Genomic DNA, 50,957 nt, shown 5'->3' with positions numbered 1-50,957 from the left:
GAACAAACGGATTCTGAAGTACAAGGCAAAGTTTGCTGCATAAAAAGAGCTACCACCATTTGGCAGTAGCTATTCAATAACCATGTTTTAATTATTTCCCTGGTCTACATTGACAGGGGCGGATCAGTTTGGGCTTGGGGCTGTTTTTGAACATATTAATATCTACACTGAAAATTGCAAGGTTCTGCCTGATTTTACTTCACTAACTTATTTATAGTTTCAGCGTTTTGCAAAATAGCGTACAAAAAAACCTCGTGAATTTTAGATTCGCGGGGTCTTTTTCTGGTGAGCCATCGGGGATTCGAACCCCGGACACCTAGATTAAAAGTCTAGTGCTCTGCCACCTGAGCTAATGGCTCTTATTTTGTTTTTCGTTAAGCGCGCTTTTCTATTATATCAGGCAAAAACGCTTATGTCAAGGAAATTATTACTAAGCTCTGAACCCAAAATATCGCTACTTAACTTTTGGAACAAAAGCTGATTCAGGAAATTGGTGAGCCATCGGGGATTCGAACCCCGGACACCTAGATTAAAAGTCTAGTGCTCTGCCACCTGAGCTAATGGCTCTCATTCAAGCTTTTCGTTCAAAGCGCTTTCATATTATATCAGCCAAAACTGCTTATGTCAAGGAAAAATAATTAATTTTACGCAATTTTCTTTATATTAACTTATAAAAGCCTTTCTTATAACTATAATACCATATTGACGTCTCATTTTAAATATGATAGAATCAGTAAAACGAAACCATGAAGGTTTCAATGTTTGATTGCATTATAATTGAGAATAATCGGCCCATGAAGGGAACTGCCCTCCATGGGCTTTATTATGTATGGTATGAGGTGTTAATTCATGCATATTCCTGACGGTTATATCAGCCCCGCCGTTTCTGTACCTGCACTTGCGGCTATGGTTCCTGTTTGGGGCGCTGCATTAAATAAAACAAAAAAATTGGTTGGAAGGCGGCAGATACCGCTGCTGGCTTTATACGCTGCTTTCTCTTTTGTAATTATGATGTTCAATATTCCGGTCGTTGGCGGCTCTTCCGCTCACGCAGTGGGCGCTGTCTTTGCTGCCATTGCTTTAGGGCCTTGGCCTGCCTGCGTGTCAATTTCAATTGCGCTTCTTATCCAAGCTCTGGTCTTTGGTGACGGCGGCATTTTATCATACGGCTTAAACTGCATTAATATTGCGGTAATCATGCCGTTCACGGGATACGCGGTATATCGCCTGATTGCGGGCAAAAATACCTCCTTTTCAAAGCGGTCGGCGGCAGGGGCTTTCATCGGAAGCTATATCGGGATTAACGCGGCGGCTTTTGCTGCAGCCGTTGAGTTCGGTATACAGCCCCTTATCTTTAAGACTGCGAGCGGCGCTCCCCTTTACTGCCCCTACCCACTGTCTGTTTCTATCCCTGCCATGATGTTTACACATACGCTATTTGCCGGCCCGCTCGAGGCGGTAATTACGGCGACTGCCCTCGCTCTGGTTTCGAAGTATGCTCCCGACATGCTCTGCAAAAATATAAGTGCCGGCATTGAACATAATATAAATGAGAATAAATCTTCTCGGAGGAAAATAATCGCTGCCTTCGCTGTTTTAGTATTACTAACCCCGCTTGGGCTTTTTGCGTCAGGCACAGCGTGGGGCGAATGGGGTCTGGACGAGCTGAAGGCGGATTTAGGTTTTATTCCGCAAGGCATGGCGAAATTATCAGACCTCTGGCATGGACTTCTGCCCGATTATTCTTTTGAAGGTGCGCCTGAAAAACTGGTTTATTCTATTTCCGCTCTCATCGGCACTGCGCTTATATTCACAGTCATACTCGTCACATCAAAAATCATTATGCACATAAAAAAGGCGGATAAAAGTTGAATAGAGTCAATAAAAACTTGCCGATATGGCTTGCTCAATCGGAAAATTACAGTGATTACATTGAATGCCGCCCTCATTTTTTGAGGCGTGCGCTGTCTGAGATAACTAAGGTGTTTCAGAACGAATTTTTAGCTGAAAAATACGAGAAATATGACGGATTGCTCCAAATTATCGATCCACGGGTGAAAATCCTGGTATTGCTATTTTATATCGTATTTGCTTCCGCAGTTTTTAGCATATTCGTCAAAATCCTAATAGCAGCAATTGGGCTACTTTTTGCTGTAATGTCTAAGCTCAAACTTAGCGATTTTCTGCGGAGGGTATGGTGCTATCTTCCTCCTGTACTTTTTATTCTTTCCCTGCCTGCGGCTATAAACCTCTTCTCATCCGGAACCCCTCTCATATATCTTAGCAAAACCTTCTACTTCACCTTGTCCGGAATTAAAACTGCGCTGAGAGTTTCCCTCACCTGTGGCATTTCGCTCAGCTTTGTGTATCTCATTTTTGCTACTACGCGGGCGGTCCAGATTGAAAAAGCTCTGCGGGCGTTAAAGCTCCCCGATGTATTTGTATCTATACTGTCTATGGCCTACCGGTACATTTTCGTACTTGCTTCTGAAGCGATTAAGGTTATTGAAGCTCGGTTTTTAAGAACGGTCGGAAAAGTAAAATCGAAAGATGAAAGAAGGTTTGTTTCACATAGTATTGCCTCGGTTTTTTTGAAATCTAAAAAGCTGAGCGGCGATGTCTATGACGCTATGTGCTGCAGAGGTTTTACCGGCAAGGCTGTAAGCCTTAATGAACTCAAATTTGGCATTCAGGACTTTATTTTTACTTGCTGCAATGTTATAATTGTTCTGATATTGCTGCTGGGAGTTTATGCGTTTGGATGGTAAACGTGAAATATTCAATCTCGACAATGTAAGTTTTTCCTATCAAGATAAAAAAGCACTCGATAAAATTAGTTTCAAAATCCAAAGCGGAGAAAAAGTTTGTATTTTAGGGGCCAACGGCTGCGGAAAAACCACCTTGCTCCGCATCTTGGCTGGTATCGCAGTTCCTGAAAGCGGTACGTTTACCGCTTTTGGTTCTAAGATTACGAAAGAATATTTTGAAAATGACCGTTTGTCTTGTGAGTATCACAGGCGGATAGGTTTTATTTTTCAGGACTCAGATGCACAGCTTTTCTGTTCAACTGTCAAAGATGAGATTGCATTCGGGCCGCTTCAGTATGGATTATCTATTGATGAAGTGAACCGCCGAGTATATGATGCAGCGTCTCTGCTTGAAATAGAAAATCTTCTTGACAGAGCGCCTTTTTTTCTGAGCGGAGGAGAAAAGAAAAAAACTGCTGTAGCGGCTGTTCTCGCTATAAACCCTGAAGTGCTCATTTTAGATGAACCAACTGACGGGTTGGACCCAAAGTCCCAGCGTTTTTTAGTCGACCTGCTTATCAAATTGAACAAAGCCGGCAAAACGCTGATAACATCTACACACAATCTTGATTTGGTAGGTGAACTTTCTGACCGCTGTATTCTTTTTGACGAGGAGCATAGAATTGCAGCGGATGAACCGACAGAAAAGCTTCTTAAAAACACCGACCTGCTCCGTAGGGTCAATTTTATTTAATTCACACTATTAAAAGCGGAGGACATTATGCTCATTGCGGTTATTGACGGACAAGGCGGAGGCATAGGCAAAAGCCTCGTTGAACTCCTTAAAGAGTCCTTAGGCGATAAACATACTATTATAGCGCTTGGAACAAACCCTCTTGCGACCTCATTAATGTTAAAAGCGGGCGCTGATATGGGCGCATCTGGTGAAAATGCCATTGTTGTAAACGCCCCAAAGGCCGATATAATTGTCGGCAGCATAGGTATAATCGCGGCGGACGCCATGCTCGGTGAAGTAACCCCTGCTATGGCAAGAGCAGTGGCTGCCAGCAGCGCTGAAAAAGTGCTTATACCTATTAACCGCTGCGGTATAACGGTGGCCGGTGTTGTTGACGAACCCCTTCCCTATTATATTAATAATGCAGTTGAAACAATTAAACGCATAGTCGAGCAGGATGGATTGTAGCGGGAGCTTTACAGCTTCATAAGAATTTTATATAATTAAAGTTACGGCTTTAATCCTCAATTAAAGCCCTTAAACATTTCTTGCTTATTAATCACTACTATGAACTTCGCTTTATCTATGCGAAGACTAAAAAGGATGGTATGTTTTGCTTCTCTATGAAGAATTAAGATTAAAGCTGGAGGGCATGAGGCCCGAACTAAATGAACTTTCTGAAGCCCTCGGACTTGACGTTGCACGAAAAGAAGTTGCTGAACTCGAAGAAAAAGCCGCACAGCCTGAATTCTGGAATGACATTAAAAATTCACAGAAGGTTTTGCAGAGAACACGGCAGCTTAAAGATAAAATTGAGTCATATGACAAGCTCAAAAAGGATTTTGAAGATACTTTGACGCTTATTGAAATAGCTGACGAAGACGGTGAAGAGTCTATGTCAGAAGAGATAAGCGCGGCGGTAACAGATATAGAAGAAAGACTTAACGCTATGAAGCTCACTACGCTTCTAACAGGCGAATATGATTCAAAGAACGCTATTATGACATTCCATGCAGGCGCAGGCGGCACAGAGGCACAGGACTGGGTGTCCATGCTTTTCCGCATGTATAATAGATGGGCCGAAAGGCATGGATTTAAAGTTAAAGTGCTTGATTTCCTCGACGGTGAAGAAGCCGGACTGAAAAGCGCTTCGGTTCTCGTTGAAGGGTTGAACGCATACGGATATTTAAAATCTGAGGCAGGAGTTCACAGGCTTGTCCGCATTTCGCCCTTTGACGCTTCCGGTCGCAGGCATACTTCTTTCGCTTCCCTTGAAGTCATTCCTGAAATCGACGATACGATTGAAGTTGAAATAAGGCCGGAAGATATAAAAATGGATGTTTACCATTCCAGCGGCGCGGGCGGCCAGAATGTTAACAAAACTTCATCGGCAGTCCGTCTTACACATATTCCAACTGGCATTGTCGTTGCCTGCCAAACTGAACGCAGCCAGCTACAAAACAGAGAAACCGCTCTCCGCATGTTAAAGTCAAAGCTCATCGAAATTAAAGAGCGCGAACACTATGACAAAATCGAAGATATAAAAGGCGAGCAGAAGGAAATCGCCTGGGGCTCTCAGATTCGCTCATATGTATTCATGCCCTACACACTTGTCAAAGACCACCGCACTGGCTATGAAAACGGCAACATAAATGCCGTAATGGACGGAGATATTGACGGATTTATTAACGCTTATTTAAAAGCAGCAAGCCTCGGCCAGATTCAAACCAAATAACATATGTGCAAAATTAACCCCCACTGCTCTTTTTTTGCAGTGGGGGTTTTTAGTTGGCAACCTATGAAACAGGGCTGGGATTGCCATATGGCGGTTTGACCGCTGCCCGCCTTATAATTTAATATTTGAAAAGAATTGTTATATTTTGAGAGCCAGCTCCTACTGTCCAGAACAATATATAGTCCCCTCTCTTCACCATACCTTTATTTATGGCTTCATAAAGGGCAATAAATGGACTTGTTGTTCCAGTGTATCCATATTTGTTTCCAATATAGATACTCTTGTCAGCAGTAATGCCTAAAACCTCTCTAAAATATTTGATTGTCTTATAAACATACTGTGAGAGACAGAACATTGATATATCATCAATGGTTAGACCCGCTTTTTCTATAACTTCTTTCATGTTTTCTGCATAGATATGCTCCCATCTAACCACAAATGGTTTCCAGTCAAGCATCAATTCTGTCTTATCTTTAACATCAAAGAGTTTAGAAAAACCACAACCAGGAAATCTGATATACGGATGATCTTCCGTATGAACATCATATTTCGAACCGACTAATCCGCAGTCTTCGTTTGTCTGTTCGAGTATGATTGCACAAGCCGCATCTCCATAGTGCCCATAGCATAATTCGTTTTCAGGATTAACAATCAAATTAACGTAATCACACCCAACAATTAAAGCCCGTTTGACATTTGGACTTACAGACATATATTTTATCACTTGTTCAAATGCAATTGTCATGCCAGCACAATTGGCATTCATGTCATAGCATATACAATCATTTTTTCCTCCGATTTCTGCATGAACAAGATAAGAACTTGGTGGGACTACGAATTCAGGTAACTGTGATGAAAATACAATCATATCAATATCTGTGCCCTTTAATTTGGCTTTTTTGAGAACTTCTTTGGAAGCTTCTAAAGCCATTGTCAAACTATTTTCTTTATCTTTATCTATGAGGTAACGTTTATCCCTCCCTACTACGTCCTTTAGAAAATGTTCAACATCTTTACCTCTTTCTTTGAAATGTTTTAAATAAATATCATTAGATACAACATTTTTCCCATGGTAAACAGCAATTTCTTTTAGTTTTACTTTCAGCATTTTAATCCCCATCTGCATATTTTTTTAATAACTTGAATTATAGACAAAAGTATATAAAATATTTCATGATAAGACAAAAAATGACTATTTTTAGATAAATAAGCAGGAATTTTCATTCCTGCTTATCAACCCAAGTTATATTCTTTTGTGTTAATAATAAAACTCATAGTTGTCCAAACCAGCCATTTTAGCCACTCTGTCAATCTGCATTTTTAGAATCGGATTTGATTGGTTTAGCTTAATTCTGATTTTCTTGAAGTGGAGTTTTTGATACATTTCAAAGCAACCCTGTATACCAGGAATCATGTCTTGGCTAATTACACTGAAATTGCTTGTATCAAAGTTAAGGATATAGTCAGCTGGAGTAATTGTTGAAACTGCTTTGTTGAAGGAATCAACAAAGTCCTTTACATCATTTCCTCCAACTATTCCTGTACATACAATATCGAGTCTTTTTTCTGGTCTGTTTACGGAAATGTTATAATTCGCCATATTAAAACACCCGTCCTTTATGTATTAGAATTTTGTGGTTACATTATACAACCATATTACTAATTATATCAATAATAAATTACAAAAAAATTGAAATTCTATAAAACAATTATAATTGAAGAAGAAAATGGTTCTCTTGTAAATAAATTTTAAGACACATTCTATCGCCTTTAAATAGAAGGCATAAAACTAATCTATGACGCGAAAAAGAGTGTGAATATAATATTCACACTCTTTAAAATATTATTTTACTATTTAGCCGCGACAGCACCTGCAGTTATGGCGCCTGTTACGGTGCCTGCCATCGTGTCTGTCTGGGTCAGAGAAATCTTTGCCTAACGGTACAAGCGGCTTGCATCCATAAAGGATACGGCACCTGAGCCATCTCGGATGTGTGAAATCGGGCCAAAAGCAGTCTCTTGAATCCTCGGGAAAGTGTGCGCAGACACGCCCGTCAAAGTCACAGCAAATCCTCTCTCTTTTGCCAAGAGGATTTACTGGATGACAGCAATCCAGTCCCAGTAATCTGCCGGGAATAACACACCTCATATTATCAACTCCGTTATAACTATATACATACTCATTTCACTGTTTATCGGACTGAATAGTACAAGTCCCTAATCCATTCTATTCTTTTCAAGTTGCTTTTGACAAACAAGCAGTTTTATTATACATTTGCATAATTCAACTTTTATATAGCAGAATAAAGTATAACAACTCATTCAGGAGGGTTTTAATTTTATGTCAGAAAAAAGATGTAACAAAGGCCAAAATAGCAAACCGAAAGGGCAACAGCCGAGAATGTCTAACGATCAGCTCGGTGAAAATGCCGGAGAAGGCCGAATGATAAAGGAACAATCAAAAAAAGAGAAAAGGTCTTAACTAAAAAAAGCTGGCACCTAAATTATTAGATGTCAGCTTGAATTTATCTGCATATTTTATTTTACTAATAATATTAGCCGCTTTATTTTAACTGGAGCAACAGCTATTAAGCTTTTGCAGCAAATAATATATATATATATATAACAAATCGTACAGTACACCGGCCCTTTTCCTTAATTGACACAATATGAAAGCACCTGTATAATAATTATACAACTGTTAAAATTTTATCGGAGGTACCACAATGGAATATGGTGAACCCACCGTATTCGATAATAACATCAAAAAACCTCTTAAAAAATTATCGAATACCTTTTCATTTTCATTGCTGATAGAACAGGTTATCGCCGCGGTCGGTACCTTTTTAGGCATTGTCATCCTTTATATATATAGCTGTCCCTTTTCTAAAAAAAGCAATTTGCTTTCACTGCTCATTTCGAATAGATCTGATTTTCTCTATTACGTTTTGAATACTTTAGTTTATTTTACATATATGTTTATTACTTTTGTCATTATCGCAGCGGTACTCCGGCAACACCCATTTAAAGCTATACCGTTTAAAATTACACATCCTAAACTTGTACCGTATGCCATCATATTTGGAATATTCCTTTCAATAATCGGGGAACTTTATTCATCCTATTTTGACTATCTGCTGAGTTTTTTTAATCTGCAAGTAGATCTTGACTATTTCGATATTCCGACCAATACCCCTTCAATGATTTTATTTGTCATTAACATATCTGTGCTCGCGCCGATCCTCGAAGAACTTATTTTTAGAGGGCTTATTCTTCAGAATTTACGCAAATTCGGCAATTTCTTTGCAGTTGTCGTTTCAGCTCTGCTATTCGGTATCCTGCACGGCAATTTTTCGCAAACACCACTTGCTTTTGTCGTCGGGATAGCGCTTGGGTTTGCCGTAATAGAGACAGGTTCAATTGTAACCAGTATGATAATGCACTGCATAATAAATTCGTTTTCTGTTATAATCAATGGAATTCAGATGTACTTTGGAGAAAACATAGCTAATGCAGTGTATTTGATTTATCTCGGCGCTGCAATAATACTTTCAATCATAGCGTTCATTTTACTAATACGCAAGCAATTTTTCAAGGATTTAAAATCCCGGTATTTCAATAAGGATGTTTCTTGCCCAATAGCATTCAGTGTTTTTTGCAAAACTCCCGGGTTTATAATATTTCTTTCATTTTATTTAATCAATATGTTCGCTTCTTTGAAGTTCAGGTGATAAAATGACATCAACGCTTCAATCCCATTATGAATCTATGATGAGGCTCGCACTCTCTCAGGCCCGTATTGCCTTTCGTGAACGGGAAGTCCCAATTGGAGCTGTTATCTGCAAGGGCAACGATATCATTTCGTTCGGACACAACAGGCGAGAAACAGGACGCAACGCCCTTTATCATGCAGAAATTGAGGCAATCAATAACGCCTGCCGAGTGCTTGGCGGATGGCGGCTCGACGGCTGCGAACTATACGTGACGCTTGAACCATGCCCTATGTGCGCCGGCGCAATAATAAATTCGCGTATAAAGACCGTTATATTCGGCGCAAAAGACCCAAAAGCCGGAGTTTGTGGCTCAATTATCAACCTTTTCGATTTCAAATTTAACCACAGGCCAAATATAATTGGCGGTATTCTCGAAGATGAATGTTCTTTACTTTTGAAATCTTTTTTTGCGGACCTTAGAAAAGAAAAAAATCAAAATAATAATCTTGAGAGCAATTAGCGATAATCCTTATAAAATCAAAAGCGAAAGCGCTCCCGTAAAAAGCACGGGAACGCTTTCGCTTTCACATTCACTGACTAATAAATATGTATGTCTTATTTGCCTGCAAGTTCTTTAATGCAAGCCGGGCAAATATTTCTGCCTTTGAAATTCACAACGTCTTTTGCGTTGCCGCAAAATACGCAAGACGGTTCATATTTCTTAAGAACTACTGAATCACCGTCAACATAGATTTCAAGAGCATCTTTTTCGGAAATTTCCAATGTTCTACGAAGCTCGATTGGTAATACAATACGACCCAGTTCGTCTACTCTACGTACGATGCCGGTAGATTTCATTCCAATTTACCCCCTAAAAACTATAATTTGTCGCATTGTGCGACTCTATGTTTAAATATAAAGCATTTTGTATTATTTGTCAACCGTATTTTTAAAAATTGTTTCACTTTTTATTATATTTCTTAAATTTAATCATATTTTTATATTAATTGGATAACCTGTCTTATCATTTCAATCATTTTTATACATAATTTGTTTTTTTTAGTTATATTAATTTATAAACTATATTTTCTGCTATTATCTTTCAAATACCATATATTGTCACGCCATACACATTTAAACTGGTTCTTTATGGGATTTCTATTCATTACCAGCCAAAATCGATAATTTTCGATTTGTTAAATATATTTTTTAATTTGTAATTTATTGTTTTTTTGTTTCCAGATAAACTTACTGTAAAACATATCGGGGATGTGGTATTTATGATGAATTGGATATGGTTCATACTTATCGCTGTCTCAGTAGTATTCGGGATTGCAACCGGCCGAATAAACGAAGTTTCTCAAGCAACTTTAAACGGAGCGGTAAACGCTGTGACACTTTTTCTTACGCTGCTCGGCAGTATATGCCTCTGGAACGGGCTTATGAAAATAGCGGATGCCTGCGGTATTACAAAGGCATTGGCAAAAATTCTTGCACCAATCACCAAGCACCTCTTCCCCGACCTCTCGCCGTCCGGGCCGGGCATGAAGGCGATATGTATGAATATGGCCGCAAATTTTCTCGGGCTCGGCAATGCCGCCACTCCGTTCGGGCTCAGCGCCATGAAATACATGTCCAAGCAAGCGATTGACAAAAATACCGCAACAAATTCAATGGCTATGTTTATTGTGATTAACACTGCTTGCCTTCAACTGATTCCAACAACAATAGCAGTTATACGAATTAAATATGGTTCTTCTTCTCCTTTTGAGATACTGCCGTGTGTATGGATGTCCTCGATTGTAACGCTGATATGCGGAATTATATTGGCACGTCTTTTTGAAAACACATCCCTGCATACTACCAGGATAAAAGCAAAACGGCCAACCTAAACGGGCCGGAACAAGGCAATACATCAGGAGGCAAAGCTATGCCGCAATTCGGTGTTTACGCGGTTCCTATTGCCATACTTGGAATAGTGCTCTGCGGTATTATCAAAAAGCAAAATATATTCGATTTGTTTTTAAACGGTGCCAAAGAAGGTATTACAGTCGCGTTCAACATACTTCCCGCGCTTGTCGGGCTGATGATGGCTGTTGAAATGTTCAAGGCGTCCGGCGCTATGGATTTTATTGTATCAACCTTTGCACCGATTGGAAAAGCGCTTAATTTCCCGAGTGAAGTCATCCCGCTTGCGATTATGAGACCCATTTCAGGCAGCGGTTCCCTCACTGTTTTTGAAAGCCTGCTCAAAACCTACGGGCCAGACTCATTCATCGGGCGGGTGGCTTCCGTTATGCAGGGTTCGACCGAAACTACCTTTTATACTGTTGCAGTGTATTACGGTTCTGTTGGCGTCACAAAGACCCGTCATACACTGCCTGCAGCATTGAGTGCCGATTTTATCGGCTTTATTATGAGCATAATCTCCGTAAAACTGATTTTGGGCGGATAAATACCGGGCAGTTAGTACTGCCCGGCATTTTATAGTGGCTACATTATTTCTTTATTAATGACTCACCGGTCATTTCTGACGGTATATCAATTCCCATTATTTCAAGCATTGTAGGTGCGATATCAGCAAGCCTTCCGCCATCGCGAAGTTCGCAATCCTTGCCAACAACAGCAAACGGCACAAGATTGGTCGTATGAGCAGTAAACGCCGAACCATCTTCGTCAATCATCTTATCGGCGTTACCGTGGTCAGCCGTAATAAGGGTCACTCCGCCCTTATCTGCGATAGCTTTTGTAACACGGCCAACGCACTCGTCGACTGCTTCCACCGCTTTAACCGCAGCGTCAAATACACCTGTATGGCCAACCATATCGCAGTTTGCAAAATTCAATATGATTACATCATATTTATCGCTGTTGATCCTTGCTACCACTTCATCGGTAACTTTATAGGCGCTCATTTCAGGCTGAAGGTCATAAGTAGCTACTTTCGGTGAAGGTATCAGCACGCGATCCTCTCCCGGGAACGTCTTTTCAACGCCACCGTTAAAGAAGAATGTAACATGCGCGTATTTCTCTGTTTCTGCAATTCGAAGCTGGGTTAAGCCAAGGTTGCTGATATATTCGCCAAAAGTATTTGTGAGTTTTTCCGGCTTAAAGGCGACATCTACATTCGGCATTGCCGCGTCATACTGAGTCATGCAGACATATTTCAGCGGGAAAAATCCTTTTTTGCGCTCGAAACCATTAAAATCAGGATCAACAAGAGTCCTTGTTAACTCTCTTGCTCTGTCGGGTCTGAAGTTGAAGAATATTACTGAGTCATCTTTTGAAACTTCGGCGTTTTCGGCGCAAACAACAGGAACGATAAACTCATCCGTTACGTCGTTCTTATATGACTCCTCCACCGCGGCAACAGGGTCAGGATTCTTTACACCCTCGCCGTTGACTATCGCGTCATACGCCTTGGCGACACGTTCCCAGCGGTTGTCCCTGTCCATTGCATAATAGCGTCCCATTACGGTCGCGATTTTGCCGACGCCAATTTCATTTAACTTTTTCTGAAGCTCTTTTACATACTCTTTACCAGATGTCGGCGGAACATCGCGCCCGTCCATAAAGCAGTGGACATATACCTTATCTATGCCGTTGCGCTTTGCAAGCTCAAGCAAGGCATAAAGGTGCGTATTGTGGCTGTGAACGCCGCCGTCTGACAAAAGGCCCATCAGATGCAAAGCCGTGCCTTTTGCTTTGACGTTTTCGACTGCGGCTTTTAAAACCTCATTTTCGAAAAAGTCACCGTCTTGGATTGATTTTGTTATGCGGGTAAGCTCCTGATAAACAATGCGTCCCGCACCGATATTTGTATGTCCAACCTCACTGTTTCCCATCTGGCCGTCAGGCAAACCAACATTTAACCCTGACGCGCCAATCTTGGTCGTGGGACATGTACTGAAAATTCTATCTAAATTCGGCGTATTCGCCGCTTTAATGGCATTTCCGTATTCTGACGGATTAATGCCAAATCCATCCATTATTATTAATGCAATAGGTCTCTTCATAACAATCTCCAGATTCTAAAATATTTTAAATTGCTTATTTTGAAGCTGCTTCGACGATTTTCGCAAAATCAGCAGGTTTAAGTGAAGCACCGCCGATAAGCCCGCCGTCAACATCAGGCTGTGCAAGAAGTTCTTCCGCATTGCCAGCATTCATTGAGCCGCCATACTGAATTGTAAGGGCGTCTGCGACAGCTTTGCCATAAACTTGCGCTATTGTTTCACGGATAGCGTGGTTGACCTCGTTGGCCTGTTCTGCTGTGGCAGTCTTTCCGGTGCCAATTGCCCAAATCGGCTCGTAAGCTATGATAACATTTTTCATATCATCGGCTGAAACGCCGTTGAGGGCAATCTTTGTCTGCATCGCGACAAGCTCGCATGTAACGCCCTGCTCACGCTGCTCGAGGCTTTCACCAACGCAGATGATAACCTTAAGCCCATTCGCAAGAGCGGCCTTTACGCGCTTGTTTACAGTTATATCAGTTTCTCCAAAATACTGTCTGCGCTCGCTGTGTCCGATGATTACATACTCGACGTTCATTGATTTGAGCATCGGAGCCGAGATTTCACCTGTGAATGCGCCCTTCTCTTCCCAATGGCAGTTCTGAGCACCGACCTTTATATTCGAGCCTTTTGTTGCTTCAAGAACTGTTGTGAGATCAACAAAAGGAACGCATGTAACAACTTCACATTTTGCGTCTTTTACGAGCGGCTTGATTTCTTCGATAAGCTTCTTCGCTTCCTCAGGGGTTTTGTTCATTTTCCAGTTACCAGCGATAACTACTTTTCTAAGATCTTTATTCATAATAGCCTCCATTATCAAAATGATGTTCGCAGTATATTATAACATACATAGCGGCGCGGTTAAAGCCGCGCCGCAGGTTTGAATTCCAATTATTTATCGTTGAGGCATGCAATACCTGGCAGTGTCTTGCCCTCGAGGAATTCGAGCGAAGCGCCGCCGCCTGTTGAAATATGAGTCATCTTATCGGCAAAGCCAAGGTGCTCAATAGCTGCAGCGGAATCTCCACCGCCGATGATTGAGATAGCGCCGGACTCAGCAACAGCAGTTGCAATTGCTCTTGTACCTGAAGCAAATTTCTCCCATTCGGAAACACCCATAGGACCATTCCAAACAACTGTGCCAGCGCCCTTTATTGCATCAGCAAACATCTTCTCGGTTGCAGGACCGATATCAAGTCCCATCCAGCCGTCAGGAATTTCATCTGAATCAACAACTTTGCTTTCGCAGTTCGGATCGTATTTATCGCCGATGCGATTGTCCACCGGAATAAGGAATTTAACGCCTTTGCTCTTTGCTTTTTCCATGAGTTCAGTAGCAAGGCCTATTTTATCTTCTTCGCAGATTGAGCTGCCGATGTGATGGCCAAGTGATTTCATAAATGTATAAGCCATACCGCCGCCGACAATCAGTGTGTCAACCTTATCAATCAGGTTATTAATAACACCGATCTTGTCGGAAACCTTTGCGCCGCCGAGAATAGCAACAAACGGGCGTTTCGGATCGCTCAAAGCCTTGCCCATGATGCTGATCTCTTTCTGAATGAGGTAACCGCAAACAGATACGGGAACGAAATGTGAAACGCCTTCAGTTGAAGCGTGCGCACGATGAGCTGTTCCAAAAGCATCGTTTACAAATATATCAGCATATGAAGCGAGCGCTTTTGCAAAGCTCTCGTCGTTCTTTTCTTCTTCCTTGTGGAAACGGACGTTCTCAAGGAGCATTGCCTGACCGTCTTTAAGAGCGGCTGCCTTTGCCTTTGCATCCTCTCCAATGACGTCCTTAGCCATTATTACTTCTTTACCGAGAAGCTCGGAAAGTCTCTTTGCGACCGGAGCGAGTGAATACTTCATATTGAATTCACCCTTCGGTCTTCCGAGGTGAGAAGAAAGAACTACCTTTGCATTATGGTCCAGAAGATATTTTATAGTTTTTATTGATTCACGAATGCGCTTGTCATCTGTGATATTACCATTCTCATCAAGAGGAACATTAAAATCACAGCGGACAAATACGCGCTTGCCGTTTACGTCGATATCCTCAATAGTTTTTTTGTTGTAAGTCATACAAACACTCCTCGGTTTATTATTCTATGCTTACGGGCAATTACTGAAAGATTGTTAATTATAAAACAATTACCCGATAACATTTTAGTATAGAAAGAAAATATTTGCAAGAGTATTTATAATCATTTTTATAAAAAATACATTGTAGGGTTTTGGCAAGAATTACATCATCATTACTCGTCCCAACGGTATTCCCTAAGCTGGCCATGTTCCTTGAGATTGGGGAAATTCCATTGTCTGAGCACTTCATAGGCACCGATGGCAACAGAATTTGCGAGGTTCAGGCTTCTCGCCTCTGCGCGCATAGGCAGCCTCACTGTAGTATCTGGGTTTTCATATAACAGCTTTTCTGGAAGCCCTGCAGTCTCTTTTCCAAAAACCAAATAACAGCCGTCTGGATATTTAATCTCAGTATAGACATGCTTTGCTTTAGTTGAAAAATAGTAAAACGGCCCTGAATTTTTAGAAAAGAAATCCTCAAGCCCGTCATAATACTTAATTGGCGTCATGAGCCACCAGTAGTCAAGTCCGGCGCGCTTTAGCTTCTTGTCGTCAACTGTAAATCCCATCGGTTTTACAATGTGGAGGGTCGCACCGGTTGCAGCACAGGTTCTTGCAATATTTCCGGTATTTTGCGGTATTTCCGGCTCAACCAAAACTATATTTAATGAAGGCAAGTGTCTTACTCCTTAATCATTAATATGGCTATATTATACTTTAAATAAACAATCCATTTTATATTACTATGTATTGGCCATGAAAACAAGAGTCAAAACCCATAAAAAATAGATATTGTACCTGCGGCACAATATCTATTTTCCCAATATTCAACAAAATTTATATTAATTAAAAAGATTATGTTTTCTTTATAAATTCGTGACCGCAGACTGTGCATGTAACGGCAAGCTTCCCTTTATGACGAGGCAAACTAAGAATCTTTCTGCATTTAGGACATTTAAAATATACTGTAGTTTTTCTGTTCTTCCATTTTAGTGAGATATACTTGAAGAAATTCCGCATTCCAGCCGTATTGCGGGCGAAAAACTGTGCGAATCGCATAAGGCCGTTCTGGAATTTCCAAACTTCCTGACGTCTTTTATATATATTCTTGGAGAAACATCTGAAAAGCGCATATCCTATCAAAGCTACTGCAAGGAGCCATGTCCATTTATAAGGCATGAACAGTAAAGCCAGCATCAAAGCACAAAGCGAGATTATATCAATACCGTTGCGCCCATTAAATATTCTCTCAATCAAAAATTATCATTCCTCTGTTTTTAGATTAGCACTCCTTGCGTTTAAGTGCTAATCTAATATTAGCCATTAGATCAGCTTTTGTCAACATACATGCTTAATTATTTACACTTTCTTAAATAATTGCGTCATGGTATAATTTAAGCAGTATGGAATTTATTAAACTGTCTATATTATATGGAATTTTAAAACCATAATACGACAAAATAAAAAGGTGATAATATGAGCACATTACATGCAAGAAGTCCACAGGAATCTATTACTATATTGACTGAACTTGTACTGCCCGCTCAGGCAAACCTTCTCGGCAACCTCCTCGGCGGACAGCTTATGCATTTCATGGATATTGCCGGGGCACTGACCTGCCGGCGTCATTCTGGATATGAAGTTGCTACCGTCGCTGTAGACAAGCTTGAATTCAAGCACCCGATCAAAGTCGGAGAAGTCATCACTATTACTTCAAAGCTCATCTGGGTTGGAAATACATCAATGAAGGTTAAAATTGATGTTTCAGCGGAAGATACTAAGGTACACGTTTGCAAGCTCACGAATACTGCATATATGACATTCGTGGCGCTGGACTCAAATTGCAGGCCGGTAAAAGTGCCTCCGCTTGCGCCGCAAACTGACGAAGAAAAAGCTTTGTTTGAAAGAGAACAAAAGCGGTACCTTGAATTTAAGAAGTCGCGCAAATGAATTTATTGAAGAGTAAATCGTACTTTTGTAGGCAGCGACAGCCTTTATAATATTATTTTTAAAGGGGGTCTTATATTTATGAGCGATGTCATTATCGGCGGATATCTTCTTCCCCACCCGCCTGTTATTGTCCCGGAAGTTGGAAAAGGCCGCGAAAACGACGCCGCACTGACCCTTAAAGCATATCAGCAGGTGTCACTTGAGGCAAAACAGCTCGCACCAGACACCGTTATAATCATTTCTCCGCATGCCCCGCTTTTCAGTGATTATGTATTTATGTATGACTCGCCGCAGCTCAGCGGCAGTTTTGCTAACTTTGATGCCCCAAATGCGAAACTCAGTTTTGAGCAGGACAGCGACCTGCGGCAAGAGATTGAACGCGCAATGCACAAAGCCGGCATACCGGGAGGAACGCTGTCCGCGTCTGAAAAAGCCCGGTTTGATATTAAAGACGAGCTTGACCACGGCGTTCTTGTTCCGCTCTATTATTTCTCAAAACTTTATAAGGATTTTAAAATTGTTGCAATGTCATGCTCAGGGCTTGATATGCAGCAGCTCTACAATCTGGGAAAATTGCTCCGGGCATGTGCCGAAAAACTGTCCCGCAAAACGGTTATCCTTGCAAGCGGCGATACGTCCCATAAGGTAAACCGAGAAAGCCCCTACGGCATGAGGCCTGAGGGCGCGGAGTTTGACCGTCAGGTCAGTGAATTTATTTCAGCAAGTGACATTCCTTCCATACTCTCCATCGACTCTGGGCTTAGGGAAAAAGCGGCAGAATGCGGATACCGTTCGCTTGTCATCCTATGCGGGGCATTTGATAAAATAAAGCCCGAGTGCGAACTGCTTTCATACGAGGCGCCGTTCGGTATTGGTTATTGTGTCGCAAGGTTCTCCCCGTCTGAAACCAGTGCTCCCAGTGCATTTGAGCAGGCATATAAAAAAGTCCCGCGTGAGAACGAAAACCCTTATGTCAATATAGCCCGCAAATCACTTGAAGCCTATGTTCAAAGCGGAACGGAGATATCTTCTTCCCAGTTTAGAAATATTCCTAATGCCAAGGACCTGTTTGAAAAGAGAGCCGGCGTTTTCGTATCACTTAAAAAATTTGGCGAACTGCGCGGCTGTATCGGCACCACCGCGCCGACACAGGACAACATTGTGGAAGAGATTATCGAAAATGCAATAAGCGCCGGAACGCGTGACCCGCGCTTTAACCCTGTCAGACCCGATGAACTCGACTTTCTGGAATACAGTGTTGACGTATTATCCGAAGCCATTCCTGCAAAAATCAGTGAACTTGACCCGAAAACTTACGGTGTTATTGTGAGAAAAGGCAGCCGTTCCGGGTTGCTGCTGCCTGACCTTGAAGGGGTCGATACTGTAGAACAGCAGCTTGAAATTGCATGCCGAAAGGCAGGTATCAATCCCCGCGAAAACTATGATGTCTATAAATTTACGGTAACACGTCATAAGGGCAATTCAAAAGAGGGGTAATATATGGCTTTGAAAACTGCAAAATACTATGAAAAAGATAGTGAGAAAGCAGTAAAATGCCTGCTCTGCCCGAATGAATGTACGATAGGCGAAGGCAAATCCGGGAGATGTTTCGCGCGGAAAAATATCGGCGGTGAGCTGACAGCAGAAGGCTATGGCAGGATTACATCTATCGCACTTGACCCGATTGAGAAGAAACCGCTTGCCATGTTCCATCCCGGAAGCTATATCCTGTCAATCGGCTTTTATGGCTGCAATTTTACCTGCAAATTTTGTCAAAACTATCGAATTTCCCAGTGCAAAGCCGATTACAGGGAATTTACTCCGAAGCAGATAGTCGAGTTGGCTCTTGAGGCACAGTCTGCTGGCAACATCGGGATTGCCTATACCTATAACGAACCGTTGACTTCTTTTGAATTTGTATATGACTGTGCAAAACTCGCAAAAGAAGCCGGTTTAAAGAATGTCATTGTTACTAACGGCTACATCAATCGCGAACCGATGGCCGAGCTCCTGCCCTATATTGACGCTATGAATATCGATTTGAAAGCGTTTACAGACAAGTTCTACCGAGAACTTTGCGGCGGGAGTGTAGAGCCTGTCAAGCAGACAATCGCTTTGTGCGCGAAATCATGTCACGTTGAGGTGACCACATTACTTATACCTGGCTTCAACGACACAAACGAAGAAATTGAATCTATTGCGTCATTTTTAGCACATATCTCGCCTGATATTCCCTTGCATTTGACAAGGCACCACCCAGACTATAAGCTGCTGGAGCAGGCTCCTATTCGTCGTGAACGTCTGTTCGAGCTTATGGATGTAGCCCGCAGGCACTTAAAATATGTCTTTGCCGGCAATATATAAATAACTAATTTCATATTAATTCGGATTGAGGATTAAAATGCAACTAAAAAAGAATATGGAAATAGAACTACAAATAACTGGTACGACACATGACGGAAAAGGCGTTGGACGCTATAACGATTTTGTAATCTTTGTCCCGCACTGTGCAGAAGGTGAAACTGTAAAGGTTCATGTATTAAGTGTCAAGAAAAATCTGGCCTATGGAAAGCTTCTTGAAGTAATTGTCCCCTCCCCTGCCCGTATCGAGTCGGACTGTCCGGTCTCTGAAAAATGCGGCGGCTGCGTATTCCGCCATATATCCTACGAAGAAGAACTTAGAATTAAGTATAACCGCGTCAGCGACACGTTAAAGAAAATCGGGGGCCTTTCTATTACTCCAGAACAAATACTCGAAAGCCCTGAGATATATGGATATCGCAATAAAGCTCAGCATCCCGTCGGATATACGAAAGATGGCAAAATTACTGCTGGGTTCTTTGCCGCTCACAGCCATCGTATTGTCGGCTGCCTTAACTGCCAGTTAGAGCCACCATTGTTCGAAAATATTTTAAAAGCCGTCATCGCATTTATGAATGAGTATATAAGGAGGACTGTCCATGCAAATACATTATTTTCAGCGTTATCATTCCAAGGAGAATGTAGATACAGCTAATACAATGTTGATGCTCTCACGTCTTTATAATTATAATGCTGATAAGTTTTTTTCTATGTTGAATTCATTAATTCTAGGTGAGGATAAAACACCTGAAATTACATTTGATTTGCAAGTTGCCGGTGACGATAGTGTTCCAGATGCTATTATCAGTCAAAAAAGTTTTAAGATTGTTGTGGAAACCAAACTCTATAATCAATTTAATAAAGACCAGTTGATCAAGCATCTGGGTCAATTTTCAAATGAAGAAATCAAGGTACTCCTGACTCTGGATCCTAAGCCTATGAGAAAGGAGCTTTTCGATGAATTTGCGGCAGATTTGAAAGCTTATAATATGGCGAACGCGGAGCGACTCCATTCACCGATTAAACATGTGAATTTGACTTTTGAACAGTTGCTAAACGCTATGGAAGACATTGTAGATGAGCGCGATGCTGAAATTGTTGCAGTATTAGATGATTTTAAGAAGTATTGTTTCGATGAGGGGTTAATTCCGGACAGTTATAAGTGGATGAGAGCAATTGTTGCTGGTACTACACTCGAAGATAACATAGAATTGAGCTTATACTACGATGATGCATCTCGAGGCTATTCGGAACATGGATATATCGGCCTTTACAGCGGAAAAAGTATACGGGCAATTGGTAAGCTTATAAAAATCATTGTTGCTTCATACGAAAATGGTAATCTTATGTATAAAACTGAGATTGGAGAACCGGCATCTGAAGATGAACTTAATCGTATAAAAGAGGCTATTGAGCGGGCAAAGAGCTATGGATACAACTTGTACGATATACCACACAAATATTTCATTGTAGATCACTTTTACAGGACAGATTTTCGAAAGGCAAGCAAAAATCCGATCCAGAGAAGCAAATATTTTAATTTGGCAGAAATGCTCAAATATAAAAAAATGCCCACAACTGAGAAAATTGCACACGACCTTAATGGGCGTACTTGGGAAGAGTTTTAATATATGTTCTCATAAAGAAATATAGCAGCTTATTCCTACGAACGGACTAAAATGGTTGACCTGTTCCCTTGAACAGCTATATATCCTTAAAACCTGCTCGACATATTTCCTCGAACGGACGAATTTAAAGTTATATGCCAGACATTAATCTGATGCTCTCAAGCCATGTCGAAACAGTATGTTTGATGCGAAATAAGAGAATGTTAGAACGGTTAAAAATGCTTGGTTTGAGGTACGATGTTATATAAAAGTTATTCCCTTTTGATATGTGTAACTTTAAAAATAAAGATGCCCCCTTCACTGGATAACCAATAAAGGGGGTATCATTCATTTTTACTGTATGCTTTTTTTACTATCGACATCATTGATTCTATTAAGCAATATCAGGAAGAATAAGATATAAGCTATTGCCATAATAGACCTAAGCCTGCTATACCTGAAATTGAAGAATTGATTGCAGATGATATTTCAAGTTTTAATACCTCAACACATCCACGTATAGCCATCATTATAACTGTTAATAAAAGTCCGGTATTGTAAGTTATAAATAATATATTAAATTTCTTATTCTTAGTTAATGCAAAGGATTTTTCTAGTAATAATAAAATTAATAAGAAATGACATTTGCAGAGAAGTTGAAAAATGCAAGAAAAAATGCAGGAATGTCACAAGAGGCTCTCGCAGAAAAGCTCGGAGTATCCAGACAGGCAGTGACCAAGTGGGAAACAGAACGTGGAATTCCGGACATTGATAATCTTATTACAATCTCGAATCTATTTGGCATCAGTGTGGATGAATTTCTTTCACAGGAAAAAGAGGCAGCTGTTCGCAAAGGATATCTTTATGAAAGCAAAACAGAATATGATATTGACGGCAGAAAACGTTTTGATATGAAGCTGGGAGGCGCTTCTTCCCTCTTTGTTACAAGTACTGATAGTGAAAAGGTTCTGGTAAGGCTTGCGTCTAACGAGATCGCGACTTTAGAGACAGACTTCAAGGTCAGGATTGATGATATCAAAGGCCGGATTGATGTAGACGTAAACAGATATAACAAGATGACAGAAGCCAAGGCAAAAGAGGGACTTTTTATAGAAGTGCTTCTTCCAAACAAGTATCTTTCTCATGTTGAGCTGGAATCAAACTGTGATGAGTTGCATATAAACAATCTGGCCTGTGAACAAGTAGAATTTCGCGGTAAAGCGAATAAGGTATTTCTGGAGTCCGTGGAAGCCGCGTTAGAATTGGATTGCAATATCGATATGGATATTAAGATTGTAGATTTCACAGGCTCACTTGAAATCAATCAAATCACATCAACATCAAGACTTACGGTGCCGGAAAATTTCCCGTTCCGAGCTCTCGTGAAAGGGTTCTCCAATTCGGTTATCTATGAGTCAAACGGTGAAGTTGTCGAAGATTTCTCTGATGCTAATGCGGAAAACATCGTTGAGCTTAACGGCATCAAGAGCGAACTTTTGATCTGCCGCGGGAAAGCGGTGAACTGATAGTTATTGTCGTCCTTCCTAATAAAGATTTGTTTTTGAAAAAAGGCATCTCGGAAACTTGCTGGAAGAATCATAGCTTCCGGCTCTATGATAATGGAAATGAAATTTTTCTATTTTCATTGCGCGCAAGAATTTATTACTGGGTAAAGGGATACTCTTTGATAAATAAAGGGGTTTTAGACATTGTTCGATTTTTCTTCCGGCCGCTCTGTGCCGGAGAAGACAATGTCTGGAGCCCCTTTAAAATATCCATCAGAATGAAAATTAAAGTTACGTTATTTATTCATAATATATTTTATAGTATAATCTAGCTATACAATTTTATATTTTGGCAGGTATGAAAAATTCAAATTGCAAAAATCAATTAATGGCCGTTGCAGAAGCATTTATCCTTATGCTCATACTTCAGGGAATTTTATGGCTTATTTCACCCTATTTCCCGGCTACACTATTTAACAAAAAAATGATTACTATGCCGATAATGATTGTCTTGACAATCATTATAATTTGTTACGCAAAAATAAGAAAGCAAACATTGTCCGTTTTTCCTAAAAAGTTTTCTAAAGGGTATATAATTGCAACTTGCGTTGTAATCGGCCTTTATATTGCAACTCCGTCCAACTATACAGAAGGATTCACTTCGGTCATGACAATCATTTATGGAAGTATTGTAACACCAGTATTCGAGGAATTACTTATTAGAGGTTATATATGGAACAGTTTTAGCAAGGTAATGACGAATGAATTACATATCTATATTTGGAACGTTGCTCTGTTTACAATATGGCATCTTCTGTATATTATACCGAATTTCATATCTGGAAATTGGGATGTGGCAATATTTTTGAAACTTGTCGCAGGGTTAGGCTACGGAATAGTACTTGGGTTTATCAGATTGAAAACTAAGAACTGTTGGTCAACTATTTTAGCGCACGGAACCTTGAACCTTTTTATGATTTAATATTACAATCACAAAAAGCTCAATATCCAAAGTTTTACTGCATTTTTGTTCCATACTAAATATTTTTAAAAGCTTATTTCAAAGCGGAGGCTACCTATGAGTGAGATTAAAATAAGGAATGCCCATATTAATGATGCGGAAAGGCTTTTAGAAATCTATTCTTATTATGTAATAAATACTGCTATCACATTTGAATATGACGTTCCAACGCTTAGCGAATTTCAAAATCGAATGCGGCGCATAATGGAGAAATATCCTTATATAGTTGTCGAAAAAGATGGAATCATACAAGGCTATTCATATGCAGGTGCATTTGTAGGCAGGGCCGCTTATGACTGGTCATGCGAAACAACAATCTATCTCGACCGCAATGCACGAAAATTAGGTCTTGGAAGAAAGCTATATGAAGCTCTTGAAACAGAATTAAAAAAGATGGGCATTCTTAATCTTTATGCTTGTATTGCATATCCGGAAACTGAGGACAAATACCTTAATAGAAACAGTGCGCAATTTCATGAACACCTTGGCTTTGTAAAAGTTGGCGAGTTCCACAAATGCGGATATAAATTTGGACGCTGGTACGATATGATCTGGATGGAGAAAATTATTGGTGAACATAAAGCCCACCAGCCTAAAATCAGATATTATCCTGAATTACGCAATCAGTTATGAACTAAATACTTCGCTGATTTTATAGCTGCCGGGTGATAGTTTCAATCTCGCATATAACCTTTGTTGGACTAAAAAAAGCTATCGTAGATTATACATAACGATAGTTTCAGAAAGGAATGTAAACCATGAGTAAATATGACCCGTTATGGAATTGGATTAAAGAAAACGGAACAGACAACTTCAAGCTGACTTTTGCCGAAATAGAACAAATCGCAGGTATCCCGATAGACCATTCTTTCCTGAATTACAAGAAGGAACTGCTTAAGTATGGCTATAAGGTCGGGAAAATTTCTTTGAAAGAACAGACAGTTGCTTTTGAAAAATTATAAAATTAGTGCAGAAAGCCCCATGTAGTGCGAATGGTACCAAGGTAAGATTTAAGAATTATTTTAGATAATAAGTTAAAGAATGATAAAAATTTAGGGAGACTAATAGAATGACCAAGAAAAACGACTATATAGCTATCGTAACAATAATATTACTGATGGTTACTTCAATTGCTGGAATACTTTCATAGAATTTTAACTCAGGTTATGATTTTATTAATCAATAGGACAAACAGTGAAAATATATGGTTATGGGATATATGCTCATGACACTTATTTTCAAGCGCCAATATCAATTGGAACAGATATATTATTTTCCTTTTCGTAATTCCTCTGTTTATAGCAACATACGTCAAATACATTAATAAAAGGGATACAATATCAGAATTAAAGTTGATATCTGTTTATGCAGTTGCATTTTATTATGCAGCTAGTATCGCATTTGGATTAACATATAATAAACTATTTCTCATCTATGTGGCTTTATTTTCTTGTTCATTATTTGGAATGTTTACTCATATAAAAAACTTATCTTTACAACAATCCATACATGGCTCAAAAGGTATGTATATTTTTTAGGCCTATCTGGAGTTGCATTAATTGTAGCGTGGTTACCTGGCGTGATATCTTCATTGGTAAATGGAACTACCCTATCTCTTATTGGCGTATATACAACAAATATTACATATGTTTTGGACATGGGAATTGTTAGTGTACTATGTTTTGTTACAATGTATATGCTAAGAAAAGGAGAACCACTTGGAACACTAATACTCGCATGTATTTTAAAACTATGTATATGCGTAGGAGTTATGATTTTCCCACAATCCATCTGTCAAATAGCCTCAGGTGCAGAGATACCACTACCGGCACTTATTACAAAAGGCCTTTCTTTTGTAGTAGTAGGTGGTTTTGCATTTTATTTTAACCATAAAATGTATAAAGAACTAGAATCGAAAAGTGTCGTTACTGAAAATATTATCAAAGATTAATTTTGCGGTAATTATAACCTTCTATCCTTTTTCCTAATAAGTATGCTTACTATTTTGAAAGGAACGGAATATGATAAGTATTTCCGCGAGAAAACATGAAGTATAAAAATATTACATATGCCAAATTTTTAGAACGAAAGAATCGCTTTGTTGCGCATGTAGGCCTTGGCGGCAAGGTCGAAACAGTGCATGTAAAGAATACTGGGCGCTGCAAAGAACTGCTTTTGCCCGGCAGCGAAGTTGTAATTGTGAAAACAGACAACCCAGCAAGAAAAACGCAGTATGATCTTATAGCCATATATAAGGATGGGCTCGGCTGGGTTAATATTGATAGCCAGGCGCCGAATCAGGTAGTAAAGGAATGGCTGAATAAGTCACCGGCACTTTTTAAAAATATCACATTGCTCAAACAAGAATATACTTATGGGAAATCGCGCATAGATTTCTATTTGGAATGTGGCTCACGAAAGATTTTAATTGAGGTCAAAGGCTGCACACTGGAGATTGACGGCGTTGGATATTTCCCGGACGCGCCAACCGAGCGAGGGGTAAAGCATCTATACGAGCTTGCTGACGCGGTCAGTAAAGGATATGAATGCTATATCGCATTCGTCATCACTATGCCACGTGTTAGGAAAGTGCTGCCTAATGTAAAAACGCACCCGGAGTTTGGCGAAGCTTTAGAAGCAGCAATGAAAGCAGGCGTGCAGGTGCTTTATCTTCCCTGCAATGTTTCGCCAGATGAGCTGAGTATTGCGAAAATGGTGATAAGCAGTTAATATGTTTTACACAAGTCGGCTGTGAGACAGATGTTGTGGTGAGACCGTGGATTTCAGGGGGGCAAAATGAGGATAGAACATATCGCAATGTATGTAAATGATCTGGAGAGAGCGAAGGATTTCTTTGTAAGGTATCTTGGCGGTTCTGAAAATAACGGTTACCACAACAAGGCCACGGATTTCCGCTCGTACTTCATCAGCTTTGATGATGGAGCAAGATTGGAGATTATGAAAAAGCCGGGGATGGCAGACGATCCAAAGCATTTGAATCGCACAGGCTATGCTCATATTGCTTTTTCGGTAGGAAGCAAGGAAGCAGTTGATGAATTAACCGAAAGGCTCAGAAAAGCTGGATTCGAGGTCATAAGTGGCCCGCGCACAACGGGCGACGGGTACTATGAAAGCTGTTTCGTCGCAATAGAGGGAAATCAGATAGAGATTACCATATAAACTAACTCAGATGAGTAAAAGCACGATTATCTATTTCAGCAGGACTTATGAAAACTACGCTGTTGGCCATATCGATACTGAGTTTCTCGGAAATGCTGATAAGCCGTTAATATGTTTCCCAACAAGTGATATTGATTTGGACCTTTTGAAAGTATAGAATAACGGCATTTCGGGTTGGAGTTAGAAATTTATCAGACTTAAGCCATCTACGTCGGCCAAATGTATACAATATTGATTTTGTTCCGCAGCGTACTATCATGGAGGTAGAAGTATTGAACAGATATCAGATAATAGCATTAATTATAATGGCGATTTTTTACAGCATATATCTGACTAAAATGCTGTTTCAAAAGAAAAAAGGAATCGAGACCGACCAGATGGCAAAAGGAAAATCTGACCGGAAACGATTCATAATTGAACTTATAATGAAAATTGCAACAATTTGTGTTGTAATTGCCGAGTTGCTTAGTATTTTATATGGCCATTCTATGCTTAAGTACAACGGGAAAGTCATTGGTATCGTTTTGGGGATAATCGGTGTTATTATTTTCTTCTTAGCGGTCATAACCATGGGTGACTCATGGCGTGCAGGAATCGCTGAAAACGAGCAAACTTCATTCGTTCAGAACGGAATCTACAAAATAAGCCGCAATCCTGCTTTTCTCGGATTTGATCTTGTTTATATCGGAATCCTTTTGATGTTCTTCAATTGGTTTCTTTTACTTTTTACATTATGGGCAATTATAATGCTCCACCTTCAAATCCTGGAGGAAGAAAAATATCTGCCGACAGTATTCGGCGATGAATATCGCGCCTACAAACAGAAAGTGTGCAGGTACTTTGGAAGAAAGACATGGAAGTTCTTTGTCCCATGTGGAATATTGATAATCGGTGCCTGCGCATGGTATTTGTTTCTTCCAAACCTGAGTTTTGAAGAAATGCTGCAAAACATCTTACAAAGTAAACTTTTAAAATATACCTTTGTTTCTTCCATTTGTTCCATCACTCCTTTCACAAATATTATAAATATACCGTAAACTTTAAACTTGATATTTTGCTGTTTTTATCTTCTTTATTTTATTAACATCGGAGCTATTATCTATATTTTACAGTAAAAACATATAATAAAAGTATGTCAGCGGCAAGGACGTGTTCCCTGTCGCTTTTTATGTGTAAATAATTATCTACTCTACCATTGAAATACATCATTTTTAATGGTACAATTTGTATTGTATGCAATGTAATTTGCATATCCCACTAACCTTTTTATAAAGAAGGTCTACCAACCATGGAAAGCATAATATCCTCTAAACAGACAGGTAGAAAATCTGGAATTGAACTATTGAGAATATTCTCAATGTTAATGATTGTAGGACACCACTATTCTGTTCATGGAGGTTTTTCCTTTTCAACAAACAATATAACCATTCAAAAGCTATGGGTTCAATGGCTCTCGCTTGGCGGGAAGATTGGCGTCAATTTATTCATGCTAATTTCAGGATACTTCCTAATAAATTCATCAAACATTAAATTAGAAAAGATACTAAAGTTTTGGGGACAGGTATTCTTTTATTCGGTTGCCATTACACTCTTTTTCTATTTGACTAAGATTGATGGCGTCAACAGTATGAAAACTGTTATTAAAAGTTTGTTTCCTTTGTCATCATCAGCATGGTGGTATGCTACTTGCTATTTTGTAATCTATTTATTTTCTCCTTATATAAATCAACTATTAAAAGGTCTTGGAAAACGCAAACATTTGTGTTTAATCCTATTAATGACTATTCTATTCTGCGTCTCCAATGAATTGATTTTTGTCGGTGGATCGTTCGCTATGAACAATACATCCTGGGCTATATCTTTATATTCTTGCTGGATATATTAGATTGTATAAAGACGAAATTAAAACAAAGCACTGTATTCTTTGGGGAACATTAAGCTATATTCTGACATTCCTTACTGCAGTTAGTCTTGATTTATTAGGTATTAGAGTGACACGGTTAGGAAAAGTAGCAACATTTTATTTTGGTATGAATACTCTGCCTGTTCTTATTACTTCAGTTTTGTTATTTATTGGTTTCAAGAATCTTGATATTAAGAGCAGTAAAATTATAAATACAATAGCAGCGTCTACTTTTGGAATATATTTACTTCACGATAGTGTACTTTTTAGGCATTACCTTTGGATTACATTATTTAAGAATAAATCTTATATTAATTCGGTAAATTTATTCGGACACTCTGTAATCTGCATTCTCCTTGTATTCTTTGGCTGTTCAGTTGTAGAACTATTCAGAATACATACGATCGAAAAACTGTGGATGCGATATGTAAACAGGATATGTCCTAAAATCAGTCAAACTATTTCAAAAGGTATTTCTGCTGTTGAAGCACATTTTTAACTTTGTTGTAAATGCAGGTTTACTTCCATACATAGGAAAACCGATTTATCGAGGTAAATAATTATGTTATGGCAGTAATGGCCGTGTTTTCTGCCCTTTTTGCAGGTTTGACATCCTTTATTGCCAAGTACAGTATTCGATAAACCGACTCGGATGTAGCTACGGCACTGCGAACGAAAATTTTTCTAATATTTTCGTGGATTATGGTGTTTGTAGTCGGCTCTGCCGGTTCCATCGCTCATATCGTAAATCCGTCATATTTTGACCCTATCTGGTCTGGCACCAGGCGGATCCTCGATTTGTTATCTCTAAACACTTCTATGGTTGACGTCAACAAGGCCCGATCGACAAATCTAATACAGTGTTAACAGTGCTTCTTGCAATTCTTATTTTTAACTAAACCAATCATCTAACCGTCAAACTAGAATATCATGCGTATGCAGCACCTGTTGCAGAAAGGAAAATAAATGAAACTGCCTTGCCTTTTTGTTTATATTCTGTACCCTTTTAGCAACGGTTTACTTTTAATCCTTAAAACCTATGGCTTCTATAATAACACTCAAATTTATCATTTTTTGTGGGAAATCTGAGATTTTGTCAATTCAGTATTTCTGGTGTCAATAAGTTGAATTAATTGTAGGCAGATGTTATAATTTTAACTATACAATCCATCAAAAATTTTATTTTTGCAGGTTCATTCAAGCAAGTATCCAAAAAGAGAAAAACGAAATCTTGTTTAAAAGACAGTTAATCAAGAAAATGGGCAAAAGCGCTGTGAAGAGAGATAGTTAATAACTATATGGGACTAACTTGGTACTTTTAAAAATGCTAAAAGATATCCGATATTTCGTAGTTTACCCTTATCCTCGAAGAGCAATTGTCACTCCCCCCCGCTCCCCTTCCCTATGTGTGAAAAACAGTTTAAAATACCCATAGTGTTTGGATATCTTAAATTTATAATAGGAGCTTATAAATGGACATTAATTCATTTATATTTAAAACAAAAACTAAAACATCATTGATTCAGCTATTAATATCTGTTTTAGGTACATTCTTGATTGATTTTGGAATAGCGTTATTCAACCAATATATCCTCAAGTCAATTTCTATCCCATTGCGCATAGTAGCTATGTTTGTCAACCAATGGCTGCTTATTGTCCCGTCAGCAATTTTAATGATTGTAAATAAGGAAAAACTAAGTGATCTTGGCTTCACAAAAGAAAAGATCCCGAGGCAAATAGGAATCGGTATATTACTTGCTATTGCCATGTCATTAGTTTTTACCGTTCTCCCCATTCTTCTGGGTTTTAAAAATTATATTAGTAACGTAAGATATACGGAAGTTTGGAAATTTATCTTTGAGTTTTTCAACACGATATTTGCTGTTGCTCTCGCAGAAGAACTGATATTTCGCGGCTACATATTTAATAAACTACTCGAAATCAAGAACAATAAATGGTTTGCTATCATCATCTCCTCTTTACTGTTCGGGCTGTTCCATATGTTCCAAGGAAATTTACTTCAGATTTTATTGACAGCATTGCTTGGAATAATCTTCTGTATATTCAGAGAGAAAATCAAAGGCTGTACCATACTCTCGCTAATTTTCACTCATGGTATATATGATTTCTTAATTGCACTATGGGTTTCGATACTATGAGGCGGATAACACCGATTTCATATCGAGAAAAAAAAGTATAGAGTAGAAATTTATATGAGTACAGTGAAAAGAATTAAGTGCGGTAATGTAAATTGTTATATAGTCTCAGTTCATAAATAAAGGTTCCCTGACTTGTGTTCTTCCGGTCAGGAAACCTTGTTTTTGCTCATTTAATTGCGTTATTCGTAAAGCGAGAATTGGAAAATATATTGTATTTCACTTCAAGGCAGAGTAAAATAATATCGAAGTTCCTGTTTAAAACAGGATCTGCCGTGTGTGAAGGAAAGGTCGTCATACATTATCAATAATACAAAAAAGAAGATTGAGCCTTTTGGCAGTGGTTATTGTGAAATAGAACTTGCTTTTACTATCGAATACTACTTTTAGACACTTCCCTACTTGTGTTCAATACATTTTGTTGATAAACTGGAGGGACATAACATGCAGGAAGTCTATGAATTCTTGAAGAAATGCGGAACATATTATTTAGCTACAGTAGAGGGAGACCAGCCACGAGTCCGGCCATTCGGTACAGTGGATATTTTCGAAGGTAAACTTTATATCCAGACAGGCAAGGTTAAAAATGTGTCTAAACAGCTACAGGCAAACCCCAAAGCAGAGATCTGTGCTTATGCAGATGGGAAATGGCTTAGAGTAACTGGGAAGCTTATCAGGGATGACAGAGTAGAAGCAAAAAAACATATGCTTGATAATTATCCAGAACTTCAATCTATGTATTCACCGGAGGATGACAATACAGAGGTCCTTTACTTTAAGGATGCAACCGCTGTATTCTATTCATTTACCGAGGAGCCAAAAGTAATTAAATTCTAATAAAACAATATCCCGTACTGAAAGGTGGAACATTTTTATACAAATTTCAGTAATTGACTAGTACCATACAAAAGCGACTCACTTAACCCTATTTATCCGTTGAGTGAGTCGTTTTGTTTAAGGGCGCTTATATTACTTTTCTTGACTTTGAAATTAGGTGAAATATGTCTTTTAATATAAATCGGCAAATGCTTAAAATTAAGACTCATAGAAAAAACAATATCTCTTAGCTTATAATTTTGTAGCACTTAGCGCATATTCAAGCGGCTATGATGTTGTATATAAGTTTGATCTTATAAAGTCATAAATAAGTGGTTCCTGATATTGAACTACCACAGGTTACTTTGTCTGAGGTGCCAATGTCAGGAATCTTATTTTGTTGTAACATGCTTTATTCGCAAATTGAGGATTGGAAAATATATTGTATTTCACTCCGAGGCAGAGTAAAATAATATGAAAGTTCCTGTTGAAAAAAGGGGCTTGTCATAAAAGAATTAGGACAATCTGGGATATAACAAAATTAAAAGAAATATATACAAGCTATTATGCTATGCAGACTGGATAAAACATACAGAAGAACCGATACAACAGATATATATAATTTGAGGAGACTCGTCTATGCTTGAGAAAATGGTGGATTTTTTCGATAACCGCTTAGATGAATACGATAAACACCAATTAACCTGTATTGAGTCAGCGCAGGAATTTTATCCGTTTACAGCTGAATGTCTCCCTAAGGAACCACGAACCCATATTCTTGATTTGGGCTGTGGTACTGGATTGGAACTAGAAGAATATTTTAAGATCAACCCTACCGCCAAAGTAACGGGCATTGACCTTGCACCCGGAATGTTAAGCGTATTAAAAGCAAAGTTTCCCGAAAAGGATATTAAATTGGTTTTGGGCTCATACTTTGACATTCCATTCGGATGCGAAGTATTTGACGCCGCTGTATCTGTGGAGTCACTTCACCATTTTTCTAAAGAGGAAAAAATACCGCTTTATGCAAAATTACATAAATCACTAAAGAAAACGGGCTATTTTATTTTGACGGATTATTTTTCATTATCTGATGAAGAGGAAGAGTTGCACAGGAATGAACTGCTTCACCTAAAACAGCTGCAGGGAATTAATGATAATGAGTTTTATCACTATGATACCCCATTAACTGTAGAGCATGAGATGGAAGCACTACAGGCTGCGGGTTTTTCTTCAATAAAAATACTGAAAAACTGGGGTCAAACCTTTATTCTTAAGGCATACAAATAACACCGATTTCTAATTTAAGGCGTTTCGCCATTTGTGGGGAGGAATTCTCCGATTGCATTAACCAAATGCGGATTTAAGCAAAATGCCAGAAAAATTTTTTCGAAGGTGGCTTTATGTATTTAAAAATTGCACTGCTTCAGTTATTGCCAATGGAAACTATTAAAGATAATCTGCAAAAAGGAATTGAGGCCTGCAGAGAAGCGAAAAAACGCGAAGCAGATATTGCACTGTTCCCTGAGATGTGGAATGATGGATATGATATACCTGAGGACCTTAATGAATTAAAAAGAAAATCCATATCGGTGGAAAGCGATTTTGTAAAGCAGTTCCAAAGCCTTGCGCGGGAACTAAAAATGGCTATCGGCGTTACATTTCTGGAGTCATTTAATCCGCTTCCGAAAAACACAGTTTGTATATTCGATATGTATGGGAATTTGGTTCTGAATTACGCAAAAGTACATACCTGTGAATTTGGTGATGAAGCAAGGCTCAGCAAAGGTGAAGATTTTTATGTAGCGGACCTTGAGACCGGTAAAGGAATCATCAAAGTAGGAGCAATGATCTGCTATGATAGGGAGATGCCAGAAAGTGCAAGGATCTTAATGCTTAAAGGTGCTGAATTGGTTCTTGTACCAAATGCATGTCCAATGGAGATTAACCGATTGTCACAGTTAAGAGCGAGAGCCTATGAGAATATGATGGCTATTGCAACTTGCAACTACCCCGCTGGAAAACCTGACTGCAACGGCCATTCTACCCTTTTTGATGGAGTTGCATATCTGCCCGACCGCCCGGGGTCAAGAGATATGTGTATTCTTGAAGCCGGCGAAGAAGAAGGAATATATATTGCAGAACTTGACGTTGATATGCTCAGGAAATACCGAGAAACAGAGGTTCACGGAAATGCGTATCGGCGCCCGAGCAAATATAAAATGCTCATTGACGAAGATGTAAAGTATCCTTTCATACGAAGTGACACGAGCAGGTAAATGTAAAAATTGGATTGAAGATAAGGGAAATGCCGCCTAAAAGCGGCATTTTTTATTGCAGTTTTCTAATGTTACAGGGTCTTTGCGTAAGTTTTTTGCTAATGTAGGCAATAATTTTTAAGTATTTTGTCAATATTTTAAATATTTGGTTGAAATGATGTTTCATTCGAGCTATAATTTAAAATAATAGGAATTTTATACAAATCAAGCAAAATGAAGCTAGTTAGATTTGTTTAATAAGCCGAAGCAAATAAAACGCGGTATTTCTTTTAATCCAATATATAACAAAAGGAAAGTGTATCGATATGTCAAAAAAAGCGTCAAAAAGTGAAAAAGTTAGAAAAGCGATAATCGAGAATTATAAAAAAGCTGAAAAGTCGTTTGTGTCACAGCTAAATTTTACTGTACCAAACCACCCACCAACTATCGGAGGATTTCGCGAAGAAATATGGAAGCAACTATTTGAACAAATTGTTCCAAAAAAATATGTAATTGAGCAGTCAGTATTCTTGATTGATTCGAATGAAAATGTTTCAAATGAAGTAGACCTTGCAATTTTTGATGAAATGTATACACCATATATTTTCCGAAAAGGTCGTATCAAATTCATACCGATTGAAGCTGTAGCGGCCGTAGTGCAATGCAAAAGCCAAAATGTGGAAATAGATGAAGACATTAAGAACATCAAAAAATGGTGCGATAGCATTAATAACTTGAATACGTCTGGTGATTCTATAACGAGATTGGCACAATTAATGAGTGTCGGACCTGCTAAATATCAAACAGGAACTCGACCAATAAAGATTTTATGCTCACTCCAAAAGCCGAGTAAAAAGCTTACGAAGAGTTTCGACATTTATATCATTGCTAATAAAAAACCACCAAGAATAAAAATCAAGATACCACATGAAGACGATTGGAATTTAGCAAACTGGCATGGCCAGTTAAATATGTGCGGGAATTCAAAAACAGAATTAAAATATCCAGAAGTAATGTATTCCAGAAAACTTTCTGATTACCAAGTAATTGATGAAAAGGGTCAGCTTGTTTCACTTTTAACATTGAATTTACAGCTCAATCAGCTTTTAATGCTCATAAATAATCCTATGTTTTTCCCGCATAAAGCTTATGCAGATATGTTCAATAGAAAAGGTAACGGAAAAGAGGATAAAAATGATGACGGAAATACCAATTAAAACACTTAAAGTGATCAGTCCAATGTTCAGTCACGGAAACAACGATAAACTTGAACCAAGGCCAACAGAACTAAAAGGACTTTTGCGCAATACATATCGGATTGCCAATCCGTATTTTGATAGCAAAACACTGTATCAGCATGAAGTGGAACGGTTCGGAGGACAACTAAAAGAAAACGGAGAAGAACTTGCAAAGCCCTCCCCATTAAGAATACAAATATTAGATTTGGATAGTAATAAAGAGAGTTGGTATGAGGAAAAATTTCTCTTATTTCATAAGAAAAGTCCCAAAAGATTATGCTATAAATTTGGAAAAGTATTTAATGTTAAATTTGAAACAACATACTCTTATTTGAAGCAATGGTATGAGGATTTGATCAATCTTGCGCTGCTTATCGGCGGGATTGGCAAACGTACACGTCGCGGCCGCGGCTGCATGACAACCGACGAACTGAGCAAAATTTCATATGAAGATTTGCCGGAGTATACTGTAAAACTTTTAAACAATGTGTGTGAAAAGAAGGCTTATGTTGTAAACGGCGAAAGAGACATCATCCTGCAAAATCCATCAGATAACGACAAACCAGACAATGATAGACCCTACATTAAAAAAATACATTTTGGCAGTCCACTACTGAAAAAAACAAAAGACTGTGTAAAAGAATACTTGAAAAAAGTAGATTTCGCTTCACACAATACAAAATTAGATTTCCGTAATTCATATGTATTAGGCGATGTAGATAACGGTTTTCATTTTGCTTCTTCCGTTATTGTAAGCCTTGCAGAAGTTAATGAAGGAATTGTTCCGGTGTATACTTTTCTGAACTTCGTGCCTTCAAAAAAATTCGAAAACAAACCCAAAAATCAAAAAAATGGTTACAATCCAACAAAGAAACAGGATAATGAAAAAACGAAATGGGATAATATTCAAGATGCTTTCGTTGATAAAATCGAGAAAGGCGATGAAAAATGAAACAATATCTTCTTTCATTTACAATAGGCCCTGTCCAATCATTTATCGGGAATTCTCGTAAAATGCGGGATTTATACGCAGGGAGTTTTTTATTATCGTATTTAATAATACATACTTGCAACGCAGTCGATGCCCTGAAAACTGATATAGAGATTAAACGGCTTCTTCCTGTTTATAAAGAAAATGAAACACCGAATGTTCCAAACCGAATCTTGTTAAGAGTTACATTCTCAGATGAACAGTGTTTAAAAGGTGAAAATTTTATCTGCGGCCGTTTAGACGGACTTGCTAAATTTATGGAAAAAGAAGTTCGGTCCGAATTTAAGGAAATCTATGAGTCTGTCTTTGAGAAATGTGAAATTAAACCTAATAAAAGTATCATAGCTCAGCTTAAAGATTTTCCGGAAGTATATTGGGCTTATCAGGAATGCAATAACGTAAGCAAAGACGACATTGAAAAAATCACCTCAAAATTGCAAGCTGCTAAAACTATAAGACCTTTTTCTCAGACTACTGAACCTGCAGGCAGAAAATGCTCTCTTTTCCCCGAATACAACGCCATATTTGTCAAGTATAAAGATGATAAAAAGACGCAGCCAGAATTTTTATCTGAAGTAATAGAATTCGCCAACGAAGATAAATGGTTTTACGCATTGAAGCCCGGGGAAGGACTAAGCGCCCTTGCATTCATCAAACGTATGCTTTATTGCATTGCAGATAAAAAATTTCAGAAATATAAGTATAATACCAATATAATTTCTGTTGCATATATGCTCTTAAAGAATAGATTTGAAAATGATTCAGTTGGGGAAAATTTATTTAAGGACCTATCCGCAGAAGCGGCAGAAGCAGTATTTGACCGCCAAAACGGATTTGATTTATCTAAGAATACAGGAGAGTATACTTCTAAAGACGTAGATATAGCTAATGAGCTCATTAAATATTTAAATGGAGAAAAAATATCATCTTACTATGCCGTAGTCAAATTCGACGGCGATAACATTGGCAGTACTTACAGCAATTGTTCGGAAGAGTATCAAAGACAATTAAGTGAGGAAATCGGAGAGTTTGCAACTAAGGTTCCTGATATCATAAAAGAATATAAAGGCGAATGCATTTATGCCGGAGGGGAGGATTTTTTAGGCTTCTTTCCGGTAAGTAAAGCTATTCGTGCACTTATGGCATTACGTGAGAAATTTCAAGAAATGGTTCATAATCCGATAACTTCAGAAAAATTAACATTTAGCGCAGGGATTGTGTATGCACATCTCATGCCTCCGCTTAAAAATGTGCTCAATTTGGCAGATGAAATGGAGCGGCTGGCAAAAAAGGATAAAAACTCATATGCCATAACTGTATATAAGCGCTCTGGAAAAGAAACAATTGTATGCAATCCATTCGGCAAAAGCTGTGCAAGTTTGGATGCCATACAGAAAATATATGAATCAGTCAGTTCAGGCACTCTCTCAGTATCCAGCATTTATTCGCTTCTTTCTGTGCTGCAAGAGCTTGTGGACGGCGGACAAGCTTTTCAAGAAGAAATGCTAAAGCCTCTTGTTGTTTCGAGCATCTGCCCTCCGGAAGGTAAAGAAGATATTATAACTGATATTTTAAATTTATTTGAGCAATGCAATCATGATTTAGAAAATTTCACTTCTGCTCTGAAAATTGCCGCGTTCTTAGGAAAGGAGGAAGTTCCTTGTACTACCAAATAGATGCGATAGATTCGTGGTTCTTTAGAGATGCAGCACCATTCGATGCCGGCGGCGTGAACAACTACGCTGAAAGCATTTTCCCACCGTTTCCGTATGTTTATGCTGGTGCACTTAGAAACTGTGCAGTGCCGATTGAAAATCCAGACTGCAACAAGAATACTTTCTCCAGGCGATTAAGGATAGGATGGAATGGTGTTATTGCAGACAACCACATAATGTTTCCAATTCCCCTTGATCTATATATCGAAGAAAATGATGGTCGATTCATTGCCCATGAATTAGGCTTATCATCCGCGGCTGGGAGCAGTTTTCCTCTTACCTATTTTCTAAAATCACCGCAAAAAAATAAAAAACCACCTCATGTCAACGGTGGAGCCTATATAAACGAAAAAGTAATGAGAGATTACTTATATGCTGAAACATCAGATTTTTCGGTATGTCCATTGGGTGACTACATCATAAAAGAAAACCGTATTGGAAATGGTATCGATGACAACAAGAGAATGGCAGCCACTGGGAAGCTATATCAGCAAACTTTGATAATTCCATCTAATGAAGAACATCGATGCAGTCTGGCACTGGAAGCATCAGGCATTGAATCTCCGGAAAAATCGATTATACATATAGGCGGAGATGGGAAACTGGGTATTGTTACCCGCATAGAAAAAGAGCTTCCGATTCCTGATCCTCCTAATATCGACAGCAACTGTTTCAAACTGTATCTTGCCACGCCCGCTATCTTTGAAAAGGGTTGGCTACCCGGCTGGATTAATAGTGAAACTATGACAGGAACTTTCACCCATGATAAACACAGTGTTCGCGTGAAGCTTTTTAGCGCTGCTGTTGGAAGACCAGTTGCAGTAGGTGGATTCACTTGCAAGAAAAATGAAAAGTCATCAGAAAAGCTCCATGATGGAAAAGACTACAAGTTAAAACCAACGCCCAAAGAAATGCGCTATGCCGTACCGGCAGGTAGTGTGTACTACTTTAAGCTGCTGGATGGAAGCATGAAAGATGTAATACGCCTTTTCCATAAAAAATGCATAAGTGAATACCGCGAATCACTTGGGTTTGAACATTGGAAAATTAGCCGCCTGCGCTATTGCAGCCGCGGTTTCGGTTATTGTTTAGTCGGGGCGATAAGTACATAAGAGAGGAGAAATTCACGATGTATGATCAAAAGAAAGTTTTATTCCTAAAGGTGTTGACTCCGTTACACGCCGGAAGCGGAACTGATATTCGTTCGGTTGATCTCCCCATTCAGCGGGAAGTACATACAGGGTACCCCAAAATCGAGTCTTCAACTATAAAAGGTTGCTTGCGTGATACATTTGAATTCAATGATAAAAATAAAAATAATAATAACGACCATGAAATCATAAATGCAATATTTGGAGAAGAAGGAGCAAGCGAATTATCAGCAGTGGCAATTGCAATTACAGATGCCCGACTGCTGTTTTTCCCCGTTCGTTCTGCAAAAGGCATTTACGCTTTGATTACTTGTCCTATGGTTATAAAAAGATTTCAAAATGACATGGAATCTTTTGGTGTAAAGAATAAAATTTGCATACCATCAGACGCGCCCGCTTTGGCAAGTGAAAACAATATTCTTTCATTGGACAATAATGCCGGCAAGTATTCAATATTGTTAGATGAATTTCGATACGATATTGGAAAAAGTCCTGACTTTGAGCGGTGTTGCAATGATCTCAAGCATTATATCGGCCTGACGGAGGACATAGCTGAAAGAGCTGTTCTACTCCCCGACGACGATTTTAAAGACTTTGTTACACACGCGACATCTATTGTCACCAGAATAAAAATCGGTAACAATGGAGTTGTTGAGAATAAAGCCCTTTTTACTGAAGAATATCTGCCGGAGGAAAGCATCCTTTACAGTTTTATAATGATGTCAGATGCCAAATTAGATTCAAAACCGGATTCAAAAGAACCTAAATACAAGGCACCAGAACTTATGGGCTTCTTCTCTGATAAACTCCCACCTGTTTTTCAAATAGGCGCAGATGCAACGCTTGGTAAAGGTTTTGTCATGACCTATTTAAAAGGCGGTGATACAAATGACTAAAAACGTTGTAAACAAGCGGGCAGAGTTTGCGTTCAGAAAGGTTTCTGAGTTGCAAGATGAAACTCTTCAAAAATACCGCAGTCGCGTTCGCTCTCTTCCTGCCATGATTTTAAGCAATGGATTTGGACTTGCCATGGCGTTCATTTACTCAAAAAGTGATTATAGAATATTTTATAAACATATTAATGAATGGTTTAAAGAACAAAAAACACCGGGATTTGATGGTAACGATTTGATGGGTATTATTGCAGAGAGTGAGATTGATACATATCGGTTTCTTGAAGCTGAAACTCTTGCTCTGCTCGAATGGCTGAAACGCTTTGCTGAAGGGGCGATTCATAATGGGCAAGAATCAACAACGTAACAATCAAATTAACGGCCGAAAAGAAATTCTGCCCCAAGGAACCTCCGATCTTATATATCACTATAAAAATCAAATTGATAATCTATTTTTAAAGTTTTGCAGGTATGCATATTTAAGCAAAGGTAAGGTAACACCATATTTTCAAATTAAGCAATCTTATTCTCTAAAATATAGCAACAACGCAAATGATACAATAAAGAATTTGCTGAACGATTTAGATGGCAAGACGCAATATTTGCTGACAACGTTAAATATACAATATAGGAAGTTTACTATAGAGCAAGGTGACTCCCGCTGGGCAATCGGTATCGGTGGAGTGTCGCCATTTGGCAATTTATCAGTTTCAACTCTGCACCCTGTTTATGGGATACCTTACATCCCTGCCAGCACATTGAAAGGTCTTATGCGCCATTGTTGGATTGAAATAAATTGCAATGGCGATAATGACGCTGAGGAAGTGCTGCGGCTGTTCGGTTCGTCCGAGAACGAAACGCCTAAAGATGAATTAGAACATGAAAATAGAATGGGACAGCTTATTTTTTTCGACAGTTACCCAGACGCAAAATGTAACGGAACATTGTATAGAGATGTGATTACTCCACTTTATCCTCTTTACTATAATAATTTTGGAGGTAAACCGCCTACGGATGACCAGAAGCCAGTGCCTATCGAATTCATATGTATTGAAAATATGCAGTTCAATATTTACATCGGTTCATATGAACCGTTAAGTAATGATGAAAAATCAAAACTTGAAAATACACTGAGTTATGTATTTTCAGAACAAGGTATTGGGGCAAAAACTTCATTGGGATATGGACGAGGAAAGTTAAAACCTGTTTGACAATTGCTACTCTAAAGATATGAGATATTTATTCCTAATTTTAAGCATCATTACTACTCAGACTTAATAATGCCCTTCGGATAAATTCAGCCAGCCTTTTGCCACATCGGCAAAAGACTGGCTCTTATTTTTAGAGAGCGAGGCAGTTTTATCATGGGGTAAAAAGTTTGTATATTATCTCATATCTATGATATAATTTTTCATAATAATAACTTAATGTTCTATTTTTATTTATGTTTATACAAATGTAGCGCAGCAAGGAATTCGCAGATATTTGGGACAGAGGGATTAAAAATGTATTCAGTCGTTTTGGATTCTGTTTGCAAAAGTTATCCTAATGGCGCTGAACCGTTGGTGATTTTGGATAATGCGTCTTATCAGTTCGAAACCGGCAAGTTTTACAGTGTAGTCGGCCGGTCCGGGCTTGGAAAAACAACATTGGTCAGTATTATTGGTACCGTTGAAAAGGCTGACAGCGGCTCTGTTATCGTATGCGATAACAACCTTTCTGATGTGAATCAAAAACAGATAACAGAAATCAGGAGAAAGCATATTGGTTTTGTATTTCAGAATTTTTCACTTATCGAACGGTATAGCGTCCTTGACAACTTGGAAATCCCCTTATATTTTGCGGGAATTAAAAACTCCAGCCAACGCTTAAAAATGATTAAAGATGCAATAAATTCTGTAGGAATTCCCGAAAACAAACTGCAGAAGCCTGTTTCAACATTAAGCGGAGGAGAAAAACAGCGGATTGCCATTTGCCGCGCTTTGATTAATTCGCCATCGGTGATTATTGCCGATGAACCCACCGGAAATCTGGATGAAGAGAACGAACAAAAAATAATCCAAATTTTTATGGACATAAAACAGCAGAAAAACTGCACGATTATTATGGTTACGCATAATCTTAAAATCGCCAATAAAGCGGATGTAACTGTGACGCTTAAGAATGGCAAGATTGTCGAGGCGGATGAGACAAAATGAAATTCTATTTTAAAATGGCCGTTAAAAGCATTCTCTCAAACAGGAAAAAATTTATACATAATATTGCGGGCGTTTCAGTAGGTGTACTTCTTTTAGTTTTAGTTGCTTCCCTTTCAAGTTCTTTTAAAGATGTGCTATACTCTCAAATGAAAATATCAGATGATAAAGTAATGACTATTGCTGTTGGCAACAGAAAAAACACACTTACATATTGGTGTCTTCCTGTTTACGACAACTCTACGCTTGACATTGTAAACAGCGAAAAAAACATCGCTAAAAGCACCGGAATCAAAGATATAGATGTAACATCTGTATTTTATAAAGATTCCGAAGGAAAAAACAAAATAATTTTATCTTCGAAGATTGATTCTTCAAATCAAGTGTTTCTTGATTTGTATAGGGTTAAAATAAAGCAAGGTACTTTCTGCGCAAATAAAGATGAAGTGATTATTGGAGCCGATATTGCCAAAACGTATGGAATTAAATTTGGTGACTCTATTGACATAGAGTATTTGGGGAAAAAATATACGTTTAAAGTTTCTGGTATCCTCGACAAGATGAGGAGAATGGGATACTCTAACATCACGGATGTAATAAACAATATTATTCTAATAAGCGAAGAAAGCCCTATTGTTAAAGACAGCAAATACAGCGCAATACTTGCTGAGGTAACTGATGTAAATTTACTTGAGCAAGAATCAAAGCGGATTACCGATTTATTGAATACAAAATCTAATATGTCACAAGAATTGATCGACACAGGTCTTGACGCTATCGTAGTGAATAATCTCGCTATTTTAGAGATGATAAACGGGTATTTCAAATATGTAAATATGTTTATCATTTTGCTCTTCCTTATTACTTCACTCATTGTAGTACTGAATTTCTCAAATATAATGACTATTACAATAATGGGCTGGAAACGGGAAATCGGTATAATGAAAATAATCGGCGGCAGCAATTCACAGATTTCAAAGTTTTACTCGGTTGAATGCATGTTTACTGGTATTGTTGGCTCCGTTATCGGTTTAATTCTGGGCATATTGATTTATCTGTTGATAATATTTGCACTAAATTGGACGTTTAGGCTGTCTCTGATTGTTTGCTTATTTGCTTTACTCGTCGGTATTATAAGCCCAACACTCGCTGGCGTGCTCACTCAAAGAAAAATTAAGAAGCAGACAATCTCGGATATATTTAACGAGTAAGTTATAAAGGCACAGTGGTGAATATAGTATAAAAATAAAGGCGCGGTAAGAAACCGCGCCTTTTTAATAATTAAATGGACAAAGTTTGGACAAAATCTAATTTTCTTAATGAAAAGAACCACATGAAAAAGTAGAACCTTCATAACCTCTTCGGTTATGAAGGTTTGTTTATGGTGCCGGTGGCGAGGGTCGAACTCGCACGGTGTCGCCACCACGGGATTTTGAGTCCCGCACGTCTGCCAATTCCATCACACCGGCAAAACAACAATGAGTATTATACACTATAAAGCACTATAAATCAAGTGCTTTTACATCATATAAAGTAAAAGAGAATTTATTGCCCCGCTTTTATAAGCGGGACAATAAATATTCAGCTAATTACTACTCCGCATAAACACTTACACGCTTGCGGTCACGGCCGAAACGCTCGAACTTAACCCTGCCGTTGACTTTTGCAAAGAGTGTATCGTCACTGCCGCGGCCAACATTAACACCCGGATGAATGTGTGTTCCACGCTGGCGTACAAGTATATTGCCTGCGAGAACGTACTGGCCGTCGGCACGCTTTACGCCAAGACGCTTTGACTCACTGTCACGTCCGTTCTTTGTAGAACCGACACCTTTTTTATGGGCGAAATGCTGCATTGATATAATAAGCATATATTACACCTCCGTATCGTAAACACTTATAGTCCCCTTGTACTGCTTTGACAGCAGCAACAAATGCAGGCGCAATCCAGCGATAACAGACATTGCACTTTCTGTTTTTTCACCGCTGTTACAATCAAGCTTCAATGATATCGTACCATTAACATTCTTTACTGCGGCGTCGGCTCCGATTATTTCGGTGACTGTATTCGCCGCCATTTGAACTGCCGACGATACACTGGCACAAACAATATCATATCCTCTTTCAGCATACCCTGCATGGCCCGATATGCTGAATCCGCAGTAATTATCATCAACCTTGAAAAACTGCGCCTTAATCACAATTAAGCCTCAATTTTTTCAATCTGGACCTTAGTGTATGGCTGCCTATGTCCTTTTTTCCTGCGGTAATTCTTCTTGGCCTTGTATTTGAAAACAATGACCTTTTTGCCTTTACCGTTCTTGAGGATCTTTGCTGTTACTTTCGCGCCATCAACATAAGGCGTTCCGGCAACAAAACCATCATCCTTGCCTACGGCGACAACTTTATCGAAAGATACTGATTCGCCCTCATCAAGGCCGAGTTTTTCAATAAAAACTGTGTCGCCCTCCTGCACACGGTACTGCTTACCGCCTGTTTCGATTATTGCATACATTACTAAAGGCACCTGCCTTATTACAATCTCGCTGCACGGGGCGATGCAAAACTGCATACTTTAAAGCCCATAGCACGCGGCATATTAAATTCTACCACAAGATAATTCAAATGTCAATCTAAAGAAATGCGATTTTTGCTTTTATTTAATAAAACAGTTCTTATGTAAGGCGGCTTATGCCGCTCTGAAATTATTGAAGATTATAGAAGGCGCCAAGTCCGGGGTACTCTGCTGCTCCCCGCAGTTCCTCCTCAATGCGAAGGAGCCGGTTATACTTTGCGACACGTTCACTTCTCGCAGGAGCGCCTGTCTTTATCTGGCCGGCATTGACCGCAACAGCAATGTCCGCTATCGTGGTATCCTCTGTTTCGCCGGAACGGTGGGATATTATTGTTGTGTAGCCGCTGCGTTGTGCCTTTGCAATAGCCTCAAATGTTTCAGTGAGCGTGCCAATCTGGTTTACCTTAATGAGAATTGAATTGGCTGCCCCCAGCAGTATGCCCTTCTGAAGCCTCTTTGCATTGGTTACAAACAGGTCGTCGCCGACGAGCTGGATATCGGACCCGAGTGCATTAGTCAGCATTGTCCACGAGTCCCAATCCTCTTCCGCAAAGCCGTCCTCGATAGATACAATCGGATAAGCACCGACAAGTTCCTGCCAATACCCCATCAGGTCTTGAACGCTCATGCGCTTATTCATCTTAGGTAGCAGATAACTGCCGTCATCCTGTTTCCATTCTGAGGACGCCGCGTCAATCGCAATTAAAAATTGCGTGCCCAGTGAATAACCGGATTTTGTTATCGCTTCCACAATGGCGTCGAGAGCTTCCCTGTCGCTGCCTAAGTTCGGCGCATATCCGCCCTCGTCGCCTATGCCGGACGCCAAACCTTTTGAGGCAAGCACCTTGCCGAGGTTATGATAAACCTCCGCGCACCACTGCAAGCCTTGTGAGAAACTTTCCGCGCCGACAGGCATTATCATAAATTCTTGAATGTCGATGTTATTTTTGGCGTGCGCGCCGCCGTTTAATATATTCATCATAGGAACCGGGAGCGTGTTGGCTCTTTGCCCGCCTAAGTGGCGGTAAAGAGGTATGTTCAGCGCTTTTGCCGCCGCTTTCGCATTGGCAAGGGATATAGCGAGAATGGCGTTTGCGCCAAGTCTTGACTTATTCGGTGTCCCGTCAAGCACAACCATACGCCTGTCAAGCTCCGCCTGTGCCAACGCGTCCATGCCTATCAGTGTATTCCTAAGTTCGCCGTTAATATTGCCGACTGCCTTTGTTACACCGCGCCCCATGTAGCGTTTCGGGTCGCCGTCCCGCAGCTCATGTGCTTCAAAAGCACCTGTAGAGGCTCCCGACGGCACCGCGGCACAAGCACAAACGCCGTTTTCAAGCGTTACCTCCGCTTCTACTGTAGGATTTCCGCGGGAGTCCAGAATCTCACGACCATGAATATCTTTTATAGGTAATTTAAAACTCATTTGTTAATTCCTCCGGCTTTTTTCTTATATTATTTGTTTGCCTCCTTTTGACTATTCATTTTTTGCCGGATTGAATTAAACATTCATGAGCCTGCCATTTATACTCAATACACTTTTAGTTTGGCTTATATCAAAAGCCGGGGCGGCCAACCCTTATTGGGGGGGTAACCGCTCCGGCTTTTGATTAGGGAGTTGTTTTTGCATGTATCTCTGAGGTCATCTATAGCAATAATTTAATTATTTCTGGCGGTAGTCAAAAACGCGTTTGCTCTTTTTCTCGCTTCTTGGCAAATCACCTATAGCAACCGCTTCCACTTCAATCTTTATACCAATTTTGCGTTTGAAAACCTCCGCTACTTCCTTTTCAACCTCTTCGGGCGCGAAGCCGTCTTTTCTCTCAACCTTGAGTTTGAAAATATCCCGGCCATTCTCGTGAGTAATATGTACCTGATATTCACTGCTCACGCCCTTGCAATCTGTAAGGACCGTATTTATCTGGCCCGGATAGATATTGACGCCCTTTACCTTGACCATATCATCCGTTCTGCCCATGATTCTGTCTATCATCGGGTATTCCCTGCCGCATGAACACTTTTTAGTGAGCTTTCTCGTAAGGTCATGGGTACGGTAACGGATAAGAGGCGCCGCCTGTTTTTTGAGGGTAGTCACTACAAGTTCGCCCCACTCACCGTCTTTTACCGGATTACCGTTTGAGTCTATCACTTCAAAATACAGAAAGTCGTCGAAGTAATGCAGCCCCTCGTGTTTATCGCAGTCAATCGCGATACCAGGGCCATAGACTTCAGTAAGGCCATATATGTCAAACAGCTCTATGTTGAGTTCTCTCTCGATGCGCTTGCGCATGATGTCGCCCCAAAGCTCCGAACCTATTATGCCGCGTTTGAGGCTCAGTTTATCTTTTATTCCGCGCCTTTGTGCTTCTTCTGCGATAAGCAGCGCGTAAGACGAGGTGGAGCACAAGACGGTGCTTTTCAGGTCTATCATCATCTGAAATTGCTTGTCGGTGTTGCCCGGCCCCATAGGAATCGCCATCGCGCCCAGTTTTTCGCACCCAGCCTGAAAACCTATACCTGCCGTCCACAAACCATAGCCCGGAGTGATCTGAATAACATCCTTATTGGTAACGCCCGCAATCTCAAAACAGCGCGCAAACATTGTCGCCCAATCCTCAACATCCTGTTTTGTGTAAGGTATGATTACAGGAGTGCCGGTCGTGCCGGAAGTCGAATGGATTCTAACCACCTGTTCCTGCGGCACAGAAAGGAGACCCATAGGATACGTTTCCCGGAGTGCCTCTTTGTCTGTGAAAGGTATTTTTTCAAAATCCTCCGGCGTCTTTATATCTGCCGCAGTAAGTCCGGCGTCTCTAAAGACTTTCTTATAGAATGGGCTGGTTTCAAGCACGCGGTCAATTAGTTCCTTAATTTGCGAAAAAACTTCGCTGTTCATATCACTGATCCTCCAAGCTAATATTATTTGACAAGATGCTACTTTACCAAAGCCGCTGCATAATTATAACCATACTCAAAAGCTGTTCCGTTGAGTGACTTAAACTTCTCGGGAACATTATTTATTATGACGGATAAGAACCTCTCCTTTTCAAAGGGAAGAAATCCTGCACCGCATGCCGCGCCCAACATTACTACGTTTGCGGCCTTTATTGAACCTGCCTTGATTGCCATCTCGCATGCGTCAACCACAACAAAGCGTTTGACTTTGCTTTTTATGAAATCCAACATCTCGTCGGAGTCGTATTTTGAAATCCCCAATGAAACCGATACCGGGCTTATAACCTGTGTATTCAAAACAACAGCGCCGGTCTTTGAAAGCTTCTTTAAGTTTCTGACGGTTTCGCAGATCTCAAAGCCCAATATCAAATCAGCACCTGAATCCGGAACCAAGGGACTTAAGACGCCGCCACCGACTCTAACTGAACTTGTAACCGAACCGCCGCGCTGCGACATGCCTATTGTTTCGCTCGTTCTCGCGTCAAAACCAGCGTCGATTGCGGCAGCTCCCAAAAGCCGAGAAGCAAGAACCTGTCCCTGACCGCCAACACCGGCAATTAAGATATCACATTTCATTTCTCGTCCCTCCCAATCGCGCCGAACGGGCAAACATCTGTGCATAATCCGCAGCCATAGCAAAGTGATGTGTCGATTTCTGCCTTTTTATTCTCATCCAGATGAATGGCCGGGCAGCCGATTTCTTTAATACATCTGGAGCAGGCCTTGCACTTTTCAGTGTCAACTTTATATATACATTCTTTTTTGAAAAGCGCTATACAGGGGGCTTCAAAAATTATCGCCGAGACCCTCGGCTGATTAGCCGCTTCCTTAACCGCTTCAATCGCCGTTTTCTGGTCAAACGGGTTGATTTTACGAACATATTCAACGCCCAAGCCCTTGAGGGTATCGTAAATACTGACTTTCGGCGATAAGCCGCCCATCATCGTCTTGCCGATTCCCGGGTGGGGCTGATGGCCAGTCATCGCGGTGGTGGAATTGTCGAGCACTATAATAGTTATTTGTGTGCCGTTGTAAAGCGCGTTTATAACTCCTGGGATACCTGTATGGAAAAACGTCGAATCGCCGATGAACGCAAAAAGCTTTGTATCGGGTTCGGCGCGCTTGATACCCTGCGCGACTGTTATAGAGGCGCCCATGCAAAGGCATGTATCTGTCATATCGAGGGGCTTCGCGTTGCCAAGGGTATAACAGCCAATATCGCCGGTAAATACCGCTTTTTGCCCTTTCATCGCATGCTTTACGGCATAGAACGACGCGCGGTGCGGGCAGCCTGCGCAGAGATTCGGCGCTCTCATCGGAAGTGCTTCCGGATAAGGAGTTTCTTCTTCCGTTTTATCTTCGATACCCATGAAATCGGATATAATTTTTTCGACTTTTTCAAGGCTGTACTCGCCGGCTTTTGGAACGTTTCCGGTTTTTTTGCCATATATCTGCGCCCTGCTGCCGGATTTATATGCAATTAGTTGCAATGCTTCTTCAACGACAGGGTCGAGTTCCTCTATTACAAGTACCTTATCAAGCCCTTTTAAGAATTCCTCCGCTTTTCCGGCCGGGAATGGGTAGGCTGTGCCAACCTTAAACATCTTGACATTAAGGCCCAGCTTCTTTACTGCGTCGTGGGCATAGGCATAAGAAATACCGGAAGCTGCGATCCCGACATTGCCGCTGCCGGTTATGTAATTAAAGCGGCAGCTATTAAAAATTTCAGCGATTTCATCCTGCTGTTTTTCGAGTTCTATGTGTTTTTTATAAGCAAGCGCCGGGAATATAACCCATTTCGGGCTCTTTACAAAGCCATTCGGCCGGTGCTCTTTACGCTCATTATCTATCTCAACAGCGGCACAGGCATGGCATACGCGGGTTGTCGGCCTCAAAAACACCGGAAGCCCAATCTGTTCCGAAAGTTCAAATGCGTACTGAACCATTTCGTACGCCTCTTCAGGCGTTGACGGGTCGAGAACCGGAAGATTCGAAAACTTTGCAAAATGTCTTGTATCCTGTTCTGTCTGTGAGGAATTGGGGCCAGGGTCGTCGGCGACAACGATAACCATTCCGCCATTTGTCCCTATATATGTAAGGCTCATAAGTGGATCGGACGCCACATTGAGGCCAACCTGTTTCATTGTGACCATAACCCTCGCGCCGGTATAAGACGCCCCAGCAGCGAGCTCCATAGCCGCTTTTTCGTTGACGGACCACTCTACATATATGCCGCAGTCATTATTTTTCGCAACAGTCTCAAGCACCTCTGTGGACGGCGTTCCAGGGTATCCGCATACCACATTGACGCCGGCTTTTATCGCTCCAAATGCTATAGCTTCGTTGCCCATCAACAATTTCTTCATATATCCAGCCCCCAACACTTTTATATATCTTCAACATCCTAACAGTTATTTACAACAAAAAACGTCTGTCCTATACAAGGACAGACGTCAGTCTGCGGTACCACCTTGCTTGAACTGCATAGACTATGCAGTCCCGCCTCTATGCGGCTTAACGCGCCGCGCAACGTCGGATTTTACTAACAGTTTTAAAACTGCGTTCCTTCCGCACTCCAAAGCCCAACCGCCGGATTTTCCCTACCGCTTCCCAGCTTCACGCGGCTCTCTGTGAGGTTATGTATCCGGTTTTGTCTTTTTCATCAGCTTTAACTATTATACAAGCGTGCTACACCACGCTCTCATTTTATTATATTCATAATAGTATAACGGATTGTGTTTGTCAAGCTTTAATTTTAACTGTCGAATAACCGTTAAATGACAAAATCACATTAAGTCGTTATAGGGATATTTATAAACAAAAAGGCTGCCCTGTCAATCACAGGGCAGCCTGCGGTTTATGCTTTATTTGCTTATTGAAGCCCACATGAACAATTTATAGCCCATCGGAGAATGGACATAACCCTTCAGATTCTTGCTTACGAGGTCTGGGTCAGTGTAGTAGTAGATCGGCATTACGGCATAATCGTCAAGCACTGTCTTTTCAGCCTGATGCAGTAATTCCATACGCTTTTTAGGATCGGCAGTCTTCTTTGCATCAGAAATGAGCTTATCATAAGCAGGATTTGTATACTTACCGTCGTTATTACCGCTTGTACTTGTGAAGATGTCAAGGAATGTCATCGGGTCAGAATAGTCTGCTACCCAACCGTCTCTTGCAACCTGGTAATTGCCGGTGTTACGGTCATTGATAAATACTGACCATTCCTCGTTAACGAGGGTGACATTGATGCCGAGATTCTTTTTCCATTCGGACTGGATATATTCAGCTATCTTCTGATGGCCTTCGTCGGTGTTAAACTTAAGTTCAACAGTCGGGAAGCCTTTACCGTCGGGATAACCAGCTTCTGCAAGAGCCTGTTTAGCTCTCTCGATATTAGCTTTTGTGTCACTGATGTTGATAATTTCGCCGCCCTTTTCCCTGAAGTCTGTATT

56 protein-coding genes and 3 tRNA genes (1 of these 59 only partly in view) are annotated in these 50,957 nt (G+C 39.9%); 38 read left to right on the top strand and 21 right to left on the bottom strand.

Annotated elements, in window-relative coordinates; genetic code table 11:
• Positions 1 to 283 precede the first annotated feature (283 nt).
• Both V6C21_RS04605 and V6C21_RS04600 read right to left on the bottom strand, forming a co-directional pair.
• Positions 284 to 359: transfer RNA gene (locus V6C21_RS04605), tRNA-Lys, on the bottom strand.
• A gap of 132 nt (positions 360 to 491) precedes the next feature.
• A tRNA-Lys gene (locus tag V6C21_RS04600) sits at positions 492 to 567 on the bottom strand.
• A 282-nt stretch (positions 568 to 849) separates the two neighbouring features.
• On the opposite strand from V6C21_RS04600, the gene cbiM reads away from it, so the two are divergent.
• From cbiM to prfB, 5 genes are all read left to right on the top strand, one after another.
• The gene (gene cbiM, locus V6C21_RS04595; protein WP_034842076.1) at positions 850 to 1,872 is read left to right on the top strand and encodes a cobalt transporter CbiM; all 1,023 of its coding nucleotides are present in this window, start codon (positions 850 to 852) and stop codon (positions 1,870 to 1,872) included.
• Positions 1,869 to 2,768, top strand: coding sequence for a cobalt ECF transporter T component CbiQ (gene cbiQ / locus V6C21_RS04590; RefSeq protein ID WP_045085528.1), 900 nt, complete (start codon positions 1,869 to 1,871; stop codon positions 2,766 to 2,768). The genes cbiM and cbiQ overlap by 4 nt, the downstream gene beginning before the upstream one ends.
• Positions 2,758 to 3,501 (top strand): energy-coupling factor ABC transporter ATP-binding protein, encoded by a 744-nt coding sequence (locus tag V6C21_RS04585; RefSeq protein WP_479268450.1) that lies wholly within the window; start codon positions 2,758 to 2,760, stop codon positions 3,499 to 3,501. Before cbiQ ends, V6C21_RS04585 begins: the two co-directional genes overlap by 11 nt.
• 27 nt (positions 3,502 to 3,528) lie before the next feature.
• Positions 3,529 to 3,951: a DUF3842 family protein gene (locus V6C21_RS04580; protein WP_034842080.1), complete on the top strand. Its 423-nt coding sequence runs from the start codon at positions 3,529 to 3,531 to the stop codon at positions 3,949 to 3,951.
• Between the two features lie 145 nt (positions 3,952 to 4,096).
• Positions 4,097 to 5,218, top strand: coding sequence for a peptide chain release factor 2 (prfB, locus tag V6C21_RS04575; protein ID WP_034842083.1), 1,122 nt, complete (start codon positions 4,097 to 4,099; stop codon positions 5,216 to 5,218).
• Positions 5,219 to 5,336: 118 nt separating this feature from the next.
• On the opposite strand, the gene V6C21_RS04570 is transcribed toward prfB, so the two are convergent.
• From V6C21_RS04570 to V6C21_RS04560, 3 genes are all read right to left on the bottom strand, one after another.
• Positions 5,337 to 6,326 carry a 3-oxoacyl-[acyl-carrier-protein] synthase III C-terminal domain-containing protein gene (locus V6C21_RS04570; protein WP_479268449.1) on the bottom strand — a complete coding sequence of 330 codons (990 nt, stop codon included), beginning with the start codon at positions 6,324 to 6,326 and terminating at the stop codon, positions 5,337 to 5,339.
• A gap of 150 nt (positions 6,327 to 6,476) precedes the next feature.
• Positions 6,477 to 6,818 (bottom strand): hypothetical protein, encoded by a 342-nt coding sequence (locus V6C21_RS04565; protein WP_034842088.1) that lies wholly within the window; start codon positions 6,816 to 6,818, stop codon positions 6,477 to 6,479.
• A gap of 255 nt (positions 6,819 to 7,073) precedes the next feature.
• Entirely contained in the window at positions 7,074 to 7,367 is a 294-nt protein-coding gene (locus V6C21_RS04560) for a hypothetical protein (RefSeq protein WP_479268448.1), read from the bottom strand.
• A gap of 192 nt (positions 7,368 to 7,559) precedes the next feature.
• On the opposite strand from V6C21_RS04560, the gene V6C21_RS04555 reads away from it, so the two are divergent.
• From V6C21_RS04555 to V6C21_RS04545, 3 genes are all read left to right on the top strand, one after another.
• A complete protein-coding gene (locus V6C21_RS04555) occupies positions 7,560 to 7,700 on the top strand; it encodes a hypothetical protein (protein WP_479268447.1) in 141 nt (46 codons plus the stop codon).
• Between the two features lie 244 nt (positions 7,701 to 7,944).
• On the top strand, positions 7,945 to 8,949 hold the full coding sequence (locus V6C21_RS04550; RefSeq protein WP_034842090.1) for a CPBP family intramembrane glutamic endopeptidase: 1,005 nt from the start codon (positions 7,945 to 7,947) through the stop codon (positions 8,947 to 8,949).
• A 4-nt stretch (positions 8,950 to 8,953) separates the two neighbouring features.
• Entirely contained in the window at positions 8,954 to 9,451 is a 498-nt protein-coding gene (locus tag V6C21_RS04545; RefSeq protein ID WP_045085532.1) for a nucleoside deaminase, read from the top strand.
• 95 nt (positions 9,452 to 9,546) lie between these two features.
• Here the strand turns inward: V6C21_RS04545 and V6C21_RS04540 are convergent, their stop codons facing one another.
• A complete protein-coding gene (locus tag V6C21_RS04540) occupies positions 9,547 to 9,789 on the bottom strand; it encodes an AbrB/MazE/SpoVT family DNA-binding domain-containing protein (protein ID WP_045085533.1) in 243 nt (80 codons plus the stop codon).
• A gap of 422 nt (positions 9,790 to 10,211) precedes the next feature.
• Here V6C21_RS04540 and V6C21_RS04535 point away from each other — a divergent pair, with 422 nt between their 5' ends.
• On the top strand, positions 10,212 to 10,823 hold the full coding sequence (locus tag V6C21_RS04535) for a nucleoside recognition domain-containing protein (RefSeq protein ID WP_045085534.1): 612 nt from the start codon (positions 10,212 to 10,214) through the stop codon (positions 10,821 to 10,823).
• 38 nt (positions 10,824 to 10,861) lie between these two features.
• A complete protein-coding gene (locus V6C21_RS04530) occupies positions 10,862 to 11,386 on the top strand; it encodes a spore maturation protein (RefSeq protein ID WP_479268446.1) in 525 nt (174 codons plus the stop codon).
• A 43-nt stretch (positions 11,387 to 11,429) separates the two neighbouring features.
• Here the strand turns inward: V6C21_RS04530 and gpmI are convergent, their stop codons facing one another.
• From gpmI to V6C21_RS04505, 5 genes are all read right to left on the bottom strand, one after another.
• Entirely contained in the window at positions 11,430 to 12,947 is a 1,518-nt protein-coding gene (gpmI, locus tag V6C21_RS04525; protein ID WP_034842101.1) for a 2,3-bisphosphoglycerate-independent phosphoglycerate mutase, read from the bottom strand.
• 34 nt (positions 12,948 to 12,981) lie between these two features.
• Positions 12,982 to 13,749, bottom strand: a complete 768-nt coding sequence (gene tpiA / locus V6C21_RS04520; RefSeq protein WP_034842104.1) for a triose-phosphate isomerase — start codon at positions 13,747 to 13,749, stop codon at positions 12,982 to 12,984.
• 89 nt (positions 13,750 to 13,838) lie between these two features.
• Entirely contained in the window at positions 13,839 to 15,032 is a 1,194-nt protein-coding gene (locus V6C21_RS04515) for a phosphoglycerate kinase (RefSeq protein ID WP_034842106.1), read from the bottom strand.
• Between the two features lie 173 nt (positions 15,033 to 15,205).
• Entirely contained in the window at positions 15,206 to 15,709 is a 504-nt protein-coding gene (locus tag V6C21_RS04510) for a tRNA (cytidine(34)-2'-O)-methyltransferase (RefSeq protein WP_034842109.1), read from the bottom strand.
• A 178-nt stretch (positions 15,710 to 15,887) separates the two neighbouring features.
• On the bottom strand, positions 15,888 to 16,289 hold the full coding sequence (locus V6C21_RS04505) for a hypothetical protein (protein ID WP_034842111.1): 402 nt from the start codon (positions 16,287 to 16,289) through the stop codon (positions 15,888 to 15,890).
• Positions 16,290 to 16,508: 219 nt separating this feature from the next.
• Here V6C21_RS04505 and V6C21_RS04500 point away from each other — a divergent pair, with 219 nt between their 5' ends.
• The 5 genes from V6C21_RS04500 to V6C21_RS04480 all read left to right on the top strand — a co-directional run bounded on the left by V6C21_RS04500 (position 16,509) and on the right by V6C21_RS04480 (position 20,971).
• Entirely contained in the window at positions 16,509 to 16,982 is a 474-nt protein-coding gene (locus tag V6C21_RS04500) for an acyl-CoA thioesterase (RefSeq protein ID WP_479268445.1), read from the top strand.
• A 78-nt stretch (positions 16,983 to 17,060) separates the two neighbouring features.
• Positions 17,061 to 18,479 carry an AmmeMemoRadiSam system protein A gene (gene amrA, locus V6C21_RS04495; protein WP_479268444.1) on the top strand — a complete coding sequence of 473 codons (1,419 nt, stop codon included), beginning with the start codon at positions 17,061 to 17,063 and terminating at the stop codon, positions 18,477 to 18,479.
• A 3-nt stretch (positions 18,480 to 18,482) separates the two neighbouring features.
• Complete coding sequence (amrS, locus tag V6C21_RS04490; RefSeq protein WP_034842117.1) at positions 18,483 to 19,346, top strand: AmmeMemoRadiSam system radical SAM enzyme; 864 nt, start codon at positions 18,483 to 18,485, stop codon at positions 19,344 to 19,346.
• 37 nt (positions 19,347 to 19,383) lie between these two features.
• Positions 19,384 to 19,998, top strand: coding sequence for a class I SAM-dependent RNA methyltransferase (locus V6C21_RS04485; RefSeq protein WP_479268443.1), 615 nt, complete (start codon positions 19,384 to 19,386; stop codon positions 19,996 to 19,998).
• Positions 19,943 to 20,971 carry a hypothetical protein gene (locus V6C21_RS04480; RefSeq protein ID WP_479268442.1) on the top strand — a complete coding sequence of 343 codons (1,029 nt, stop codon included), beginning with the start codon at positions 19,943 to 19,945 and terminating at the stop codon, positions 20,969 to 20,971. The genes V6C21_RS04485 and V6C21_RS04480 overlap by 56 nt, the downstream gene beginning before the upstream one ends.
• Positions 20,972 to 21,375: 404 nt before the next feature.
• Here the strand turns inward: V6C21_RS04480 and V6C21_RS04475 are convergent, their stop codons facing one another.
• Positions 21,376 to 21,579 (bottom strand): DUF2871 family protein, encoded by a 204-nt coding sequence (locus V6C21_RS04475; RefSeq protein ID WP_479268454.1) that lies wholly within the window; start codon positions 21,577 to 21,579, stop codon positions 21,376 to 21,378.
• Positions 21,580 to 21,606: 27 nt separating this feature from the next.
• Between V6C21_RS04475 and V6C21_RS04470 the strand changes: the two genes are divergently transcribed.
• The 23 genes from V6C21_RS04470 (at position 21,607) to V6C21_RS04360 (ending at position 43,183) form a co-directional block, all read left to right on the top strand.
• The gene (locus V6C21_RS04470; RefSeq protein WP_479268441.1) at positions 21,607 to 22,476 is read left to right on the top strand and encodes a helix-turn-helix domain-containing protein; all 870 of its coding nucleotides are present in this window, start codon (positions 21,607 to 21,609) and stop codon (positions 22,474 to 22,476) included.
• Positions 22,477 to 22,813: 337 nt separating this feature from the next.
• Positions 22,814 to 23,437 carry a CPBP family intramembrane glutamic endopeptidase gene (locus V6C21_RS04465; RefSeq protein ID WP_479268453.1) on the top strand — a complete coding sequence of 208 codons (624 nt, stop codon included), beginning with the start codon at positions 22,814 to 22,816 and terminating at the stop codon, positions 23,435 to 23,437.
• 96 nt (positions 23,438 to 23,533) lie between these two features.
• A complete protein-coding gene (locus tag V6C21_RS04460) occupies positions 23,534 to 24,109 on the top strand; it encodes a GNAT family N-acetyltransferase (RefSeq protein ID WP_045085542.1) in 576 nt (191 codons plus the stop codon).
• 125 nt (positions 24,110 to 24,234) lie between these two features.
• Entirely contained in the window at positions 24,235 to 24,438 is a 204-nt protein-coding gene (locus tag V6C21_RS04455; protein WP_034837338.1) for a hypothetical protein, read from the top strand.
• Positions 24,439 to 25,067: 629 nt separating this feature from the next.
• On the top strand, positions 25,068 to 25,427 hold the full coding sequence (locus tag V6C21_RS04450; RefSeq protein WP_479268440.1) for a hypothetical protein: 360 nt from the start codon (positions 25,068 to 25,070) through the stop codon (positions 25,425 to 25,427).
• Between the two features lie 95 nt (positions 25,428 to 25,522).
• Complete coding sequence (gene sfsA, locus V6C21_RS04445) at positions 25,523 to 26,206, top strand: DNA/RNA nuclease SfsA (RefSeq protein ID WP_479268439.1); 684 nt, start codon at positions 25,523 to 25,525, stop codon at positions 26,204 to 26,206.
• Between the two features lie 66 nt (positions 26,207 to 26,272).
• The gene (locus tag V6C21_RS04440) at positions 26,273 to 26,656 is read left to right on the top strand and encodes a VOC family protein (protein ID WP_479268438.1); all 384 of its coding nucleotides are present in this window, start codon (positions 26,273 to 26,275) and stop codon (positions 26,654 to 26,656) included.
• Between the two features lie 272 nt (positions 26,657 to 26,928).
• Positions 26,929 to 27,693, top strand: coding sequence for a methyltransferase family protein (locus V6C21_RS04435; protein ID WP_479268437.1), 765 nt, complete (start codon positions 26,929 to 26,931; stop codon positions 27,691 to 27,693).
• Between the two features lie 251 nt (positions 27,694 to 27,944).
• A complete protein-coding gene (locus V6C21_RS04430; RefSeq protein ID WP_479268436.1) occupies positions 27,945 to 28,541 on the top strand; it encodes an acyltransferase family protein in 597 nt (198 codons plus the stop codon).
• A gap of 1 nt (position 28,542) precedes the next feature.
• Positions 28,543 to 29,058, top strand: a complete 516-nt coding sequence (locus tag V6C21_RS04425) for a hypothetical protein (protein WP_479268435.1) — start codon at positions 28,543 to 28,545, stop codon at positions 29,056 to 29,058.
• A 973-nt stretch (positions 29,059 to 30,031) separates the two neighbouring features.
• Complete coding sequence (locus V6C21_RS04420) at positions 30,032 to 30,718, top strand: lysostaphin resistance A-like protein (protein ID WP_479268434.1); 687 nt, start codon at positions 30,032 to 30,034, stop codon at positions 30,716 to 30,718.
• A gap of 441 nt (positions 30,719 to 31,159) precedes the next feature.
• Entirely contained in the window at positions 31,160 to 31,552 is a 393-nt protein-coding gene (locus V6C21_RS04415) for a pyridoxamine 5'-phosphate oxidase family protein (RefSeq protein WP_034837316.1), read from the top strand.
• Between the two features lie 618 nt (positions 31,553 to 32,170).
• The gene (locus V6C21_RS04410; protein ID WP_479268433.1) at positions 32,171 to 32,821 is read left to right on the top strand and encodes a class I SAM-dependent methyltransferase; all 651 of its coding nucleotides are present in this window, start codon (positions 32,171 to 32,173) and stop codon (positions 32,819 to 32,821) included.
• Positions 32,822 to 32,934: 113 nt separating this feature from the next.
• Entirely contained in the window at positions 32,935 to 33,810 is an 876-nt protein-coding gene (locus V6C21_RS04405) for a carbon-nitrogen hydrolase family protein (RefSeq protein ID WP_034837310.1), read from the top strand.
• Between the two features lie 305 nt (positions 33,811 to 34,115).
• Positions 34,116 to 35,006, top strand: a complete 891-nt coding sequence (locus tag V6C21_RS04400) for a DUF6602 domain-containing protein (protein ID WP_045085546.1) — start codon at positions 34,116 to 34,118, stop codon at positions 35,004 to 35,006.
• Positions 34,984 to 35,979: an RAMP superfamily CRISPR-associated protein gene (locus V6C21_RS04395; protein ID WP_479268432.1), complete on the top strand. Its 996-nt coding sequence runs from the start codon at positions 34,984 to 34,986 to the stop codon at positions 35,977 to 35,979. The genes V6C21_RS04400 and V6C21_RS04395 overlap by 23 nt, the downstream gene beginning before the upstream one ends.
• A complete protein-coding gene (gene cas10 / locus V6C21_RS04390) occupies positions 35,976 to 37,694 on the top strand; it encodes a type III-B CRISPR-associated protein Cas10/Cmr2 (RefSeq protein WP_479268431.1) in 1,719 nt (572 codons plus the stop codon). Before V6C21_RS04395 ends, cas10 begins: the two co-directional genes overlap by 4 nt.
• Positions 37,679 to 38,845: a type III-B CRISPR module-associated Cmr3 family protein gene (locus V6C21_RS04385; protein ID WP_479268430.1), complete on the top strand. Its 1,167-nt coding sequence runs from the start codon at positions 37,679 to 37,681 to the stop codon at positions 38,843 to 38,845. Before cas10 ends, V6C21_RS04385 begins: the two co-directional genes overlap by 16 nt.
• 17 nt (positions 38,846 to 38,862) lie before the next feature.
• On the top strand, positions 38,863 to 39,780 hold the full coding sequence (gene cmr4, locus V6C21_RS04380) for a type III-B CRISPR module RAMP protein Cmr4 (RefSeq protein WP_479268429.1): 918 nt from the start codon (positions 38,863 to 38,865) through the stop codon (positions 39,778 to 39,780).
• Positions 39,773 to 40,144 (top strand): type III-B CRISPR module-associated protein Cmr5, encoded by a 372-nt coding sequence (gene cmr5 / locus V6C21_RS04375; RefSeq protein WP_479268428.1) that lies wholly within the window; start codon positions 39,773 to 39,775, stop codon positions 40,142 to 40,144. The genes cmr4 and cmr5 overlap by 8 nt, the downstream gene beginning before the upstream one ends.
• Entirely contained in the window at positions 40,122 to 40,988 is an 867-nt protein-coding gene (cmr6, locus tag V6C21_RS04370; protein WP_479268427.1) for a type III-B CRISPR module RAMP protein Cmr6, read from the top strand. Before cmr5 ends, cmr6 begins: the two co-directional genes overlap by 23 nt.
• A 294-nt stretch (positions 40,989 to 41,282) precedes the next feature.
• Positions 41,283 to 41,975, top strand: a complete 693-nt coding sequence (locus V6C21_RS04365) for an ABC transporter ATP-binding protein (RefSeq protein ID WP_479268426.1) — start codon at positions 41,283 to 41,285, stop codon at positions 41,973 to 41,975.
• Positions 41,972 to 43,183: an ABC transporter permease gene (locus tag V6C21_RS04360; RefSeq protein WP_479268425.1), complete on the top strand. Its 1,212-nt coding sequence runs from the start codon at positions 41,972 to 41,974 to the stop codon at positions 43,181 to 43,183. The genes V6C21_RS04365 and V6C21_RS04360 overlap by 4 nt, the downstream gene beginning before the upstream one ends.
• Positions 43,184 to 43,354: 171 nt before the next feature.
• Here the strand turns inward: V6C21_RS04360 and V6C21_RS04355 are convergent.
• The 9 genes from V6C21_RS04355 to V6C21_RS04315 all read right to left on the bottom strand — a co-directional run.
• Positions 43,355 to 43,441 (bottom strand) — tRNA-Leu (locus V6C21_RS04355).
• A 123-nt stretch (positions 43,442 to 43,564) separates the two neighbouring features.
• Entirely contained in the window at positions 43,565 to 43,843 is a 279-nt protein-coding gene (gene rpmA, locus V6C21_RS04350; protein ID WP_034837281.1) for a 50S ribosomal protein L27, read from the bottom strand.
• 3 nt (positions 43,844 to 43,846) lie between these two features.
• The gene (locus V6C21_RS04345) at positions 43,847 to 44,173 is read right to left on the bottom strand and encodes a ribosomal-processing cysteine protease Prp (protein ID WP_479268424.1); all 327 of its coding nucleotides are present in this window, start codon (positions 44,171 to 44,173) and stop codon (positions 43,847 to 43,849) included.
• Between the two features lie 2 nt (positions 44,174 to 44,175).
• Positions 44,176 to 44,487 (bottom strand): 50S ribosomal protein L21, encoded by a 312-nt coding sequence (rplU, locus tag V6C21_RS04340; RefSeq protein ID WP_034837488.1) that lies wholly within the window; start codon positions 44,485 to 44,487, stop codon positions 44,176 to 44,178.
• 190 nt (positions 44,488 to 44,677) lie between these two features.
• Positions 44,678 to 45,973, bottom strand: coding sequence for a phosphopyruvate hydratase (eno, locus tag V6C21_RS04335; protein ID WP_034837276.1), 1,296 nt, complete (start codon positions 45,971 to 45,973; stop codon positions 44,678 to 44,680).
• Between the two features lie 237 nt (positions 45,974 to 46,210).
• On the bottom strand, positions 46,211 to 47,443 hold the full coding sequence (locus tag V6C21_RS04330) for a phenylacetate--CoA ligase family protein (RefSeq protein WP_479268423.1): 1,233 nt from the start codon (positions 47,441 to 47,443) through the stop codon (positions 46,211 to 46,213).
• Positions 47,444 to 47,481: 38 nt separating this feature from the next.
• The gene (locus V6C21_RS04325; protein ID WP_479268422.1) at positions 47,482 to 48,078 is read right to left on the bottom strand and encodes an indolepyruvate oxidoreductase subunit beta; all 597 of its coding nucleotides are present in this window, start codon (positions 48,076 to 48,078) and stop codon (positions 47,482 to 47,484) included.
• Entirely contained in the window at positions 48,075 to 49,868 is a 1,794-nt protein-coding gene (iorA, locus tag V6C21_RS04320; RefSeq protein WP_034837268.1) for an indolepyruvate ferredoxin oxidoreductase subunit alpha, read from the bottom strand. Before iorA ends, V6C21_RS04325 begins: the two co-directional genes overlap by 4 nt.
• A 498-nt stretch (positions 49,869 to 50,366) precedes the next feature.
• Positions 50,367 to 50,957 carry the final stretch of a peptide ABC transporter substrate-binding protein gene (locus V6C21_RS04315; RefSeq protein WP_479268421.1) on the bottom strand. It continues 1,164 nt past the right edge of the window, so 591 of the gene's 1,755 nt are visible here — the last part of the coding sequence; its start codon lies off the right edge, out of view; the stop codon is at positions 50,367 to 50,369.

Source organism: [Clostridium] cellulosi, from assembly GCF_036762875.1.
GTDB lineage: Bacteria > Bacillota > Clostridia > Oscillospirales > Ethanoligenentaceae > Ruminiclostridium_D > Ruminiclostridium_D cellulosi.
This window is presented reverse-complemented; position numbering and strand designations above follow the sequence as displayed.

Coding starts and splice junctions, on each gene's coding strand:
- cbiM (WP_034842076.1), top strand. CDS start 850: ATGCATATTCCTGACGGTTATATCAGCCCCGCCGTTTCTGTACCTGCA.
- V6C21_RS04580 (WP_034842080.1), top strand. CDS start 3,529: ATGCTCATTGCGGTTATTGACGGACAAGGCGGAGGCATAGGCAAAAGC.
- V6C21_RS04570 (WP_479268449.1), bottom strand. CDS start 6,326: ATGCTGAAAGTAAAACTAAAAGAAATTGCTGTTTACCATGGGAAAAAT.
- V6C21_RS04565 (WP_034842088.1), bottom strand. CDS start 6,818: ATGGCGAATTATAACATTTCCGTAAACAGACCAGAAAAAAGACTCGAT.
- V6C21_RS04560 (WP_479268448.1), bottom strand. CDS start 7,367: ATGAGGTGTGTTATTCCCGGCAGATTACTGGGACTGGATTGCTGTCAT.
- V6C21_RS04555 (WP_479268447.1), top strand. CDS start 7,560: ATGTCAGAAAAAAGATGTAACAAAGGCCAAAATAGCAAACCGAAAGGG.
- V6C21_RS04550 (WP_034842090.1), top strand. CDS start 7,945: ATGGAATATGGTGAACCCACCGTATTCGATAATAACATCAAAAAACCT.
- V6C21_RS04545 (WP_045085532.1), top strand. CDS start 8,954: ATGACATCAACGCTTCAATCCCATTATGAATCTATGATGAGGCTCGCA.
- V6C21_RS04540 (WP_045085533.1), bottom strand. CDS start 9,789: ATGAAATCTACCGGCATCGTACGTAGAGTAGACGAACTGGGTCGTATT.
- V6C21_RS04535 (WP_045085534.1), top strand. CDS start 10,212: ATGATGAATTGGATATGGTTCATACTTATCGCTGTCTCAGTAGTATTC.
- V6C21_RS04530 (WP_479268446.1), top strand. CDS start 10,862: ATGCCGCAATTCGGTGTTTACGCGGTTCCTATTGCCATACTTGGAATA.
- gpmI (WP_034842101.1), bottom strand. CDS start 12,947: ATGAAGAGACCTATTGCATTAATAATAATGGATGGATTTGGCATTAAT.
- tpiA (WP_034842104.1), bottom strand. CDS start 13,749: ATGAATAAAGATCTTAGAAAAGTAGTTATCGCTGGTAACTGGAAAATG.
- V6C21_RS04515 (WP_034842106.1), bottom strand. CDS start 15,032: ATGACTTACAACAAAAAAACTATTGAGGATATCGACGTAAACGGCAAG.
- V6C21_RS04500 (WP_479268445.1), top strand. CDS start 16,509: ATGAGCACATTACATGCAAGAAGTCCACAGGAATCTATTACTATATTG.
- amrA (WP_479268444.1), top strand. CDS start 17,061: ATGAGCGATGTCATTATCGGCGGATATCTTCTTCCCCACCCGCCTGTT.
- amrS (WP_034842117.1), top strand. CDS start 18,483: ATGGCTTTGAAAACTGCAAAATACTATGAAAAAGATAGTGAGAAAGCA.
- V6C21_RS04485 (WP_479268443.1), top strand. CDS start 19,384: ATGCAACTAAAAAAGAATATGGAAATAGAACTACAAATAACTGGTACG.
- V6C21_RS04480 (WP_479268442.1), top strand. CDS start 19,943: ATGCAAATACATTATTTTCAGCGTTATCATTCCAAGGAGAATGTAGAT.
- V6C21_RS04465 (WP_479268453.1), top strand. CDS start 22,814: ATGAAAAATTCAAATTGCAAAAATCAATTAATGGCCGTTGCAGAAGCA.
- V6C21_RS04460 (WP_045085542.1), top strand. CDS start 23,534: ATGAGTGAGATTAAAATAAGGAATGCCCATATTAATGATGCGGAAAGG.
- V6C21_RS04455 (WP_034837338.1), top strand. CDS start 24,235: ATGAGTAAATATGACCCGTTATGGAATTGGATTAAAGAAAACGGAACA.
- sfsA (WP_479268439.1), top strand. CDS start 25,523: ATGAAGTATAAAAATATTACATATGCCAAATTTTTAGAACGAAAGAAT.
- V6C21_RS04440 (WP_479268438.1), top strand. CDS start 26,273: ATGAGGATAGAACATATCGCAATGTATGTAAATGATCTGGAGAGAGCG.
- V6C21_RS04430 (WP_479268436.1), top strand. CDS start 27,945: ATGGAAAGCATAATATCCTCTAAACAGACAGGTAGAAAATCTGGAATT.
- V6C21_RS04420 (WP_479268434.1), top strand. CDS start 30,032: ATGGACATTAATTCATTTATATTTAAAACAAAAACTAAAACATCATTG.
- V6C21_RS04415 (WP_034837316.1), top strand. CDS start 31,160: ATGCAGGAAGTCTATGAATTCTTGAAGAAATGCGGAACATATTATTTA.
- V6C21_RS04410 (WP_479268433.1), top strand. CDS start 32,171: ATGCTTGAGAAAATGGTGGATTTTTTCGATAACCGCTTAGATGAATAC.
- V6C21_RS04405 (WP_034837310.1), top strand. CDS start 32,935: ATGTATTTAAAAATTGCACTGCTTCAGTTATTGCCAATGGAAACTATT.
- V6C21_RS04400 (WP_045085546.1), top strand. CDS start 34,116: ATGTCAAAAAAAGCGTCAAAAAGTGAAAAAGTTAGAAAAGCGATAATC.
- V6C21_RS04395 (WP_479268432.1), top strand. CDS start 34,984: ATGATGACGGAAATACCAATTAAAACACTTAAAGTGATCAGTCCAATG.
- cas10 (WP_479268431.1), top strand. CDS start 35,976: ATGAAACAATATCTTCTTTCATTTACAATAGGCCCTGTCCAATCATTT.
- cmr4 (WP_479268429.1), top strand. CDS start 38,863: ATGTATGATCAAAAGAAAGTTTTATTCCTAAAGGTGTTGACTCCGTTA.
- cmr5 (WP_479268428.1), top strand. CDS start 39,773: ATGACTAAAAACGTTGTAAACAAGCGGGCAGAGTTTGCGTTCAGAAAG.
- cmr6 (WP_479268427.1), top strand. CDS start 40,122: ATGGGCAAGAATCAACAACGTAACAATCAAATTAACGGCCGAAAAGAA.
- V6C21_RS04365 (WP_479268426.1), top strand. CDS start 41,283: ATGTATTCAGTCGTTTTGGATTCTGTTTGCAAAAGTTATCCTAATGGC.
- V6C21_RS04360 (WP_479268425.1), top strand. CDS start 41,972: ATGAAATTCTATTTTAAAATGGCCGTTAAAAGCATTCTCTCAAACAGG.
- rpmA (WP_034837281.1), bottom strand. CDS start 43,843: ATGCTTATTATATCAATGCAGCATTTCGCCCATAAAAAAGGTGTCGGT.
- rplU (WP_034837488.1), bottom strand. CDS start 44,487: ATGTATGCAATAATCGAAACAGGCGGTAAGCAGTACCGTGTGCAGGAG.
- eno (WP_034837276.1), bottom strand. CDS start 45,973: ATGAGTTTTAAATTACCTATAAAAGATATTCATGGTCGTGAGATTCTG.
- V6C21_RS04330 (WP_479268423.1), bottom strand. CDS start 47,443: ATGAACAGCGAAGTTTTTTCGCAAATTAAGGAACTAATTGACCGCGTG.
- V6C21_RS04325 (WP_479268422.1), bottom strand. CDS start 48,078: ATGAAATGTGATATCTTAATTGCCGGTGTTGGCGGTCAGGGACAGGTT.
- iorA (WP_034837268.1), bottom strand. CDS start 49,868: ATGAAGAAATTGTTGATGGGCAACGAAGCTATAGCATTTGGAGCGATA.